General features: G+C 51.9%; 58 protein-coding genes (2 of these 58 running past the window's edge). 28 read left to right on the top strand and 30 right to left on the bottom strand.

Annotation, left to right across the window (positions count from 1 at the left end; translation table 11 throughout):
- Both ACJJIW_RS06605 and ACJJIW_RS06610 read left to right on the top strand, forming a co-directional pair.
- Positions 1-150: the end of a putative porin gene (locus tag ACJJIW_RS06605; protein ID WP_444936958.1), read on the top strand. The gene continues 693 nt to the left of window position 1, outside the view; the window shows 150 of its 843 coding nt (coding positions 694-843); its start codon lies beyond the left edge, outside the window; its stop codon occupies positions 148-150.
- A 578-nt stretch (positions 151-728) separates the two neighbouring features.
- A complete protein-coding gene (locus ACJJIW_RS06610; RefSeq protein WP_444936959.1) occupies positions 729-1,676 on the top strand; it encodes a putative porin in 948 nt (315 codons plus the stop codon).
- Positions 1,677-1,729: 53 nt separating this feature from the next.
- Here the strand turns inward: ACJJIW_RS06610 and ACJJIW_RS06615 are convergent, their stop codons facing one another.
- On the bottom strand, positions 1,730-3,016 hold the full coding sequence (locus ACJJIW_RS06615; RefSeq protein WP_444936960.1) for a M48 family metalloprotease: 1,287 nt from the start codon (positions 3,014-3,016) through the stop codon (positions 1,730-1,732).
- Positions 3,017-3,088: 72 nt separating this feature from the next.
- On the opposite strand from ACJJIW_RS06615, the gene ACJJIW_RS06620 reads away from it, so the two are divergent.
- From ACJJIW_RS06620 to ACJJIW_RS06635, 4 genes are all read left to right on the top strand, one after another.
- A complete protein-coding gene (locus tag ACJJIW_RS06620) occupies positions 3,089-3,568 on the top strand; it encodes a DUF4265 domain-containing protein (RefSeq protein WP_282930616.1) in 480 nt (159 codons plus the stop codon).
- Positions 3,569-3,647: 79 nt separating this feature from the next.
- On the top strand, positions 3,648-4,424 hold the full coding sequence (yaaA, locus tag ACJJIW_RS06625) for a peroxide stress protein YaaA (RefSeq protein ID WP_282930617.1): 777 nt from the start codon (positions 3,648-3,650) through the stop codon (positions 4,422-4,424).
- Positions 4,421-5,032 carry a DUF938 domain-containing protein gene (locus ACJJIW_RS06630; protein WP_444936961.1) on the top strand — a complete coding sequence of 204 codons (612 nt, stop codon included), beginning with the start codon at positions 4,421-4,423 and terminating at the stop codon, positions 5,030-5,032. The genes yaaA and ACJJIW_RS06630 overlap by 4 nt, the downstream gene beginning before the upstream one ends.
- A 2-nt stretch (positions 5,033-5,034) precedes the next feature.
- Complete coding sequence (locus tag ACJJIW_RS06635) at positions 5,035-5,394, top strand: hypothetical protein (RefSeq protein ID WP_444936962.1); 360 nt, start codon at positions 5,035-5,037, stop codon at positions 5,392-5,394.
- A gap of 12 nt (positions 5,395-5,406) precedes the next feature.
- Here the strand turns inward: ACJJIW_RS06635 and phoR are convergent, their stop codons facing one another.
- The 4 genes from phoR to ACJJIW_RS06655 all read right to left on the bottom strand — a co-directional run bounded on the left by phoR (position 5,407) and on the right by ACJJIW_RS06655 (position 9,166).
- Entirely contained in the window at positions 5,407-6,783 is a 1,377-nt protein-coding gene (gene phoR / locus ACJJIW_RS06640; RefSeq protein WP_444892386.1) for a phosphate regulon sensor histidine kinase PhoR, read from the bottom strand.
- 84 nt (positions 6,784-6,867) lie between these two features.
- Positions 6,868-7,572 (bottom strand): phosphate regulon transcriptional regulator PhoB, encoded by a 705-nt coding sequence (gene phoB / locus ACJJIW_RS06645; protein WP_444892385.1) that lies wholly within the window; start codon positions 7,570-7,572, stop codon positions 6,868-6,870.
- A gap of 110 nt (positions 7,573-7,682) precedes the next feature.
- Positions 7,683-8,564 carry a 4-hydroxybenzoate octaprenyltransferase gene (gene ubiA / locus ACJJIW_RS06650; RefSeq protein WP_444936963.1) on the bottom strand — a complete coding sequence of 294 codons (882 nt, stop codon included), beginning with the start codon at positions 8,562-8,564 and terminating at the stop codon, positions 7,683-7,685.
- Positions 8,561-9,166, bottom strand: coding sequence for a chorismate--pyruvate lyase family protein (locus ACJJIW_RS06655; protein ID WP_282930622.1), 606 nt, complete (start codon positions 9,164-9,166; stop codon positions 8,561-8,563). The genes ubiA and ACJJIW_RS06655 overlap by 4 nt, the downstream gene beginning before the upstream one ends.
- A 146-nt stretch (positions 9,167-9,312) precedes the next feature.
- Between ACJJIW_RS06655 and ACJJIW_RS06660 the strand changes: the two genes are divergently transcribed.
- Positions 9,313-10,629, top strand: a complete 1,317-nt coding sequence (locus ACJJIW_RS06660) for a dicarboxylate/amino acid:cation symporter (RefSeq protein ID WP_444937352.1) — start codon at positions 9,313-9,315, stop codon at positions 10,627-10,629.
- A 10-nt stretch (positions 10,630-10,639) separates the two neighbouring features.
- On the opposite strand, the gene recG is transcribed toward ACJJIW_RS06660, so the two are convergent.
- Positions 10,640-12,745: an ATP-dependent DNA helicase RecG gene (gene recG / locus ACJJIW_RS06665; RefSeq protein ID WP_444936964.1), complete on the bottom strand. Its 2,106-nt coding sequence runs from the start codon at positions 12,743-12,745 to the stop codon at positions 10,640-10,642.
- Positions 12,724-13,647, bottom strand: coding sequence for a hydrogen peroxide-inducible genes activator (locus ACJJIW_RS06670; RefSeq protein WP_282930624.1), 924 nt, complete (start codon positions 13,645-13,647; stop codon positions 12,724-12,726). The genes recG and ACJJIW_RS06670 overlap by 22 nt, the downstream gene beginning before the upstream one ends.
- A gap of 189 nt (positions 13,648-13,836) precedes the next feature.
- Here ACJJIW_RS06670 and ACJJIW_RS06675 point away from each other — a divergent pair, with 189 nt between their 5' ends.
- Together ACJJIW_RS06675 and ACJJIW_RS06680 are read left to right on the top strand one after the other, a co-directional pair.
- Positions 13,837-14,097, top strand: coding sequence for a GlsB/YeaQ/YmgE family stress response membrane protein (locus ACJJIW_RS06675; protein WP_108735039.1), 261 nt, complete (start codon positions 13,837-13,839; stop codon positions 14,095-14,097).
- A 141-nt stretch (positions 14,098-14,238) separates the two neighbouring features.
- Entirely contained in the window at positions 14,239-15,123 is an 885-nt protein-coding gene (locus ACJJIW_RS06680) for a sugar nucleotide-binding protein (protein ID WP_282930625.1), read from the top strand.
- A gap of 47 nt (positions 15,124-15,170) precedes the next feature.
- Here ACJJIW_RS06680 and ACJJIW_RS06685 read toward each other — a convergent pair whose 3' ends face one another.
- From ACJJIW_RS06685 to ACJJIW_RS06720, 8 genes are all read right to left on the bottom strand, one after another.
- On the bottom strand, positions 15,171-15,554 hold the full coding sequence (locus ACJJIW_RS06685) for a Rid family detoxifying hydrolase (protein ID WP_282930626.1): 384 nt from the start codon (positions 15,552-15,554) through the stop codon (positions 15,171-15,173).
- Positions 15,555-15,709: 155 nt separating this feature from the next.
- Positions 15,710-17,827, bottom strand: a complete 2,118-nt coding sequence (gene spoT, locus ACJJIW_RS06690; RefSeq protein ID WP_282930627.1) for a bifunctional GTP diphosphokinase/guanosine-3',5'-bis pyrophosphate 3'-pyrophosphohydrolase — start codon at positions 17,825-17,827, stop codon at positions 15,710-15,712.
- A 51-nt stretch (positions 17,828-17,878) separates the two neighbouring features.
- Positions 17,879-18,142: a DNA-directed RNA polymerase subunit omega gene (gene rpoZ, locus ACJJIW_RS06695; protein ID WP_282930628.1), complete on the bottom strand. Its 264-nt coding sequence runs from the start codon at positions 18,140-18,142 to the stop codon at positions 17,879-17,881.
- 98 nt (positions 18,143-18,240) lie between these two features.
- Positions 18,241-18,861 (bottom strand): guanylate kinase, encoded by a 621-nt coding sequence (gmk, locus tag ACJJIW_RS06700; RefSeq protein WP_282930629.1) that lies wholly within the window; start codon positions 18,859-18,861, stop codon positions 18,241-18,243.
- A 223-nt stretch (positions 18,862-19,084) separates the two neighbouring features.
- Positions 19,085-20,329: a sterol desaturase family protein gene (locus ACJJIW_RS06705; RefSeq protein ID WP_282930630.1), complete on the bottom strand. Its 1,245-nt coding sequence runs from the start codon at positions 20,327-20,329 to the stop codon at positions 19,085-19,087.
- 335 nt (positions 20,330-20,664) lie between these two features.
- Complete coding sequence (locus ACJJIW_RS06710) at positions 20,665-22,398, bottom strand: S8 family peptidase (RefSeq protein ID WP_282930631.1); 1,734 nt, start codon at positions 22,396-22,398, stop codon at positions 20,665-20,667.
- A gap of 529 nt (positions 22,399-22,927) precedes the next feature.
- The gene (locus ACJJIW_RS06715) at positions 22,928-23,488 is read right to left on the bottom strand and encodes a rhomboid family intramembrane serine protease (protein ID WP_282930632.1); all 561 of its coding nucleotides are present in this window, start codon (positions 23,486-23,488) and stop codon (positions 22,928-22,930) included.
- An 87-nt stretch (positions 23,489-23,575) separates the two neighbouring features.
- Positions 23,576-24,463 (bottom strand): YicC/YloC family endoribonuclease, encoded by an 888-nt coding sequence (locus ACJJIW_RS06720; RefSeq protein WP_282930633.1) that lies wholly within the window; start codon positions 24,461-24,463, stop codon positions 23,576-23,578.
- 109 nt (positions 24,464-24,572) lie between these two features.
- Between ACJJIW_RS06720 and rph the strand changes: the two genes are divergently transcribed.
- Complete coding sequence (gene rph, locus ACJJIW_RS06725) at positions 24,573-25,292, top strand: ribonuclease PH (RefSeq protein ID WP_282930634.1); 720 nt, start codon at positions 24,573-24,575, stop codon at positions 25,290-25,292.
- Positions 25,293-25,354: 62 nt separating this feature from the next.
- Here the strand turns inward: rph and ACJJIW_RS06730 are convergent, their stop codons facing one another.
- The gene (locus tag ACJJIW_RS06730) at positions 25,355-26,122 is read right to left on the bottom strand and encodes an exodeoxyribonuclease III (RefSeq protein ID WP_282930635.1); all 768 of its coding nucleotides are present in this window, start codon (positions 26,120-26,122) and stop codon (positions 25,355-25,357) included.
- 114 nt (positions 26,123-26,236) lie between these two features.
- On the opposite strand from ACJJIW_RS06730, the gene pyrE reads away from it, so the two are divergent.
- Together pyrE and ACJJIW_RS06740 are read left to right on the top strand one after the other, a co-directional pair.
- Complete coding sequence (gene pyrE / locus ACJJIW_RS06735; RefSeq protein WP_282930636.1) at positions 26,237-26,890, top strand: orotate phosphoribosyltransferase; 654 nt, start codon at positions 26,237-26,239, stop codon at positions 26,888-26,890.
- Positions 26,891-26,937: 47 nt separating this feature from the next.
- Positions 26,938-27,534, top strand: a complete 597-nt coding sequence (locus ACJJIW_RS06740; protein WP_282930637.1) for a hypothetical protein — start codon at positions 26,938-26,940, stop codon at positions 27,532-27,534.
- A 63-nt stretch (positions 27,535-27,597) separates the two neighbouring features.
- On the opposite strand, the gene slmA is transcribed toward ACJJIW_RS06740, so the two are convergent.
- From slmA to coaBC, 4 genes are all read right to left on the bottom strand, one after another.
- Entirely contained in the window at positions 27,598-28,206 is a 609-nt protein-coding gene (slmA, locus tag ACJJIW_RS06745) for a nucleoid occlusion factor SlmA (protein WP_108735025.1), read from the bottom strand.
- A 111-nt stretch (positions 28,207-28,317) separates the two neighbouring features.
- A complete protein-coding gene (argB, locus tag ACJJIW_RS06750; RefSeq protein WP_282930638.1) occupies positions 28,318-29,235 on the bottom strand; it encodes an acetylglutamate kinase in 918 nt (305 codons plus the stop codon).
- Positions 29,236-29,383: 148 nt separating this feature from the next.
- Positions 29,384-31,756, bottom strand: coding sequence for a phosphomannomutase/phosphoglucomutase (locus tag ACJJIW_RS06755; RefSeq protein ID WP_444936965.1), 2,373 nt, complete (start codon positions 31,754-31,756; stop codon positions 29,384-29,386).
- 65 nt (positions 31,757-31,821) lie between these two features.
- Entirely contained in the window at positions 31,822-33,027 is a 1,206-nt protein-coding gene (gene coaBC, locus ACJJIW_RS06760; RefSeq protein WP_282930641.1) for a bifunctional phosphopantothenoylcysteine decarboxylase/phosphopantothenate--cysteine ligase CoaBC, read from the bottom strand.
- A gap of 148 nt (positions 33,028-33,175) precedes the next feature.
- Between coaBC and radC the strand changes: the two genes are divergently transcribed.
- From radC to ACJJIW_RS06795, 7 genes are all read left to right on the top strand, one after another.
- Complete coding sequence (gene radC / locus ACJJIW_RS06765) at positions 33,176-33,850, top strand: RadC family protein (protein WP_282930642.1); 675 nt, start codon at positions 33,176-33,178, stop codon at positions 33,848-33,850.
- Positions 33,851-34,065: 215 nt separating this feature from the next.
- Positions 34,066-34,302: a 50S ribosomal protein L28 gene (gene rpmB / locus ACJJIW_RS06770; RefSeq protein WP_020413982.1), complete on the top strand. Its 237-nt coding sequence runs from the start codon at positions 34,066-34,068 to the stop codon at positions 34,300-34,302.
- Positions 34,303-34,338: 36 nt separating this feature from the next.
- Positions 34,339-34,494, top strand: a complete 156-nt coding sequence (gene rpmG, locus ACJJIW_RS06775) for a 50S ribosomal protein L33 (protein WP_020413983.1) — start codon at positions 34,339-34,341, stop codon at positions 34,492-34,494.
- A 97-nt stretch (positions 34,495-34,591) separates the two neighbouring features.
- Complete coding sequence (gene mutM / locus ACJJIW_RS06780) at positions 34,592-35,407, top strand: bifunctional DNA-formamidopyrimidine glycosylase/DNA-(apurinic or apyrimidinic site) lyase (RefSeq protein ID WP_282930643.1); 816 nt, start codon at positions 34,592-34,594, stop codon at positions 35,405-35,407.
- A 71-nt stretch (positions 35,408-35,478) separates the two neighbouring features.
- Entirely contained in the window at positions 35,479-35,631 is a 153-nt protein-coding gene (locus tag ACJJIW_RS06785; protein ID WP_282934619.1) for a DUF5993 family protein, read from the top strand.
- Positions 35,632-35,642: 11 nt separating this feature from the next.
- Positions 35,643-36,191 (top strand): disulfide bond formation protein B, encoded by a 549-nt coding sequence (locus ACJJIW_RS06790; RefSeq protein ID WP_282930644.1) that lies wholly within the window; start codon positions 35,643-35,645, stop codon positions 36,189-36,191.
- Positions 36,192-36,274: 83 nt separating this feature from the next.
- Positions 36,275-37,867 (top strand): amidohydrolase, encoded by a 1,593-nt coding sequence (locus ACJJIW_RS06795; RefSeq protein ID WP_282930645.1) that lies wholly within the window; start codon positions 36,275-36,277, stop codon positions 37,865-37,867.
- Between the two features lie 46 nt (positions 37,868-37,913).
- Here the strand turns inward: ACJJIW_RS06795 and ggt are convergent, their stop codons facing one another.
- The 3 genes from ggt to rsmD form a co-directional block, all read right to left on the bottom strand.
- Positions 37,914-39,638, bottom strand: a complete 1,725-nt coding sequence (gene ggt / locus ACJJIW_RS06800) for a gamma-glutamyltransferase (RefSeq protein WP_444936966.1) — start codon at positions 39,636-39,638, stop codon at positions 37,914-37,916.
- Between the two features lie 62 nt (positions 39,639-39,700).
- Positions 39,701-40,177, bottom strand: a complete 477-nt coding sequence (gene coaD, locus ACJJIW_RS06805) for a pantetheine-phosphate adenylyltransferase (protein WP_282930647.1) — start codon at positions 40,175-40,177, stop codon at positions 39,701-39,703.
- Between the two features lie 86 nt (positions 40,178-40,263).
- Positions 40,264-40,854 (bottom strand): 16S rRNA (guanine(966)-N(2))-methyltransferase RsmD, encoded by a 591-nt coding sequence (gene rsmD, locus ACJJIW_RS06810; protein WP_282930648.1) that lies wholly within the window; start codon positions 40,852-40,854, stop codon positions 40,264-40,266.
- A gap of 505 nt (positions 40,855-41,359) precedes the next feature.
- Here rsmD and ftsY point away from each other — a divergent pair.
- The 6 genes from ftsY to trmB all read left to right on the top strand — a co-directional run bounded on the left by ftsY (position 41,360) and on the right by trmB (position 46,463).
- On the top strand, positions 41,360-42,310 hold the full coding sequence (ftsY, locus tag ACJJIW_RS06815; RefSeq protein ID WP_444937353.1) for a signal recognition particle-docking protein FtsY: 951 nt from the start codon (positions 41,360-41,362) through the stop codon (positions 42,308-42,310).
- A gap of 36 nt (positions 42,311-42,346) precedes the next feature.
- Entirely contained in the window at positions 42,347-43,033 is a 687-nt protein-coding gene (gene ftsE / locus ACJJIW_RS06820; protein ID WP_282930649.1) for a cell division ATP-binding protein FtsE, read from the top strand.
- Entirely contained in the window at positions 43,014-44,030 is a 1,017-nt protein-coding gene (gene ftsX, locus ACJJIW_RS06825; protein ID WP_444936967.1) for a permease-like cell division protein FtsX, read from the top strand. The genes ftsE and ftsX overlap by 20 nt, the downstream gene beginning before the upstream one ends.
- A gap of 222 nt (positions 44,031-44,252) precedes the next feature.
- Positions 44,253-45,107 carry an RNA polymerase sigma factor RpoH gene (gene rpoH / locus ACJJIW_RS06830; RefSeq protein WP_282930650.1) on the top strand — a complete coding sequence of 285 codons (855 nt, stop codon included), beginning with the start codon at positions 44,253-44,255 and terminating at the stop codon, positions 45,105-45,107.
- Positions 45,108-45,215: 108 nt separating this feature from the next.
- On the top strand, positions 45,216-45,593 hold the full coding sequence (locus ACJJIW_RS06835) for a DUF423 domain-containing protein (protein WP_444892371.1): 378 nt from the start codon (positions 45,216-45,218) through the stop codon (positions 45,591-45,593).
- A gap of 84 nt (positions 45,594-45,677) precedes the next feature.
- Positions 45,678-46,463 (top strand): tRNA (guanosine(46)-N7)-methyltransferase TrmB, encoded by a 786-nt coding sequence (gene trmB, locus ACJJIW_RS06840; protein ID WP_444936968.1) that lies wholly within the window; start codon positions 45,678-45,680, stop codon positions 46,461-46,463.
- Between the two features lie 73 nt (positions 46,464-46,536).
- Here the strand turns inward: trmB and ACJJIW_RS06845 are convergent, their stop codons facing one another.
- Positions 46,537-47,547: a hypothetical protein gene (locus ACJJIW_RS06845; protein WP_444936969.1), complete on the bottom strand. Its 1,011-nt coding sequence runs from the start codon at positions 47,545-47,547 to the stop codon at positions 46,537-46,539.
- Positions 47,548-47,749: 202 nt separating this feature from the next.
- On the opposite strand from ACJJIW_RS06845, the gene ACJJIW_RS06850 reads away from it, so the two are divergent.
- Entirely contained in the window at positions 47,750-48,688 is a 939-nt protein-coding gene (locus ACJJIW_RS06850) for an outer membrane beta-barrel protein (protein WP_444936970.1), read from the top strand.
- Positions 48,689-48,774: 86 nt separating this feature from the next.
- On the opposite strand, the gene ACJJIW_RS06855 is transcribed toward ACJJIW_RS06850, so the two are convergent.
- On the bottom strand, positions 48,775-50,694 hold the full coding sequence (locus tag ACJJIW_RS06855) for an ATP-binding cassette domain-containing protein (protein ID WP_444936971.1): 1,920 nt from the start codon (positions 50,692-50,694) through the stop codon (positions 48,775-48,777).
- A 108-nt stretch (positions 50,695-50,802) separates the two neighbouring features.
- Here ACJJIW_RS06855 and ACJJIW_RS06860 point away from each other — a divergent pair, with 108 nt between their 5' ends.
- The gene (locus tag ACJJIW_RS06860; RefSeq protein ID WP_444936972.1) at positions 50,803-51,297 is read left to right on the top strand and encodes a TIGR02444 family protein; all 495 of its coding nucleotides are present in this window, start codon (positions 50,803-50,805) and stop codon (positions 51,295-51,297) included.
- A gap of 115 nt (positions 51,298-51,412) precedes the next feature.
- On the opposite strand, the gene ACJJIW_RS06865 is transcribed toward ACJJIW_RS06860, so the two are convergent.
- A complete protein-coding gene (locus tag ACJJIW_RS06865) occupies positions 51,413-52,375 on the bottom strand; it encodes a histidine kinase (RefSeq protein WP_444892365.1) in 963 nt (320 codons plus the stop codon).
- Positions 52,376-52,832: 457 nt separating this feature from the next.
- Here ACJJIW_RS06865 and bamJ point away from each other — a divergent pair, with 457 nt between their 5' ends.
- On the top strand, positions 52,833-53,621 hold the full coding sequence (gene bamJ, locus ACJJIW_RS06870; RefSeq protein ID WP_282930659.1) for an FKBP-type peptidyl-prolyl cis-trans isomerase: 789 nt from the start codon (positions 52,833-52,835) through the stop codon (positions 53,619-53,621).
- A gap of 134 nt (positions 53,622-53,755) precedes the next feature.
- On the opposite strand, the gene rsd is transcribed toward bamJ, so the two are convergent.
- From rsd to ACJJIW_RS06890, 4 genes are all read right to left on the bottom strand, one after another.
- Entirely contained in the window at positions 53,756-54,223 is a 468-nt protein-coding gene (gene rsd / locus ACJJIW_RS06875) for a sigma D regulator (RefSeq protein WP_444936973.1), read from the bottom strand.
- A 169-nt stretch (positions 54,224-54,392) separates the two neighbouring features.
- A complete protein-coding gene (locus ACJJIW_RS06880) occupies positions 54,393-55,079 on the bottom strand; it encodes an LrgB family protein (protein WP_444936974.1) in 687 nt (228 codons plus the stop codon).
- Entirely contained in the window at positions 55,076-55,462 is a 387-nt protein-coding gene (locus ACJJIW_RS06885) for a CidA/LrgA family protein (protein WP_444936975.1), read from the bottom strand. The genes ACJJIW_RS06880 and ACJJIW_RS06885 overlap by 4 nt, the downstream gene beginning before the upstream one ends.
- Positions 55,463-55,498: 36 nt before the next feature.
- Positions 55,499-55,607, bottom strand: partial view of a disulfide bond formation protein B gene (locus ACJJIW_RS06890; protein WP_444936976.1) — the 3' portion only. It continues 383 nt past the right edge of the window; only the last 109 of its 492 coding nucleotides appear in the window; its start codon lies off the right edge, out of view — the gene reads right to left on this strand; it ends in the stop codon at positions 55,499-55,501.

Raw genomic sequence — 55,607 nt, forward strand, 5'->3', positions numbered from 1 at the left:
GAATTTAATTATGATGAGAATGAAAATTACCATCTGGGTATGACTCACTTCTTTAATCGCAATATTGCTGTTGAAGCAGCTTATCTATCTAATAATGATGTTAGCGGTGATCTAGATATCTACCAGCTGGGCTTAACTGTCCAATTGTAAGCTAGCTTAAGTAAAGGGCTATCAATGATAGTCCTTTACTTTATAGTGCAGCTTGGGTAAGTTCAAAGCAACTTAGCTGCACTGCTTCAACCCTGTTTGGCACCCTAGTGCCAGCTTTCTTTTATATCCAGCTGTTTTATGTAATGGTTGGAGTACTTTGCTGATTTTTCTTTTTATATCCGACCTCTAAATAAATCTAAAATCCTTCTAAATCTCTTGCTATCGCGAAATAATCCTTCCGAAATTTAGCTTAATTCTTGTGCGGGCTTACTAAATGAAAGCTTGTCGCTTCGAATGTTTCGTAAAAACCTGTGGGTGAATAACTTTCATCGATAGGTATCTCCAGGCGAAAGGTTGCTTGTCAGTTCAGCAGAACTATATGAGCAGTGGAAGCATAAAGAACCTGTTGTGTGAATTGAATTATCTAGGTTTGGTGATAATAGCATATTTACCGTATAGTCCATTTATATGTGGATTCTGTTTTTATCTCATACAAATAGTATTTGTTGCGCAGTAAAAAAATCTTGCTAGAATTCGCACCCCAATTTAGGTCATTATGTTAACGAAAGGTTTCGGAAATGAGATTCAGTCTCGCTATTCTTCCCCTGTTACTTCTCTCTGCAACAGCTGACGCTGAGAAATATAATTCAATTACTACAGCTGGATATTCTAGCTTGGATTATGATCTAGATGTTATGGGTAGTGAGTTCGATTTAGATGGCAATCAGTTTTTGGCTGAAACTACTTATTTCTTTTCTGGAAAAGAAACTCTAGGCCCTCTAAAAGAGTTTGAATATATTAACAAAGTAAGCAATGTGTCGGCTGCCTTTTTCCACAATGAGGTAGATAAAAATAATGCCGATAATTACGCTGTGACCGGAGAGTATTTCGCTAAAAATGGTTTTATTTTCGGTGTTGATTTGACCGAAGTTAATGATCGCAATATTGATACGGTTGCTCTTGGCTATTTATTCACCCCGAACTTTTTATTGGAACTTTCCCACACTGATTTTGAGTCTGATGAAGAGACTTATGTTGAATTTCGATACAATCATCCGTTGAGCGGTGCTGATTATATTGGTTTTGATCTTGTCAGTGATGATGAATTCGATGTGGCTGTATTTTCCTCCAAATACTTCACAAACCTGGGAGGTGGGAGGTATTTAACCGCTGAACTTTCCTATGCCGACTATGAAGGTGATGACGATTATTGGCAGATCGGTGCAGAATATTTCTTCACCCAAAGCAGCTCGTTTGGTATGAAACTGGACGAGAAAGACGATATGAAGCTGGCTTTCACCCACTTCTTAAGTCGGAATATTGCCTTAGAGGCTGCTTATAGCACTATGGAGGCAGATGATAATATTAATATTCGCAGCTTTGGTAGTGATACCTATCGTGCAGGATCTACCTCAACGCTTGATGTTATACCAGATCTTGAAAATGATACCGTGCTTAGCCTTCTGACTCCCTTTATTGAACTTGATGTTGAAAAGTTTGAACTTAGCCTAACAGTTCAGTTATAAGCAAGCTTAAAAGGGCTATCTCAGATAGCCCTTTTTATTTTAATCGGATTTATTTATCCCTTGTTGGCGATGGCTTTTATTCGATTTTGTGCCATGGTACCAATTTCCCCGCCAGCCCCGGCAGCCTCCTGATAGTGCTTGTAAGCACTTTGCTTATTTCCCTGCCTCTCATAGGTCTGGCCAAGGTAGTAGTGAGCGTAAGCGGTATCCAGATAGCGTAGTGATCTGGTTAGGTCACCCTCTGCAGAGCTATAATTTTTTAATTGGATATTAGTGATTCCCCGCTTTAGCCAATACGAAAATAGCGCTGGATTCTTTTGAATGGCACTGTCGTATGCCTTTCGGGCATTTTTATATTGTTTCTTTTGGCTGAGTAAATCGCCTTCTAACGCAAAAAAGGCAGCTTCTTTGGGTTGCTGTTTTTGAGCTTTTCGTACCAGCTTTAGTGCAGAGTCAATTTTTTTATTATTGGCTGCGGCAACCGCATCGTCGTAATTCTTGTAAGCATCGGCATCGCGCTTTAATTGCGCTATGGCTTTTTGGTACGTGGCCCGGTTGGTGATTCCCCCTTTGGGTAAAAATTGGCTGTGCTTGACATTAGCGCTGACACGAGACTGGGAAGGGGGATGGCTGGCAAAGAGCGCTTCCAGTCCACCAGCTTGCCGCCCCTCCGACAGTTCAACAAATTTTCTTTGCAGGCGTACGGCCCCCTGGGGATCATATCCCGCAGCGGCCATATATTTCATACCGTATTGATCTGACTCTAGCTCATTGCTGCGACTGTAGCGGGCAATATAGGCGGAGCCCCCCAGTTGAGTCCCGGTGGCAATCAAGTCAGAGTAGCCAGAGTCCTGGGTGGCAGCTCCCACGATTGCAAGGCCTGCGCCCAGCAATTGTTGTTGGGACATCGCAGTTGCGGAATGTCGCGCAGCAGCGTGAACTATCTCATGGCTCAGTACGGCAGCGAGCTCAGCTTCGTCATCGAGTAACACCAGCAGGCCTCGATTGATAGCGATTTTGCCGCCGGGTAAGGCCCAGGCGTTGGGAACCGAATTGTTCAGAACCACAAACTCGTAAGGTAGCTGGGGGCGGTCTGAGGCCCGCGCCAGCTTTTGGCCAACCTGATTGATGTAGTTTTGCAGGGCCGGATCAATGGTGTATTGGCCGCCCTGTTGCTGTTGGTTGGCAGCATAGTGCTGTTGCCCCAGTTGAACCTCCTGCTGCGGAGATATCAGCGAAACCTGTTTCTCACCGGTGACTGGATTGACAACGCATCCTCCGAGAATCGTGGTTGTCCAAAACGCGACACATGCCGTAAGCGCTTGGGTACGCGAGATCATTGCCTCCCTCCCTGTATAATGTTGAGTCATTAGAATGGTTACTCATTGTACACAGTACGGGAACTGAGGTTTATGACGGCACTTCAAGTCATTGAGTTATTTGCGGGCAACAACCCCGAAGGTGAGCCCGTGGTGGAACGGCTACAGGTTCGTGTGAGCGAGGATGATAGCTGCCAATTGGTGCGATCCCCTGTCTTTATTAAGGGAATCGCCAGTGGGGATTACATTAAGGTCGATAAAGACACCCAGCAATTTGAGTTGGTAAAGCGCTCGGGGAATTTGGCGGTGCGTATTTTTTGTCGCGGCGATAGCACGGAACTGTCTGATAAGTTGACCCCACAGCTGGAGAAGCTCGGGGGCGATTTGGATCTGGAGGCTCCGCGCGTATTGGTCTACAGCATTCATGTCAGTTGTGGATTCGATAAGATTGAGGAGATCCTCAACAGTGCCTGCGATGGGGCTAACAGCGTTTGGTATTACGGCAATGTTTATGACCCTAAAGACGGGCAGACTCCACTCAATTGGTGGCAGGACGTCCTAAAGCCAGAGTAAACATCCGCTATATATTTGGGTCAGCCACAATAGCTTGGTAGTGTGTGGTTGAGGCGATAGCGAAGCGAGAAGGCACCCGATGTTAATAGTTATTTCACCGGCGAAAACCCTGGACTATGAAAGTGATATTCCCTCACTGGAAACCACCCAGCCGGACTTTTTGAAAGAATCAGCAGCCCTGATCAAAGAGCTGCGCGAACTGAGCCCGCAGCAGGTTTCCAGCTTGATGAAGATTTCAGATAAGTTGGGAGTCTTGAATTACGATCGCTTCCACACTTGGAAGCGCCCATTTACCGATAACAACGCCCGCCCCGCCCTGCTCGCCTTTAAAGGTGATGTTTATACCGGATTGGAGGCGGAGACTATGGGTAAGCGGGACTTTGCCTATGCGCAAAAGCACTTACGTATGCTCTCTGGCCTTTATGGTTTGCTGCGCCCATTGGACTTGATGCAACCCTATCGCCTGGAGATGGGCACTAAATTTGAAAATGCCAAGGGTAAGAATCTCTATGAATTTTGGGGAGATAAGATTACCGAAGCATTGAATGCGCAGTTGCAGGGCGTGAAGAGTCGCGAGTTGGTAAACCTCGCATCCAATGAATATTTCAAATCAGTCAAAACCAAGCAGCTCGATGCTCAGGTGATCACCCCGCATTTTAAGGACCTGAAAAATGGTCAGTATAAGATGATTAGCTTCTTCGCTAAAAAAGCCAGAGGCATGATGAGTCGCTGGGCCATTGACCAGAGGGTAAAGAAGGCGGAAGAGCTGAAAGGGTTTGATGTGGCCGGTTATGTCTATAACCCGAATATGTCCACTGAGTGGGATTGGGTGTTCACCCGGGATGAGCCGCAGTGATTAGTAATGAATTGCCCGATGCACCCTCCTGCGGGCGCAATCGCGAGCCGATTCTCCAGCAACTGACTCGCCTGTTGGCTTCTAGCCGCAATGTACTTGAGGTTGGCAGTGGTACTGGCCAGCACGCAGTATATTTTGCTCCGCATTTACCGCATCTTGAGTGGCAAACTTCAGAGCGATCGCAACAGCTGGAGGCCGTAAAGTCCTGGCTGGCGGAGGTCCCCAGTAGCAACCTGCCACAGCCGCTAGTGCTCGATGTTGGCGATTCTTGGCCCGAGATTTCGGCTGATGCTATTTTCACTGCAAACACCTTACATATTATGTCGGCTGAACTAGTGCAAAAGTTCTTTCTGCACAGTGCCGATGTTCTGGAGCCGGAAGGTTTGTTGATCGTTTATGGTCCAGTGAAAATTGCAGGAGAGTTTATTGGCCCTACTAATGCTGATTTTGATAACCAGTTGAAGGAGCATGATCCCCAGCGGGGGATTCGCGATCTCGAATGGCTCGATCAGCTGGCAGAGAGTACGGGGTTCAGTCGCACAGAACTAAATTTCTTGCCGGCCAATAATCAATTAATGGTTTGGCGCAAAAATGATAATAAGGAGTAACTATGCCTGAGTGGTTTGAAATAGCGGTGATCGTAGCCTTTGCCATTGGAGCCGTATTCTTTTTTGCCAAGTACCGTGAGACAGCGGCGGCGCTACATGAGAGTGAGCGTATGAAAGCTCGTTTGTCGAATGACTTAAATCGCTACCGCGATGTGCCCAAGTTGCGCGCTCTGCGAGATGCTCTTATCGGTGTTAAGGCCCTGCCTACCGATGATGAGGGTAACGAGCATATGCTGCTGCGCGATGGTGATTTGCAGTTGCACCATTTGGTTTTGCGCCGGGAAGCAAACGCTCTGGGTAAAGAGGGTACGGCTAGCTATGTCAAAGACGGTAAAGAAGTAGAACTGCAGGAACTGGAGTAATCGAAAGCCGCTTTAATTAGCGGCTTCAGAACTCAACCTGGATGCTGGTTTTTGAGCCAGCTTTGCTGGCGGAAAGTGAAGCGTGAAGAGACTGCCCTGCCCGGGCGTGCTTTCTACACTCATTTCTCCATTGTGTCGCAGCAACACATGCTTAACGATTGCCAGTCCGAGACCGGTGCCGCCGCTGTCCCGTGAGCGGCCTGGATCAACTCGATAGAAGCGTTCAGTCAAACGGGGAATATGGATCGAATCGATACCGATACCGTTATCCTCTACGGAAAAGTGCCCGCCTTTGTCATCCAACGACCAGCGCAATTGAATCTCGCCCTCTTCGGGAGTGTATTTCACTGCATTTAAAACCAGGTTGGCGAAAGCGCTGTGTAACTCGCTGGGGTCTCCATTGAGGTAGTAGTCCCCCTCGCAATGGACTTCGATATGGTGGCGGTCGCCACTGAAGCTGCGCGCTTCCTGGGCTACCCGCTCAATCAGTTCCGGCACAGCTACAGCCATATCCCCGCTTTTGCGTTCTGAGGTTTCCAGGCGAGCCAATAGCAGCAGGTCATTGACCAACGTGCTCATACGGCCAGCCTGCTCTTCCATTTGTGCCAGGGGCTTTCTCCAGGGAGGCGGTGCCATATCACTGCTTTGCAGTGTTTCCAGGTAGCCGGCAATTACCGTGAGGGGGGTGCGCAGCTCATGGGAAACATTGGCGACAAAATCCCGGCGCATCTGTTCGAGGTTGTGCAAACGGGTGATGTCACGAACAATGACCAAGGCCTCGTCTTTACCGTAACGGGTGACTTCCAGCTGTAGCATGCGCGCCTCATTGCCAGGTGCGGGCAGAGTGAGGGGTTCTCCGCTGTTATCACCGTGCATATAGCTGACAAAGCCGGGGTCGCGGACAAAGTTGACTAATGACTGGCCGGAATCACTGGCCTGTAACCCAAGGAGTTCACCTGCTGCAGGGTTCCACCAAGCCAGGTTATCGCCGTCTTCCAGGGCTACAATGCCTTCGCGCAGTGCGCTGGTACTGTCTTGCACCCGGCGCAGCATCACATGCAATTTTTGCTTCTCGCGGCGGTGGCGCCGCTGCATTCGGTAAAAGTCGTCGTAGATTTCGCCCCAAATGCCAAAGGCGGTGGGGGCTGGGCCGCGTCTGCCGTTTGCCAGCCAGCGGTTGAAACGTTGCTGTTGCCACAGCACTGAGATCAGGTAGCTGGCCAGTCCCGCAATCAGGGCGAGAGACCAGCTGCCGGAGGTGGCACCGAGAATGGTGCACCCCAGGGTTATAATTACGAAACGCGAAAACTCGCCAATACTGCGATCCAACATAGAGTTGCCGTGTTGCCTGATAGATGGCGGCAGTGGCACAGCCTCTTCCGCCCGCATTCAATACCTCATGGAACCAGGCCCGCACTCGTCAAGTGCGGAGGTTTGATTCTGCAGGGATCGGTACCGATCCAGAGGGGATTGTCACACTTTTTCTGCAGTTTGCACAGAAAACCGATACCCGGTGCCGCGAACTGTCTGGATATAGCGGTCGTGGCCATCAATGGCCAGGGCTTTGCGCAGTCGGCGGATATGTACATCCACAGTGCGCTCCTCTACATAGACGTTTCCGCCCCACACATGATCAAGAAGCTGGGTGCGTGTATAGGCGCGCTCTTGGTGTGAAAGGAAGAAGGTGAGCAGGCGAAACTCCGTTGGCCCCATATCCACCGGCTGTCCCTTGATAGTTACCCGGTGGCTGAGGGGATCTAGTATCAATGCACCGGCGTTGAGGGGTTCCTCGGGTGTTGCCGGGCCCGCGCGGCGCAGTACGGCCTTCAAGCGTGCAACCAGCTCCCGGGGAGAGAAAGGCTTGGTGATGTAATCGTCGGCCCCAGTCTCTAACCCTTTGATTTTATTGTCTTCTTCACCTTTTGCCGTGAGCATGATGATCGGCAATGAGGTGGTGAGTTCATCGCGCTTGAGGCGCCTTGCCAGCTCTACCCCGGAAACATCCGGTAGCATCCAGTCGAGCAAAACTAAGTCTGGCTTCTCGTCGATTATCAGGGCGTGAGCTTCCTGGGCGTTCTCCGCCTCAAGACATCGGTAATCTGCCATTTCTAGTGCGACCCGCAGCATATCGCGCACTGCGGATTCGTCATCGACAATCAGGATCGTTTTACTGTGCATTTGCCTGCCATACCCGCTCTGTTGTCAGGGTTTCCCCAGTTATGGCCGAGGATTAAACGGGATTTATATGACAAATATATGACGCCCAGCTTCCGGTGCCCACTATGTCTTTAATTCAGCAGAAAATGCAGCGATATGCCGGCGAAAATGGCAAACCCTACCCAATTATTGTTGATAAAAGCTTGAAAACAGCCCTCTCGCGCCCTGTTTCGAACTAGCCACTGCTGATAAACGAATAAACCCGTAACGGGTAATAGCGCTAAGTAGTAAAGAGGTCCGAGTGTGAAATTTGACCCAATCAGTAGTAGGGCCGCTAGAACTATAAGTTGTAAGGCACCTGTTATGACCTTGTCCATCTCCCCAAACAAAATAGCTGTGGATTTAACACCGATTTGAAGGTCATCATCGCGGTCCACCATCGCATAGAAAGTGTCATAGCACAGGGTCCAAACCAGGTTGGCGGTATAGAGCAACCAGGCCTCTGCTGGCACTTCTCCTGTAACCGCTGCGAATGCCATGGGAATTCCCATACTAAAGGCGGCACCCAAGACCAGCTGGGGGAGGTGTGTGTGGCGCTTCGCAAAGGGATAACCGAATGCCAGGGCCAGGGCTAAAAACGATAGGAGAATCGTGAGTGTGTTGGTGGTGAGTACCAATAGGAAGGCGGCAGCGCTGAGCCCGGCGAAAAGCGCCAAGGCAGATTTTGGAGTCAGCGCACCGGTGGCCAGGGGACGCCCTGCGGTGCGCTTTACATGGGCGTCAATTTTGCGATCGGCAAAATCATTCACTGCGCAGCCTGCCGCCCGCATTAGGATCACACCGAGTGTAAAAACGAGAAACAAGTGAAATCCCGGCCATCCTTCAGCGGCTAACCATAGTGCGCACCAAGTGGGCCAGAGCAACAGCAGTGAACCTATAGGCTTATCCATACGTGTCAGCTGCCAGTAGGGCAGCACGGTGGGCCAGCGTTGTGCGATCTGTTGGCTGATCACAGTGAGTCCTCAGTTGCGATAGTTTGGGCAGCTTCTTGTGGTATGGGATCACCTGTCGGCTTGAAGTTGGGGAGAAAAGCTTCCGCTACCAGCAAGGGCTTGTCTCGCAACCAGAATACCGAGCGGCGCCCCCAGACTTCAAAATCTTTATCTCCAAGTTCGCGATCGGCGCAGCCAGGAGATTTTTGCAGCAGGTTGAGGGTGATTTCCCCTCTGCGAATGCCCGGTTCACTAAACAGCAGCTCCCCCAGTGGGCGGGCATCCAGGCTGCGCAGATTGCGAGATTTTCCCTGCAGGCTGCGCTCAGGTAACACGCTGCGGGCATACACCCAGGGCTGCCCGCAACCATAGAGCAATACCTCCCGAATCAGGGCGCGACTGCTAGGGTTCAGCCCCAGTGCGCGAACTTCTTCAGGGCGGGGAGGCTGCCAACCTTGATAAAGCACACGGACATAAAAGTCCCCGCCACTTTGCTGCTTGAGAGCGGCGGTGAGCGAGTCGGAATAGGTCAGCCAGGGCACCAGGGTGTTGGGCGGTTGCTGTTGTGTGTCTAGAGGCAAACTCTGCCAATCGCCAGAGGGCACAAATGGTGATTGGTGCAACGATAACTCCGCAGTCTGGGTAAAGACCCCATTGTATCCCGGCCGGTGGCAGCAGGTCTCTCCCTGTTGGATTTTTGCTCCCCAGCACGGCAATGGATATAGTGCTCACTGCAATGAAAACAACGATTCATAAAGAGAAGCTTGTTATGGGGCTTACTACCAAAATCTTAGTGGGGATGATTGCGGGTATTGCCGTTGGGTGCATATTCAATTTCTTGAATATGAGCCAGTTGTTCGGTGCCGGTGTAAACAGCGCTATTAACCTTTACCTAACCGAAGGCCTATTCGATGTTATTGGTCGTATCTTTATCGCGTCGCTGAAGTTGATGGTGGTGCCTTTGGTGCTGGTATCACTGATCAGCGGTGCCTGTGCCCTATCGGAAGGCAGCCGAATTGGACCGCTGGCGGGTAAAACTGTCCTTCTTTATATGGTGACAACGGCTATCGCCATTACTTTGGCGTTGTGTCTGGCATTGATCTTCCAGCCTGGGGTTGGTGTTAATGAGGCTGCAGCTGAAGCTGCATCAAAATTTGTGCCGAAGGAGTCTCCACCGCTTTCAGAGGTACTGATCAATATATTCCCGACCAATCCTGTCGCTGCTATGGCTGAGGGGAATATGCTGCAGATTATCGTATTTGCCCTGTTGATGGGTTATGCGATTTCCCGTTGCGGAGAGCCGGGTCAGCGTATTGCCGCCTTCTTTAATGATCTCAATACCGTTGTATTGCGCATGGTCGGTGTGCTGATGGTATTTGCCCCTTATGGCGTATTTGCTCTGCTTGCGAAGACTTTTGCCGACCTTGGGGTTGAAGGGTTGATTCAGCTCGGCAAGTATTTCCTAGTCGTACTCGGCGCTCTGCTTCTGCATGCTTTTGGTACTTACGCAGTGATTCTAAAACTGCTAAGTGGCCTTAATCCGTTGGAGTTGCTTAAGAAGATGCGCCCAACCATGATTTTTGCTTTCAGTACAGCTTCTTCTGCAGCCACCATTCCGGTTACCCTGGCAACTGTGGAGAAACGCTTGGGCGTGGATAATAAAATTGCCGCATTTACTGTTCCTTTAGGCGCGACCATCAATATGGATGGCACCGCGATTATGCAGGGTGTGGCTACGGTCTTTATTGCCCAGTTCTTTGGAATTGAGATCGGCCTGACCGGCTTCCTGACGGTGATCCTGACAGCAACCCTGGCGTCTATCGGTACTGCTGGGGTGCCCGGCGTCGGCCTGATTATGTTGGGTATGGTATTGCAGCAGGTGGGTCTGCCGCTCGAGGGGATTGCCATTGTGATCGGCGTAGATCGCCTGCTGGATATGGTGCGCACGGCGGTCAATATTACCGGTGACGCGGTAGTAAGTAGTGTCGTGGCGAAGAGTGAAGGTGCCCTGGACGAAGAGACTTACTACGATGCCAATTACAAGAGTGTCAGCATTAACGACAACAACACAGTAGGCGCCCACTAGGGCGCTCTCCTCAAGCCTCGGCAAATCGGGGCTTGTTCTGTAACCAGCGTTTAATCAACTGTTGTCGCATGCCCTCTGTCAATTGATGGGAAGTAGCAATTTTTTGCACTTGCGGCAGCAGTTCAGCATCTCTCTGCAAGTCTGCGATGCGGTGCTGGATCTCCCCGGTCTGGCGGGTGCCGAGGATTTCACCGGGACCGCGCAGACGCAGGTCTTCCTCTGCAATAGCAAAACCATCACTGTGTTGACGCAGCGCTTGCAAGCGGGCGCGGCCATTCTGCGATAGCGGTGTGCCGTACAGCAGCACGCAGTGGCTGGCGATGGAGCCGCGCCCGACCCTGCCGCGCAACTGGTGCAATTGGGCCAGGCCCAGGCGTTCGGGGTTTTCGATAATCATCAGGCTGGCATTGGGCACGTCTACGCCCACTTCAATGACCGTGGTTGCCACCAGCAAATCCACTTCCCCGGCCTTGAAGGCGCTCATCACCTGCTCTTTTTGCTCTGGCTTCAGGCGGCCGTGTACCAAGGCTACGCGAACGCCTTCGAGCATTTCGGCGAGCTCTTCGGCGGTTGATATTGCGGCCTGGGCCTGCAGACTTTCCGATTCCTCGATAAGGGTACAGACCCAGTAGGCCTGGCGGCCCTCGGCGATAGCGCTTTGCACCCGTTCCATAACCTGGTCGCGTCGATCATTGGCAATGGCAACGGTGTTGATGGGTTGGCGCCCCGGCGGCAGCTCATCGATGATCGAGCAATCCAGGTCGGCGAAGGCGGACATCGCGAGGGTGCGGGGAATCGGTGTAGCGGTCATAATCAGCTGGTGGGGTTGCAGCCTGCCGGTAGCTCCACTTGCCGCCCCTTTCTCACGCAGCTCCAGACGTTGCTGTACGCCAAAGCGGTGTTGCTCATCGATAATCACTAACACCAGGTTGCGGAAAGCCACCTCCTCTTGGAAGAGTGCGTGGGTTCCCACCACTAACTGGGCCTCGCCACTGGCTATCTTGCCCAGCTGTTTACGCCGCTCGGCAGCCTTTAAGCTGCCCGTTAGCTGAGCAACTTCAATACCCAAAGGTTCCAGCCAATTACAAAAATTGATCCGGTGCTGCTCTGCCAGGATTTCTGTCGGTGCCATGACTGCTACTTGAGCACCGGTTCCAATGCCCTTTAGGGCAGCCATAGCGGCGACCAGGGTTTTTCCCGCGCCCACATCTCCCTGCAATAAGCGCATCATCGGGGTTTGTTGAGCCAGATCCTCAGCGATTTCCTCGCAAACTCTCTGCTGTGCGCCGGTGAGGGAAAATGGCAGACGCGACAAAAAGTCTCGCTCCAGGGATCGGTTAACGGACAGAGGTGGTGCCGCTACCCTAGCGCTATTGCGCCTCAACTCCAGCAGACTCAGATGGTGTGCCAGTAACTCTTCCAGGGCCAGACGCTGCTGGGCGGGGTGAGTACCTGCTGCCAGTTGATCTAGCTGGGTGCCAGCTGGAGGGGCGTGCAAATACAGTAATGCGTCCCCGAGGGGGTAGCGCAGTGATTTGGGTAATAGCCCTGCCGGCAAGAACTCGGTCACTGCGCCGTTTTTCAGCAGAACCAGTGCCTGCTCCACCAATCCTCGCATACGGGCCTGGCTCACACCTTCTGTTAGCGGGTAAACCGGCGTAAGGGTATCTGCGGTCTCCGCGTTTTCGATACCGACGATTTCCGTTTCCGGGTGGTAGAGCTCCAGGCCGTTGGCACCGCGACGGGCCTCCCCAAAGCAGCGTATTCGGGTTCCTCGGGCAAAGCGGCTTTTCTGTGCGGCGGAAAAATGAAAAAAGCGCAGGGTTAAGGTGCCGCTGCCATCCTGTAATCTGACCACCAGGCTGCGCCGGCGGCCGAATACGACATCGGCGGCACTGACTTCCCCTTCGATTACCACATCCATACCAGCGGTGAGGCCGGCAATAGGCACCACCCGGGTGCGGTCCTGGTAGCGTAGGGGCAAGTGGAAAACCAAATCCTGTAGGGAGTTGATATGGAGTTTGGCCAACACCTGGGCGAATTTATCCCCCACGCCTTTGAGGGTGGTAACGGGCAGCTCGGCCAGGTTGTTATCTATCCCACGGTCAGGTGACACTGGCTGATGGCCTCTCGCAGTATGTCGATTGCGCGGTGTCGGGGGAAGCTTGCCCGCCAGGCCAGTGCTACGGTGCGGCGTGGGCCCGGTGCGGTAAAGGGGCGGGTCTCCAGCAGGCCACTGGCGTACTGTGATGCGGTGGCGGCTGAGAGTGGCAATACGGTAATTCCAAGCCCTGAGGCCACCATATGGCGGAGTGTTTCCAGTGAGCTGCCATCGGCCGCTGTGCGTATGCTGCCGCCGCCCGCTTCTTTTTCCATGGTTAGTTGCAGGTGCGGACAAGCTTCCAGTACCTGATCACGGAAGCAGTGGCCCTCACCCAGCAGAAGCACATTGTCTTCAGTGAGTTGATCCGGGGAGATAACCTCCTGCTTTGTAAGTGGGTGCCCCGCGGGCATCAATACAACAAATGGCTCGTCGTACAGGGGTTGGGTGACAACGTCGGGCTCGGTAAAGGGAAGCGCAATAATGATGGCATCCAGTTCGCCCTTGCGTAGCCTCTGTCTCAGCGTGGCGGTATATCCCTCCTCAACATAGAGTGGCATTTCTGGTGCTAAATGCTGTAGTTGGGGAATAAAGTGTGGGAACAGGTAGGGCCCAATAGTAAAGATGGCGCCAACTGACAGGGGGCTCGCCAGCTGGTCCTTGCCGGCGCTGGCAATGTCTTTGATAGCTGCTGATTGTTCCAGAACCAGCTGGGCCTGGGCGACAATTCTCTCGCCCAATGGTGTTGCCTGCACTCGAGTTTTTGAGCGCTCAAACAGGGCGACACCGAGCTCTTTCTCCAGTTTCTTTACTGCGATAGAGAGTGTCGGTTGGCTGACGTAACAGCGCTCGGCGGCACGGCCAAAATGCTGTTCCTGGGCGAGAGTTACGATATAGCGCAGTTCATTGAGAGTCATGGTCGAGGCAATTAGATGGCCATTAGTAATAGTAATTATTCATAAATAATCGCCGCTGGCCAATACCCTGTCTCAATCTGTAAGCTGAGAGCGAATATTGGGAAAATTTACTAGTTTTGGGAATTCAGGTGGGATTGAGGCGCAAAATTTTGCTATATCTGTAAGGGGCACACCGAACGGAGATACGTCATGGGAGTTCTGTCCTGGGTCATTCTCGGGTTGATTGCCGGCGCTTTGGCAAAGTGGATTATGCCCGGGAGAGATCCTGGTGGTTGGATAGTCACTATGGTCATCGGCATTGTTGGTGCCTTTATTGGAGGCTGGCTGGGTGCCCTGATTGGGTTCGGTGGTCCAGTGACTGGTTTCGGAATTGGCGACATAATAACGGCTACGATTGGTGCGATAATTTTTCTTGCGATCTATCGCATGTTCAAAAGGCGTGGCAACTAGTCCGCCTTTGGGGAGAGCCTCGGCGGCGAACTATAAGCATTCCGAATTTGAATTTGCCCAAATGACCCCAGCACCTTAGGACTGAATAGCACTGAATCAAGGGAATAAGGTGAGCAGCAAAGATTGTTCACCGGGAACTATATGACACAACAAGAAAAGCTTTGGATCCTTGGGTGTGGTGACCTCGGGGCGAGACTGGCACTGCATATAGACCGAAAGCAATACGCGGTTTATGGAATGCGGCGCAATCCCCTGGTAGCTCTGGCGAGTAAGCGCCGGGCAGATGTGGTGAATTGGCGCCGGGGGGATGCCACTAAGAAAGAGGATATTGAACGCTTGTTGTCTACGGGGGCGGATGTCATTCTCGCGACATTTACCCCCACTGAGCACACACCAACCGGCTATCACCGCGCCTATGTGGAAACGGCAAAGGCAGTCGCTGAAGTTGTTCCGCACCTTCCATCCCCACCGCGCTTGGTTATTTGGGTTTCATCTACTCGTGTTTATGGCCAAAGCGGTGATGACTTTATCGATGAGCAAACCTTACCCCTGCCCAGTGGTTTTCAGGGAGATAGTTTGCTGGCAGCTGAAGAGATCATTCGCAACGCAATTCCCAACAGTTGCATTGTGCGCTTTGCGGGAATTTATGGGCCTGGTCGAGATCGCTTGTTGTCGCAGGTTCGCGCTGGTCGCTGCGCTCCTCCCCAGCCACCGCAATACAGCAATCGCATCCATGTCGATGATTGTATTGGTTTTTTATTGCACCTTATTGAAAGGCACAAACAGGGGTGGGTCCCGGAGCCTCTTTATATAGGCGCCGATAGCCAGCCTGTGCCGATGTACGAGCTGCAACAGTGGTTGGTAAAAGCGATGGGATATACCAGTGCCCACCTGCGCGAGATTGTGCAAACGAGCGAGCGCCGCTCGAAAAAGCTCAGCAATCAGTTGATGTTGTCCAGTGGTTACGAATTGAAATATCCAGATTACAAGGTGGGCTATAGCGCTCTGTTGGAGTCGGAGGGCTGAGCTGCCCTCCTCAATTATTGCCACAGCATCGGCGAGAACTTCTTGCCTCAGGTCACCATAATTGCTTCGGCTTCAAAAAGGGCTCCCCGCGGCAACTCCTTGACGACGACGGTTGCCCTGGCGGGATAAGGCTCTTCGAAAAACTCTGCCATTATCTCATTTACAGCGGCAAAGTTGCTGCTGTCGGTAATGTAGAGATTGAGTTTCACAATATGCTGAAGCGATCCGTCAGAGGCCTCACAGACTGCGCTGAGGTTGCGAAAGACCTGGTGGACTTCATCGCTAAAACCTCCGCTAATCATCTGTTGTGTCTCTGGGTCCAGAGCGATTTGTCCCGACAGGTAAACAGTATTATCCACTTTTACTGCCTGGGAATAGGTACCAGCTGCGGCGGGTGCCCGGTCGGTTTTAATAACGGCTCGATTGGGCATGGGGTACTCCATTACTTATCAATATTGTTGAAAAGGAAGACCTATACGGAACTTCCGAATAATCCCTTACTTATTTGCGGGGCTTTCAGAAGTCGGTTAAATATATCGCGCTTTGAAGCCTAATGGCAGTTCCCAATGGGATTCCCTTGTGTTCCTCAAGGGCGGGCGATGCGTATGACAGAAGGGAGGTTGCGCAGGCGCTTCATAACCCGCGCCAAATGTACACGGCCACTGACTTCCAGGGTCAGGGAGATCACGCTGTTGTGAGCATCCTTCTCATCCACATTGATCTGCTCGATGCTGGCGCCCTCTTCCGTAATACGAGTAGCCAGTCGGGCAATAATCCCTCTCTCTGACTCGACTTCTACCCGCACATCACCGAGGAACTCCCCTGTCACATCCGGTGACCAGTTCACCAGCATGATGTTTTCTGGGTGCTCGCGAAAATCACCGGTATTGCGGCAGGTGTCGCGGTGTACTACTACGCCTTTGCCCGAGCTGATATGGCCGATAATGGCATCCCCGGGAATAGGACGGCAACAGCGGGCAAAACTGATCATCATGCCCTCTTGGGCATCGATCGTTAAGGGAGAAGAGATATTGCTGGCTTCAGTCTCTTCACTGGTGACGGGCGCGAGTAATTTAGCGGCAGAGAAGGCCACTTTACTGCCCATACCTATCTCTTCCAGCAGCTTGTCCAAAGTTGCGCATTTCGCTTCTTTGAGGCCCGCTTCTAATTGCTCTGGTGATAGCGCGTCTAGGCTCGTGTCGAACTTACTGAGTGCTTTTTCCAGCAGGCGCCGGCCCAGGGTAATGGAATCGTGGTGACGCTGGTGCTTGAGGAAGTGACGGATAGCACTGCGCGCTTTGGCGGTTACTACAAAATTGAGCCAGTTAGGGTTTGGCTGTGCAGTTTTGCGCGTGAGAATCTCGACTTTTTGCCCGCTCTCCAGAGGTTGGGACAAAGGGGCCAGGCGCTGATTGATACGCACGGCAACACAGGAGTTGCCGATATCCGTGTGTACGGAATAGGCGAAGTCCACAGCAGTGGCTCCTGCGGGGAGGTCGACGATCTGTCCTTTAGGGGTAAAGACGTAAACTTCATCCGGGAACAGGTCAATTTTTACGTTTTCAATAAACTCTAGCGAGTCGCCGGCGCGCTGCTGCATCTCTAGCAGTCCCTGGACCCAGCGCCGTGCGCGCACCTGGCTGGTGCCACCGGTATTGATCACCTCATCGCCTGAGGCTTTGTACAGCCAGTGGGCAGCAATGCCACTGTTGGCCATTTCATCCATTTCCTTGGTGCGGACCTGAACTTCAATGGGCACCCCGTGCATACCCAGCAGCACTGTGTGCAGTGACTGGTAGCCATTGGATTTGGGGATAGCGACGTAATCTTTAAACTCGGAGATTACCGGTTTGTACAGGCTGTGCATAACACCGAGAACCCGGTAACAGGTATCCACACTGTCCACAATGATGCGGAAAGCGTAGACATCCATTATCTCCTTAAAGGACTTCTTCTTGGCGCGCATCTTTTGGTAGATGCTAAATAGGTGCTTTTCCCGACCAATCACCAGAGAGCTGATGCCCTCCCGCTGCAAGCGCAGTTCTATAGCATTCTGAATTTGTTCCAGCAGCTCTTTGCGATTGCCGCGGGCGGCGACCAGGGCGGCGCGCAAGCGGCTGGCACGCAGTGGGTAGATGGCAAAAAAAGCGCGATCCTCGAACTCGATACGAACGTCGTTCATACCCAGTCGGTGGGCGATGGGTGCGTAGATCTCCAGCGTCTCGCGGGCAATACGGGCACGCTTCTGCGGTTTCAGTGCGCCGAGAGTGCGCATGTTGTGCAGGCGGTCGGCCAGCTTGACCAGAATCACGCGGATATCGCGGGCCATGGCTAGCGCCATCTTCTGGAAGTTTTCCGCCTGCTTTTCTGCCGGGCTGTCGGTCTCGAACTGGGTTAGTTTCGAGACCCCATCGACCAGGTCGGCAACCTCTCCACCAAACTGCTCAGCCAGAGCTGCCTTGGGGATACCCGTATCCTCGATCACATCGTGCAACATGGCTGCCGCCAGGCTCTCGTGATCCATATGCATGCCCGCGAGAATAGTGGCAACTGCCAGCGGGTGGGTGACATAGGGCTCGCCGGAACGGCGCTGCTGACCATCGTGAGCCTGCTCCGCGTAAAAATAGGCGCGGCGAACGATTTGGATCTGGTCGGGGGGAAGGTATGAGGAGAGGCGGTGGGCCAAACTATCTATGGTGTGCAATGCCGCGCGCGCCTCTCGTAAAACTCAAAAAGTACCTAGTAAGAGACCTGATCAGACTTGCTGATCTGTTAGGTAGTTGGGGGTAACGATAGGAGCAGGTGCCTCTTCGCGTTCCGGCTCGTCGAGGATGGCGGCATCCACCAGGCCCTCTTCGATTTCGCGCAGGGCAATTACCGTGGGCTTATCGTTTTCTTCGGGAACCAATGGATCCCTGCCGCCTGTAGCGATCTGACGGGCGCGTTTGCTGCCGACGATAACGAGCTCGAAGCGGTTGTCCACATGCTCAAGGCAATCTTCAACGGTAATACGTGCCATAAACTTTCGTTTCCATTTGCTGTGCCCGAAGGCAAATTCTGTACAGGGGACCGGCTATTTTACCGGACCGGGAAATGTATGCAATTCGATCAATTGGTTCAGTGGCGCAACAGTGCCTGAAGTAGGTCGCCGTGGCGCAGTTGCTGCAGCTCTAAGCGCTGTCGCTGGGCAACGATAATCGCACGCAGCTCTGTTAACGCTTGGTCGAAGTTATCGTTGATTACCAGGTAATCTGCGGCGACATAATGGGTCATTTCGTCGATGGCCTGGTCCATACGGCGATCAATGACCGCTTGATCGTCCTGACCGCGTCCGGTGAGGCGCTCGCGCAGGGCTTCCTGGGACGGAGGCAAAATAAAAATACCCACTGCATCAGGTCGCAGGCGACGAACCTGTTCGGCCCCCTGCCAATCGATCTCTAGGATTACATCGCGACCACTGGCAAGAGTCTCTTCGATCTCAGCTTTGGCGGTGCCGTAGTAATTATCGCCATAAACTTGGGCGTGCTCAAAAAAAGCATCGCGCTCCAGCATTGCCAAAAACTCTTCCCGCTCGACAAAGTGATAGTCAATGCCATGGGTCTCACCTGGGCGCATGGCGCGAGTGGTATGGGAAACCGATACGGTAACCTGACTGTCGCTGTTTACCAGCGCTTTGACCAAGCTGGTTTTTCCTGCACCGGAGGGGGCGGAGACGGTGTAGAGAGTTCCTGTTTGCACAACTGATCCTGTTCGCGAGCAAAGAGCCCATTATAACCGAAGCTTGTGCCTGAAGATGAAAGAGTGTCGTGAAGGGACAAGGCTAGCCCCCGGCCGGAGTGGGGGTATCTGTTGGGAGATTCAGGGCACGTTACCACCTGCGCGCCTGAGCCCGGCCGGGATAGCCTCGCGGGAGTTTCTTAATCACCACCAACCACCTGTGATCAAGGATTTCCCTCTGTTGCTAATCGCTAACGAAAGTGACTCTATCCTCTTTGCGCCGGATTGCCAACCACCACCATACCAACGTGCTAGTAAATAGGTAGGACGCAAAGAATGGTACAAACGTATTGCTTAGTAGAGGGATAGCGCCGATCAGTGCCGCGAGCCTTGTTAGCTCGAGGTGTCTGGAGTTAGGATGACCATCCAGTATTCTTCCGTTAATGGAAAGGCAAATAATCAGTGCTATTACTGCGCCCATTAATTGCCAAAAGCTTAAGGCGGCACTGAACCATAGGAGTGATAAGGTTGCTGCGGTGTAGCAGAGGTGTTGCGCGAAAGCGTAGTTACGTGCACCAAGGCTGATGTCTGGGTTAAAACGCTGAAAGTTTGCGAGGTTAGTGGAAGCCACAGGCATGGATTTTTCAACATCTGCAGGCCTGTATCCGGTTGGGCGAAACCACAAAGTGAGCTTTTCCCACCAGCTTTTTGTGTACCAGGCATCGACAGCCATTCGTTTCAGGTGCTGTAAATTGGCTGCGACAGGATCAAAGGTATTCAGTGGCTTGCGCACGCCATATAAACAGGGTTCACCCTCAATCTCTGGCTGATATGTGCCAAATAAACGGTCCCAAACAATTAATATCCCCCCGTAATTTTTATCTACATAGATGGGGTTCTGGGCGTGGTGTACCCGGTGGTTAGAGGGAGTAACTACAAACCATTCCAACCAGCGTATTTTGGGTATCTTTTGTGTGTGTGCCCAAAATTGGTAAATAAGATCTATGGCTCCGGCAACAATAACAATCTCTGCTGGTAAACCAATTAGCAGCAGCGGTAGATAAAATATCCAGTCCAGTTGTAACCCCCCGGAAGACTGGCGCAAAGCTGTACTCAGATTGAAATCCTCACTCTGGTGATGCACTAAGTGCTCTGCCCAAAAGATATTTACTTCATGGCAAATACGGTGCTTCCAGTAGTAGCAGAAGTCATAGGCGAGAACTGCCAGGGCCAGGTGCCAACCATTGTCGATTGACCAGCTGAAACCAACCCATTGATAGTAGGGTTCTAGTAACGTAAATAGCGGGATATAGATAATGAGGAACAAGCTTTTGTAGGTCATCCCAATAATGCGATTGAGGATTCCCGTACTGAGGTTACCAACAGCATCATTCAGTCGGTAGATACCCCAGCCCTTCCAGCGATCTAGGGCGAACTCCATTAGTATGGAGAAGAGGAAAAATGGAATGGCAAAAGTAAGCAGGTCCACAGAAGCCCCTTATTTTTATTATTAGATAGCATATCTGATGCACTCTGCCATATCGCTACAGGAGCGCAAACATCGGTGAAGGCTGGATTCTAAAATCAGTCAGTATTCGTTGAGGTTTTTTAAAACAAGTAAGCAGCAGGATCAAAATAGCGGAGTCTACTTGGAACGAATTGCTAGATTGGTAGGGATGGGCTGTTAGTTTATCCACTTCAGTGGCTCGGTGTAGTTAAAAACAATTGCGTATAGCTTTCTTTGGGGAGCGGTACTCCGCTGTGGATTTTGAAAGAAAAAAGGCCGGCATATGCCGGCCTTTTGTACGCTGTGAAGCCTGAGATTTACTCGGTAACTTCTGCTTCTAAAGTGACACCAGTGTAGGATTCATAACCGTAGATACTAATGTACCAAGTACCGGAATCCGGGCTGCTGATGGTGCAGGTCTCATCGTTGCCAGAGAGGTAAGGACGACAGTCATACCTACGCTGGGTGGGATAGTTTCCATGGCGTACGTAGAGGTCAGCATCGCCGGAGCCGCCGGACATCTCTACAGTAAGGGTGGAAGTTCCCGCTTCAATATCGATGGTGAAGTCAGTCCAGTTACCTTGGCTGCCGGAGAGATTGGTTTCCGTCCAGCCCGTGCTACTGCCGCTGTCGTCATCATCACCGCCATTGTCACTATCGTCGCCGCTAGCCATGGCTACAGCAGCTGCAGCGTCGACAATACCGGAGCCACAGTTGTTGCAGGATGATGGGAAGCTGCGAGCAGTGCTGGTGAGGATCGACTCAACTTCATCTGGGGTTACGTTGGGGTCAACCGCATAAATCAACGCAGCAGCACCAGCCACGTGGGGGGCGGCCATACTGGTGCCCTGGCTGTAGTAGTAGCTATCGCTGCCGGCATCTGTGGAGCCGTTGTTATAGGTGGACAGGATACCATCGGAATCGTTTGCGAAGCTCTGTGCGCCACCCGGTGCGGCAACATCTACCACACTGCCAAAGTTGGAGTAGTAAGAGCGGCCGCCGGTGCGGTCAGTTGCAGCGACTGTAATTACACCATCACAGCTGGCGGGGGTGTACTGGCTAGCATTTGCACCACTGTTACCAGCGGCCACAACAACAGTTGCGCCGAGGCTGCGTGCGGTATCGATAGCGCTTTGCGTTGTGGTAGCACAGCTGCCGCTGCCGCCGAGACTCAGGTTCAATACTTGAGCGGGATTTTCGTTGGTGGGCAGGCCGCTAACAGAGCCGCCGGCGCCCCAGATGATGCCGTCGGCAATATCTGAGGTATAGCCACCACAGCGTCCGAGTACACGTACGGGTACGATCTTAGCCTCGTAGGCAACACCGGCTATACCCATGTTGTTATTGGTAACACCAGCGATAGTGCCTGCTACATGAGTCCCGTGCCAGCTGCTGTCGCTTTCGGAGGTTTCGTCACAGGTACCGGCTTCATACCAATCGCCAGGGTCTGTGGGATCGTCATCCCGCTCATCTCCGTCTACAGAAACGAAAGTGTCTGAGATCATGTCGTAGCCTGGCAGAATATTGTCGACCAGGTCGGCGTGGGGCAGATAACCGGTATCGAGTACGGCAACGACTACCCCATCGCCTTGGGTGACGTCCCAGGCTTCTGGCAAGTTCAAACCACCGGTGGATTCATAGTAGTGCCACTGGCTGAGGTAGCTCGGGTCATTGGGTTCGGCCATGGCCTGTAGGATCAAGTCCGGCTCTGCGTATTCCACATCCGGATCTTGTTTAAGGCGGTCGATGATTGCGTTTACTTCAGTTCTATTTTTACGGCCTTCCAGGCGCATTACCTGGGCACCGGTGGCCATACGGCGAAGGTGACGCATCTTGTGGCCGGCGCGGCGAGAAGCTTTCTCGACCGTCTCATCGGCCATGGTAGCAGCCTTCCCAACTTTAGCGCTCTCCTTGTACTTTACGATGATGCGGTCAGTCACCAGTGTATTATCAGCCTCTGCTGCGTGAGCAGCAAAAGGTGTTGTACACAGTAACGAAAGCGCACTCGCCAGAGTCGTCTTTTGTAAAAGACTTTTCAATGATGATTTCATTATTGTTATATCTCCGAGATATTTTTAATCCGGTTATCAGTATTCTGATAGACCGAAGACTCCTGAATAACTCCGCGCTGACAAAATAAATTTGCTTAACGGATGGGTCTAGAAACTGTCTTGTTCCTAATCGACAAGTCAGTTGGACCAAAATTGGTACCAAAGTTTCAAAATGGTACTCCTGTATAACGTTTGTGAAATTATTATCCTCAGCTTCAGCCTTTAAATTTGTGTGGCTTTTGGCGACAAATTTATAAGTTTTGGTAAAAAAATCTGGTAGTGAGAATTTATCTACAGGAGAGTTGTGGAGGGGGTCACAAGAAGAATTTGATTGATATACGAATATTTTTAAATAAGTATTACTGCACAAAGAAACGGGTAACTTGCTGAGCATGCCCAATGAAGTGCGCCCTGCATTTGAGAAGATTTACTTTCAGGCTCTTTCACTAGCGAGCCAGCAGCCCCCCTGGAGCCTGGTTAGACATTCGGATTAGGGGGTGCCCCAATAGTTGAGCTAGAAAGGTTGGTGTTAGGAGCTGGCCCTATTATAGCTGGGGGTTTTGGCCCACAATTTTGCAGCTAGCAATCCGAAGATAAATCCAAATAGATGAGACTCCCAGGAGATAAAACCACCCCGTGGCAAGACACCGAAAATAAGCCCTCCATAAAGAACGGCTACCCCAATAGATATTAATAAACGGCTAAATTTCCTGCTGATAAATCCCGCAAGAAGCAAAAAGCCAAAGTAGCCGTAGATTACTGAGCTAGCCCCTAAGTGATTACTACCCCTGCCACCAAAAAGCCAAACGGCAAGCCCGGTGGTGATCACAATAAACAGGGTAACTTTCAGGTATGTTTTGATCCCGTATTGCAGTACTAAGAAACTGAAGATGCAGAGAGTGAATATGTTCGAGAAGAAGTGCCAGCTACTTCCATGCAGTAATGGTGCAGAAAAGATATGAGGGAGGTGATTAATTGAGCGGGGAACAATCCCAAAGTAATTAAGCGATCGGCCGCTCAGAATGTTGATAACCTCAATTGCAGCAAGCACTAAAAAAATAGCACCGACCCACTTCAGATCTTGTCGCATAAATCTTCCTCAAAAGGGAGAACCTTGGCTTTTCTCGTAATTGGGAGCAGGGGGCACTCATTACTTTGGTGAGAATGCTCCAAAGTGTTACTCGATATTTTGTACTTGCTCGCGCATCTGTTCGATCAGCACCTTGAGCTCTACCGCAGCTTGGGTTGTGTCAGTGACCACAGATTTTGAGGAGAGGGTGTTGGCTTCGCGGTTAAATTCTTGCATCAGGAAATCCAGCCGCCGGCCAATTGAACCACCGCCGGCTAAAACCCGGCGTGTTTCGGAGGTGTGCGCACTGAGGCGGTCGAGCTCTTCATCGACATCTGCTTTCTGGGCCAACAGGACGATCTCCTGCTCAAGCCGGTCCTTGTCAAGCTCCACTTGCAATTCTTCCAGGCGGCTGCGCAGCTTTTCCCTCTGTGCCTCAAGAATTTGGGGAAGCAGCTCTCGAACATTGGCGACTTGTGCTTCAATCCCGATTAGGCGGGCTTCAATAAATTTGGCCAGCTCAGCGCCTTCGCGCTCGCGGTTTGCGCGCAGTTGCCCGAGTGCCTCGCGAAAAGCTTCTACTATCGTTGCGGATTGCTGATCGGTATCCGCCTCTGGCTCTCTGATAACGCCGGGCCACTGCAGAATTTGCAAGGGGTTTAGCGGCTGAACATCCTCGCCATCCGCTACCTGCCTTGCCGCTTGAATCAGTGCCTGGGCAAGGGGTTGGTTGATTTCCAGACCTGTATTTTCGGCGCTATTAGCCTTTAGGCTCAGGGTCAGTTCAATTTTGCCTCGGGATAGTGTTTTACGCAGAGTATCGCGCAGCTGTGTTTCCAGAGGACGAGCGGCTTCGGGCAAACGGAAGTGTGGCTCCAGGTAGCGATGGTTGACCGAGCGCAACTCCCAGATAGCGGTGCCGCTTGCGTAATTGGCCTCGGCGCGTCCAAAGGCTGTCATGCTGCGCACTTTGTTCTGTTCCCGTTGACTGGCCATAGCTGATCCCCTACAGGCGTATTAATCGGCCCGGCATAATAACACAGCGTTTGGATCTCGATGCTGGGGTATATAATGCGGGGCTTTCATTCAATATTTGAGGTGGACTATGCAGCGTCCCAGTGGCCGCGCCCCTGCGCAATTGCGCCCGGTAAAAATTACCCGCAACTATACCCGTCATGCGGAGGGATCTGTGTTGGTGGAGTTTGGTGATACCAAGGTTTTGTGTAATGCCTCTCTATCCAGTGAAGTCCCAAGGTTTTTGCGCGGCCAGGGTAGCGGTTGGATTACTGCAGAGTACGGCATGTTGCCACGCTCCACAGGTTCGCGCATGCCCAGAGAGGCGGCTAAGGGCAAGCAGAGCGGGCGTACTGTGGAAATTCAGCGTTTGATTGGTCGCTCATTGCGGGCGGCAGTAGATCTGGAGAAGCTGGGTGAGAACCAGATCACCGTAGACTGTGATGTTATCCAGGCTGATGGTGGAACCCGAACTGCAGCAATTACTGGTGCTTGTGTGGCACTGGTTGATGCGCTCCGTCATATGCAGCGAGAGAAGATTATTGCCGAGGATCCACTTAAGAACATGGTTGCAGCTGTGTCGGTGGGTATTTATCAGGGAGAGCCCCTATTGGATCTGGACTATCCGGAAGATAGTTCAGCGGATACAGATATGAATTTGGTCATGGCTGCTGACGGCGGTATGATCGAGGTTCAGGGCACGGCCGAGGGCGAGCCGTTTACCGAGAAACAGTTTGCTCAGATGTTGGGACTGGGCAAGGCGGGTATCGATGAGTTGATCGCACTACAGAAGCTGGCTTTGGACGAATAAAGTCGGCACTTCCCGAATCCAGCCCCGCTTTTCAAGGGAGAGGGGCTGGAAGTTGATGCAAATCAGGTTTCGATTTCGTAGTCCATAATCACCGGCAAATGGCTGGAGAACTTCACATTTTTATTGATGGCACCGTACTCGATACGATTTTTCAGGCCATGTGAAACAATCTGCATATCGGTACGCCACCCGTCCCCTTCTCCGACAGTGCCGCTGGGCCACCAGCTAAATTCATCGGTGTCTTTTACCACACGCCGAAAAGCATCGACATAACCAACATCGTTGAAAAGTTGGTCAAGCCAGCGTTGCTCGTGACGCATAAAACCGGGGGAGTCTTGATGATCCTGCCAGTTTTGCACGTCGGCACGACGGTGAGCCATGCCCCAGTTACCACAGAAGATAAAGTCGCGGCGTTTGCGGCTGATTTTTAGCAGGTGCGCCTGCATATCTTCAAAAAACTGAACTTTTTTATCTAACGATGACTCATCGGAAGCTACTGGCGCAAGTAGGGAGCCAATACTCAGGCGCTCAAAGTCCGCTTGTAAATAGCGGCCGTACATATCTTCACCATTCGCAAAACCCATACCAAATATTATGGCCTTGGGTTGACTGCGGGTGTAGATCGCCACACCGTTCTCGTGGGGAGTTCCCGAGTCGAAGAAATAACTGTAATAACCGTCGGGATGAAATATTGGATGGTCCAGTTCGGGCTCGAGAGAGCGCAGGTCCTGAAGGCAGATGATGTCTGCGTCCTGCTCTGCCAACCAATCGTAGAGACCGCGTTGTGCGGCCTGATGAACGCCGTCTACCGACAAGCTCACTATTCGCATTATTAGCCCCTTACCAGCGGACTGTGTATCATTAGAAACATTATATGCATGCCTACCCCCGGGAATGCTACGGGGAGGTCTCCCTTCACCTTAGCCAATAGTTAACAATTTTCCATGCAGCAATATCAGCGCGATTTTATCCAACTTGCCCTGGATCATCAGGTCCTGTGTTTTGGCGACTTCAAATTGAAGTCGGGCCGTCAAAGTCCGTATTTTTTCAATGCCGGTCGCTTTCATACCGGTGCTGCACTGGCAGCGCTGGGACAAGCTTATGCCGAGGCGATTATCGCTTCGGGAGTGGAGTTCGATGTCATTTTTGGACCGGCCTACAAAGGTATACCGCTGGGTGCGGTGACTGCTGTGGCTCTGGCCCAAAAAGGGATCGATAAGCCTTTCTGTTACAACCGGAAAGAAGCCAAGGATCACGGTGAAGGCGGAACCTTAGTAGGTGCGCCGCTTAATGGCAAGGTTTTGATTATCGATGATGTCATTACTGCAGGCACAGCAGTGCGTGAAGTGATGCAAATTATCGAATCTCACGGTGCAGAAGCAGCGGGTGTTGTGATCGGCCTCAACCGCCAGGAAAAGGCCAGTGAAGATTGTGAATTCTCCGCTATCCAGCAAGTTGAGAGACAGTACAATATCCCAGTGGTCGGCATCGTACAGCTAGACGATGTGATCAGCTTTCTCGAGCAGGAGTCGAAAGATAGCGATACTCTGCAGAAAATTGTGGACTACCGGCAGCGCTACGGTGTCGCGGGTCAATAGATTTTGCCCCCCCGAATCGCGGGCCGATTAATACAGAGAGTAGAGCGATGCGAATCGCCCCTATAGCGCCTTTATTGATCAGCACCCTATTGCTGTTGTCTTTAGAGGCATATGGTAACAATGGCCGTGTTTTGTATCGATACACTGATCACCAGGGTGTCTTGGTGATAAACGATGCTATTCCGCCGGAATTTGTTCCGAATGGCTATGAGATTCTTACTCTCACTGGTCGTGTGGTTGATGTGGTTGCACCGCAGCTCAGCCCCGAAGAGCACCAGGCCCAGCTTAAGTTGGAGGCCCAGCGCAAAGCGGATCGCAAGCTGCTTAAGCGTTATAACAGTATTGCGGATATTGAGAGTGCACGGTCGCGCAAGCTGGCAATCGTTGAGCAGGATATGGCGATCATGCGTTCAAATATTGGCAGCCTGCGCCGACAAATTGCTCAAGAGGAAGCCTCTGCTGCACGTACGCAGCGGGGCGGTCGAGAGGTGTCTCCCGAGTTGTTGCAGAGAATCGTGGACCTGCAAAAAGAAATGGAGGTACTTGAAGAACGCCTTAACCGACGCGCGACCGAGATGGATACCATAGGAGCAGATTTCGATAAGGCGGTAGCCCGCTATACGGAACTTACCTCTGAGAGTTAATCAGTTTCCAGGTATCTAAATTTCCCAGGTGGGCTGCTACTAAAAGCCCACCTGAAGAAATCATTATCTGGCTGCAGCTACCGTCTCACGGAAGAATCCAGCTGTTAACACGGGCCACTGTTCAGCCCAATACTCTGTAGGCTTCCGCTTAAAGCCGCTGCGTACATATTGCACGATACGCCCCTCTGCGCTGGCCAGCAGCAGATTGGCAGCACCACCGAGAGGTAGGGTCGGGCGAAGGTGCTCACGCAATTCGGCTTCACGCAAGATCTGCCTGATCTGGGTTTCCAGCCGATCAAACAGCTGCAGGATGCGCCCGTGCAGCCTCTCAGTTTCGCCGGTAAGTGCATCGCCTGTAAGCAGGCGAGTTATGCCGGGATTGCGCTCACAGAAGGCCAGCAGGAGCTGCAGAATTTTCTGGCAGCGATTGAGGGCTGAGGGCTCTTCCTGCAGGATCATTGCGATACGGCTGAAGATTGTCTCCTCAATAAATTCGATCAGCCCTTCAAACATCTTGGATTTACTGGGGAAGTGACGATATAGCGCGGCTTCAGAGAAACCGACTTCCTTGGCCAGTGCTGCTGTTGTAATACGTGCGCCAGGGCTGACTTCTAGCATATGTGCTAGGGCTTCCAGGATTTGTTGACGCCGATTGATTTTTTCGCTGCTCATTGACTGCCTTTGGTCCGCTTGGGGGGCGGAATTTAGTTTTGCTCTTGTCGTCTTATTTTGACGGCGGCAGAATCCTACCGATTCGCCGGGCTGTCTTCAATTGCCAAGGGCCTAGTGGTCCATAGTTTGCACTTCATTGTTGGTAATCAAAGTGCCTACACCTCGATCAGTAAATATTTCGAGCAATATGGCGTGGGGGACACGGCCATCAATAATATGAGCAGAATTTACCCCGTCTTGAACGGCGTCCAGAGCGCAGGCAATTTTCGGCAGCATGCCGCCATAGATGGTGCCATCCTGAATTAAGTTCTCTACCTCATTGGTGCTCAGACCGGTGAGAACTTCTCCCTCCTTATCCTGCAAGCCCGCAACATTGGTTAGTAGCATCAGTTTCTCTGCTTTCAATTGCTCGGCAATTTTTCCGGCGACGAGATCGGCGTTAATATTGTAAGAGAGCCCATTGCCGTCGACGCCAATAGGGGCAATAACCGGGATAAAGTCGCTGTGAACCAGCATATTGATCACATCAATATTAACTTTCTCGACTTCTCCCACCTGGCCAATATCTATGATTTCAGAGGCATGCAGCCCTGCACTCTCATTTTTCCGCGTTAACTTGCGCGCCTTGATAAGCAGACCATCCTTGCCTGTAACACCCACAGCACGCCCCCCATTTTTATTGATCAAGTTAACGATCTGCTTGTTGACTGTTCCCCCTAAGACCATTTCTACAACATCCATGGTTTCGCTATCGGTGACTCTCATCCCATCTACGAAGCGGGACTCAATACTGAGTTTGTCTAGTAATTGCCCAATTTGAGGACCGCCGCCGTGCACGACTACGGGATTCATACCCACTAGCTTCATCAGGATAATATCTCGTGCAAAGCTGTTTTGTAGCTGCTCATCCACCATGGCGTTACCGCCGAACTTGACCACAATGGTTTTGCCCGTAAAGCGCTGGATATAGGGCAGAGCTTCATTGAGAACCTGGGCACTTTTCAACGCAGAGTTTAGATCTAGGGACATGGACAGTTCCTTACACAGGGCGATAGACAGGCAGGCAAGCAAGGGTGCGAACCTGAGTCGCCAAAGATTCAAAGCAAATGTGGTGGATTGTTTACTAAGCAACACGGGCTGTGCCTAGTGGCGACAGCTTTTGTGCCGCCTTTTTATCTTAATCGAGCAGTTGCCAGTCGGGTACTACAATCGCAGGAGCAATTTTTTTAAGTTGCCCCATCACTTCTGTACGGATACGTTCAAGGGCTTGTTCGCTTTCGGCCTCAAAGCGCAGAGTCAACGCACTGGTGGTATTGGAAGCACGTATAAGTCCCCAACCGTCGGAAAATTCTATACGTAGCCCATCGATGGTGTTGACATCAGCATTGCTAAAATTCCCTTTCTCGCGCAGCTGTTCAATCAACGAGAATTTCTCAGTTTCTTCAACAGGTAGCAGGATTTCGGGGGTGCTGTACATTTTTGGTAATGTATCGAGGAGTTCGTCAAGGCTCTGTTCGCGCAGTGCCATGATCTCAAGCACCCGTGCGGCTGCGTAGAGGCCATCGTCGAAGCCAAACCAACGGTCTTTAATAAAGATATGCCCTGATAGCTCGCCGCCCAAGATAGCTTTGGTCTCCAACATCTTGGCTTTCATGGGGGAGTGACCAGTCTTCCACATAATCGGGCGGCCACCATATTGGTTGATTAGCTGGGATAAACTGCGGCTACTTTTAACGTCGAAGACAATATTTTCTCCAGGATTTCGCGCGAGGATATCCCTTGCTAATAACATAACCAGTTGGTCGGCCCAAGCGATACGACCGCTGCTTGAAATTAAGGTAACACGATCGCCATCACCATCCAGAGCTACGCCCAGATCTGCACCGGTAGCCAGTACTTTTTCAGTGAGGGCCTCGAGGTTTTCAGGCCTGGAGGGGTCCGGTGCATGATTGGGAAAGTTGCCATCTACTTCACAATATATCGGTGTTACGGCACAGCCCAATTGCTCAAACAGGCGGGGTGCTAAATTAGATGTAGCACCATTGCCGGCATCGACAACCAGATGTGGTTGTCCAGCGAGAGCGACATTGTTGAATACCTCATCGACATATTTATCGGTGATTTCTTGTTCCCGGTTAACACCCTCGCCGCTTTTAAGCGAGCCTTTCTTCATTAATTGGTAGAGCCCCTGCAGCTTGTCTTCCGCCAGGGCGCGACCTTTCAGCACGATTTTAAAGCCGTTGTATTCTGCTGGATTATGGCTAGCAGTAACAATGACCCCGCTACTGGTGTTTTTTCCCTTTGCGCAGGCGTAATAGAGCAATGGCGATGGAATCAAACCGAGGTTGATAGAGTTACAGCCACTATCAAGAATCCCCTCAATCAGGCATTGGCTAAGAGCTTCGCTGCTATTGCGTCCATCCCGGCCTACTAGCAAGAGATGTTCACCGGCGTGCTGTGCCAGGGTGCCAAGCGCTCTACCCAGCTGATAGGCAAAAGGTTCATTGATTTCCTGCCCGGCGATTCCACGGATATCGTAAGCGCGGAAAACATGCTGGGGATACTCATTGGTAAGAGACAGGTCGGATTTATCAACACCACTTTCTGGAAGGTTCTCTGAGCTATTTTCCTTTTCGCTTTCTGAACTTTCCGAGTCAGAGTCTGAGATACTCGGTGCTGAGGCCAAACTCTGCGGTAAAAAATCTGTATTGGGAGTCTGTGCAGTCCCCCCATCAGAGTTTTGTGGATGTGCTTTATTTAGCTCGTCACCACTAGCCTCCTTACTCCTTTCCCATGGGGCTCTTGAATCGCGGGGTAAGAATTTGAGCAGGGCGAGCAGACTTGCCAATATCCCAGCGCCAGCACCAATGTAAATCCAGGATGTGGGCAGGCTGTGCTGTTCGACAAAGGCTTGGGAGGGACTGAAGTGAAGGCTTAAATAGCTGTCGTCAAGTTGCTCCACAGTGTTGTAGCCTTTTCCTTTACCGGCGCGCCACAGTGTTTGTCGGTGGGCATCGGGAAATTTCTGCATCAACTGAACTTGTCCATTACTACTGCCCAGGTTTTTTAAAATATTTTCCAGCACAGAAAAGGGTTGGGTAGCCAGTAGCTGTTCATTTTCCAAATTAATAACACTATGTAATTGCCAGCTATTTTCCATACCTGTACGCAGTACTTCCATTGGTTGCTCAGGTGTTCCCTGGCCGCGCTTTAACAAGTCAACTAGGGCAAAGTTGAGGGGGGGATTTTTCCCAGAGCCTACTCGAACCTGTTCAGAAGAAAAGGCCTGGAGGGATACCTGCTCAGGTAGTTTGGCAGATTCAATCAGTATTGCTGCAGGGAGTTTCCTTGACTCCAGGGCCTGCAGGCTTTTTGAATAGCTTGTAATGTAAGACTGCACTATCTCAGCTAGTTCGGCAGTTTTTTGTTTGGCAGCTAACTCAATCTGCGAATGATTATGTGGCATTACAAGGTATTGGGCTAATAGATATGCGCCGCCCAGCCAAGCGACAACTATTAACAGTGATGGTAAAAGCAACCCTTTATGCATGGTACCGCCTGGTTTCTTTTTGTTGTTGGAGACCACAGATATCCCTATTTTGTGCGTAAATTTTGTTACACAGCCCTAGAGGCAATGAGTTCAATGAGTTGTCGGGCCAGGTCGGTCTTTAAAGCGGGAGCTAGTTGGCTCTGACCGTCGGTATCGATCACGGTGACAGCATTGTGATCGCTGTTAAATCCAGAATTTGGCTGGCTTACATCATTGGCAATAATCATATCGAGGTTCTTTCGGCGGAGCTTGCTTTGAGCATGCTCAAGTACCTGTTCAGTCTCAGCGGCAAATCCAATGGTAAAAGGCCGCAGCTCGGTCCGTTTGGCAATGGCCGCGACGATATCGGGGTTTTTGATTAGGGCAATTGCATCATCATTTTTCCCGTCTTTCTTTTTGATTTTTTGCTCAGCGACCTGGGCCGGGCGGAAATCGGCAACGGCTGCTGCACTGATAAAGATATCGCAGAGGTCGGCAGCATTTATTGCTGCTTCATACATATCCTGGGCGCTGACAACATCAATACGATTGACCTTCGGCGGCGTATCCAGATTGACGGGACCGGCAATCAACGTTACGTCGGCGCCGGCACTCTGCGCCGCAGCAGCCAGGGCGAAGCCCATTTTTCCAGAGCTGTGGTTGCTGAGAAACCTCACGGGGTCAATGGCTTCCCTGGTGGGGCCGGCAGTGATTACTACCCTGCGGTTCTGCAGTGAGTGGCTTGTGTGAAACAGGGCTTCAGCGTGTTCCGCCAGATTTTCTGGTTCTAGCATACGGCCGGGACCTACGTCGCCACAGGCCTGGCTGCCTGCGCCCGGGCCCCAGAATATGACTCCGCGCCCCTTCAGGGTCTGAGTATTGGCTGAGGTAGCTGCGTGGCGCCACATGGCTTGGTTCATGGCTGGTGCCAGGGCCAGGGGGGCTTCACTGGCCAAGCAAAGGGTGGTTAGAAGGTCATCAGCCATACCGGCGGCCAACTTCGCGATTACCTGGGCACTGGCTGGAGCAATCAGGATAAGGTCAGCCCATTTCGCCAGTTCGATATGACCCATGGCGGCTTCTGCCGAGGGGTCCAACAAGTCTGTATGCACCGGATTACCGGATAGCGCCTGAAAGGTTAGTGGCTGTACAAACTCTCGCGCCCCGGCACTCATTACCACCCGGACTTCTGCGCCGCGCTCTTTGAGCCGGCGAACCAGGTCGGCACTCTTATAGGCGGCAATTCCACCGCTGATACCTAAAAGTATGCGTTTGTCGGCCAGAGAGGACATAAATGCTGTTTCCGATTTGGTGCGAGCCGGTAAGATTAGCATTTCTGCGTCGTTTCTTATAAGACAGCAGTAGCGCCTTGCCGGTGCTGAGAGGAAAAGGTGTTCAGTAGATGTGCGATAGATAAGTCACGGACTAACTGGGCTACAAATGAAAATAAAAGATTGGCCCGCAGGCGAGAGGCCTCGGGAAAAGCTGTTGGAGAGAGGGGCTGAGGCTCTGTCGGATGCAGAGCTATTGGCAATTTTTCTGCGTGTGGGGCTCCCCGGCCTCTCAGCCGTGGATTTGGCCAGGGGGCTTCTCAATGATTTTGGCGGCTTGCGCCCTCTGCTGGAGGCTGAGCGAGACGGTTTCTGCCGCGCGCGAGGGCTCGGCGATGCCAAGTTTGCCCAGTTGCAGGCGGCGCTGGAAATGGCCAAGCGGCACTTGGCGGAAACCATACAGCACGGCAGCGCACTGTGCAGTCCCGGAGCTGTCAGGGATTACCTGGCAATCCAGCTTAGGCACCGGCGCAGGGAAGTGTTCTGCTGCCTTTACCTGGATAATCAACACCGGGTAATTGCTTTTGAGGAGTTGTTCGAGGGGACTCTGAATGCGGCGAATGTCTATCCGCGTGAAGTAGTACAGCAAGCGCTGCTGAAGGGAGCTGCGGCGGTTATTTTGGCGCACAACCACCCGTCTGGTGTCAGTGAGCCCAGCCAGGCAGATATCTGGATTACCGAGCGTTTAACCCAGGCGCTAGAGCTGGTGGATATCAAAGTTCTGGATCATTTGATCGTCGGTGAGGGCAAGGCGCTATCCTTTGCAGAGCAGGGATTGATGTAAAGGCGTCGTTCCCGGCGTTGAAATGTTGTACAAAACTTGCTCCCTACGGGCTCTTTTGGTATAAAACGCCGCTCTTTGCGGCCGGGCCAGATTCTGCACAGGTTCCGCCGCCATCCAGGAACCGGATTAGAATCCCGATTTTTATGTTCCCGCACTACCCTTTCCTCTTCAGGATTGGCGCCATGCGGGCACAAGCGTTTTGAAGAGGCCAACAGATGTCCAAGGTATGTCAGGTAACCGGTAAGCGTCCGGTCACCGGAAACAATGTATCCCACGCTAAGAACCGCACCAAGCGTCGCTTCGTGCCGAACCTGCACAGCCACCGTTTCTGGGTTGAATCCGAGAAGCGTTTTGTGAAGCTGCGTGTTTCCGCGAAAGGTATGCGCGTTATCGATAAGAAAGGTATCGACGCTGTCTTGACTGAGCTGCGCGCCCGCGGCGAAAAAGTGTAACGGCTGTAGCCCAGCTAATAGATTGGAGATAGAGCAATGCGTGAGAAGATTCGTCTGAATTCCAGCGCCGGTACTGGCCACTTCTACACCACTACCAAAAACAAGCGCAACATGCCTGAGAAAATGGAGATCAAAAAGTACGATCCCGTTGTACGCAAGCATGTAATGTACAAGGAAGGCAAAATCAAGTAATTGCCTACCGCTACTGTACAGAAAGCCCGGTTTTAACCGGGCTTTTTTGTGCGTATTGGAAACTGAGCAGCCAGTTTACACAGGGTAACTCCAGACGATGCCAGAGCTCCCAGAAGTAGAAACCACTCTCAGAGGCCTGCAACCTCACCTGGAGGGGCACAAAATTCGCTCCGCAAAAGTGCGCCAGCATCAATTGCGCTGGCCCGTGGAGGCAGACTTTGAGCGCCGTATCCGCAATGCTCGGATACTGAAGCTGGAGCGCCGGGCCAAATACCTACTGGTGCATACTGACAAGGGCTGCGCTATCTGGCACCTGGGGATGTCTGGCAGCTTGCGTATGGTCGAGGCTGCACGGGCACCGGAAAAGCATGATCATATCGACTGGCGCCTGGATAGTGGTCTCACACTGCGTTACCGCGACCCGCGCCGTTTTGGTGCCCTACTGTGGACGGTAGCGGACCCTCTGACCCACGACTTACTCAGCCACCTGGGCCCAGAGCCTCTCTCGGAAGAATTTAGTGGTGACTATCTGTTCGAGACTTCGCGCAAGCGCAAGCAATCGGTCAAAACCTTTATCATGGATGGCCGTATCGTTGTGGGGGTGGGCAATATTTACGCCAGTGAATCTCTTTTCCTGGCGGGCATTCGCCCAGATCGACAGGCCGGTTCTATTTCCAAAGTCCGATACCAGCGCTTGGCTGAGTCCATAAAGCAGGTTCTCAGTCAGGCGATCGCCCAAGGTGGGACTACCTTGCGGGACTTTATCGGCGGCGATGGAAAACCAGGTTATTTCGCCCAACAACTAAATGTTTATGGCCGTGCGGGTGAGCCCTGTCCCTCTTGTGGCCGAGCAGTTAAAGATATGGTATTGGGTCAGAGAAATACCTTTTTCTGCTCTAGCTGCCAACGTTAAATCGCATCCTTCTGGCAGCTTTAGGCAATACTAATATCATCGTATTGTCGATAAGGAGCTGCTTAGTGGTCATGATATTGCCTTTTCTTACGGTCACCCTGTCGATTTGGGCCGTTTGGAACGGTCGTCGCCGCTCCGCAATGGGCTGGTGGTTGTTGACCCTACTGATCTTCATTATGTGGTGTGGATATCATATGACGCGAGCATTGTCGCTGTCTTTCTAGGGACCGTACCCATGATGGTGTTTATGGTCAGGAGGCTGGATAGCTTGGCGCTGTTAGCGGTAAGCATAATCCTATGGATTGCCTTGATCATGGAGTTGGCATTTCATCAACACCCCTGCCCCCTCTGTCTTTTACAGCGTGTTGCCTTTGCCATGATTGGCATGGGATTAATGCTGAACCTGCGCTTTAGTATTCGTGCAGAGCATTACGGCGTTGTTATTCTTTCGTGTCTAGCCGGTCTCGCTGCTGCTGTCAGGCAGGTATTGCTGCATATCACCCCTGGCGATCCAGGGTTTGGTAGCCCAGTATTTGGCTTACATTTATACACTTGGTCTGCGCTGATTTTCTTTGTCTTACTGATCTACTGTGGCGTTGCATTAATGTTTGGTTTTAAGCGGCGAAGTTTTGCCACCAGAGAGTTCACTTTGATTGAAAAGTGCATTGCCATCTCGTTCTTTACTGTCGTGTTGGCCAATTTCGTCGCGGTTCTCCTCGAGTGCGGTTTGGGTCCCTGCACCAGTGGGTCATTTGGGTATCACTGGTTGTGGTCTCGAAGTTAGGCACACAAATGTGTCCGAGCTTTCTACACTTTTCCTGATAAGACCCGAGTATCGGGAATTGCGGAAAACTGTGAGGAGTCCCTATGCGCCTGGCCTGCCTGCTCATTTCACTATTGTTAATTGCTTGTGAACGAGCTGAATCTCCCTCGCCGGCCGCCAGTGTTGAACCCGCCCAGCACGTTTTAAGGAATGCGTATATCTATACCGTCGACCCGGCCCGCAGTATTGCCTCGGCAATGGCTATCCGCGATGGGCGCATTGTTTATGTGGGTACAGATCGGGGGGCAGAAGCCCTTGTAGGAGAGGGAACAAAGGTCACTGATCTCAGTGGAAAAATGGTATTGCCCGGTTTTATTCAGCAAATACCTGATGTTGGTATCAGTGACAGTTTGGATTTATCCACATATAAAACTGTAGAGGGGTATGAGAATAGCGTTCGTAAATTTATTCAGGCCAACCCCGAGAAGCAGCTTGTCGTCGGCAGCGGCTGGCGTCATGTTATTTTTGCACCACACAGACCACATAAAGCAATATTGGATCAAATAAATGATTTGATCCCCATTATTCTTTTCTCAGAAGATGGCGCCAGTGTATGGACTAACTCTGAAGGTATTGCCGCAGCTGGGATTGATATGGAGTCTAATTTTTCTGAGGGCGGTAGGATCGAAAAAGATGAAGATGGTCTTCCCATCGGTATTTTTCATGGTCGTGAGGCGGTGGAGGTTTTTTCCCGTCTGATACCCGTAAATAATGAGGGGGAAAAACCAACTCGAAGTTTTTCAGAGATTAAGAATATTGCGGCCAAGAGAGGTGTAACTACTTTTTTTCAGGCTGTAATGCCGCTCAATGATTTAAATAAATATCTCAGCGCCTTCGATCGCCCACTATCGTCAGAGAAATTGAGTTTGCGTATCCGAGCATCCTTTGAAATAGCGATGGATGTCACTGGTAAGAAACTTAGAGAATTGCAGAAGGTTGCAGAAAAATATTCCAGTGATGATTTCAAGATCAATTCGGTCAGCTTGAAAGCTGACAAGGTAGGTTTAGGTGATCAACGTGATTCAGGCCTATCGAGTGAACTTATTTCCAGGATAATTACTCGTGCTAATTCACATAATTTCCAGTTTTACCTGGATGCTAAGCGTAATAAAGAGTTGGCAGCTCTACAAAAGCTCATACAGATATCCCTGGATGGTGGCAGGGAGTTGGGATTGCGTAACACCCTGCTTAATATTAGTTCGGATAATGCTGGGAGTGTATTGTCAGCTGATAAGGAAAAACCGATTTTATTGCTGTCAGTAGCAGCGCGCTCAAAAGTTTCTCCAGATGATAAAAGTTACTTAACTGAAAGTCGAAAATCTAATACAGAGCCTCGTCATATAGCCGTGGTTATGGACTCGGGATATGTTGCCGGGCGAGAGGTGTCACCAATCCAGAACATCCATGCTGGAGTCAGTAACCAGATATCATTGGAGACAATGATTGAAATGTTCACTTTTACCGGTGCTGTTACGAATCACCTGGAGCGGGATACCGGTAGTTTGGAGGTGGGAAAGTGGGCGGACTTTATTGTTTTGGACAAAAACCTGTTTTTAATTCCGCAGCGAGATATTGGTAGTGTCCGGGTGATACAGACTTATTACAAAGGTCAGAAAGTCTATGACCGCAGGCGCTAAGGAGAGGAAGAAACCGAGGGGAAGTGCGCCCCTCGGTTGATCAATGTTAACGCCCTTGGGCGCTGCCCTCGCGGCGGGGGTCGGCTCCCCCGTACAGCTTGTTATTTTGCAAAGCGATTGCATGGATACCACTGTTGAGGCCCCTTTCGACAACCTCGTGCCCACGGGCTTCGAGTTTCTCGATAGTATCGGAGCTGAAAAAGCCGGGCTCCAATTCGACCCTCTTACCGATTGCACCGATATTTCCCGCAGAAATCGCTTCGGCAATCGGCATATTCAAGCCCAGATGGTAGAGAATGGTGCGCGCGGTGTAGTCAATAATTCGTGAGCCGCCGGGGGAACCCACCAGAAGGCGCATGCTGCCATCTTTATTGAAAACGATGGTGGGGGACATGGAAGAGCGTGGTCTCTTGCGCGCTTGAATGCGGTTGGCCACCCGCTCCCCACTACTGTTTTTTGGAGTGAAGGAAAAATCGGTGAGCTGGTTGTTGAGCAGGAAGCCCTTCACCATCAGGCGCGACCCGAAGCCGGTTTCAATACTGGTCGTCATACTGACACCATTACCGTAGCGGTCGACAATCACTAAATGACTGGTGTTGGGCAACTCTGGCGACTGGGCCATCACCCGCTTCACCCCGAGTTCGGCTGGGGTACCCGGAGTCGCAGCTGTGGCAGAGTCCGGGTCGATTAACTGCGCGCGGCGAGCCAAATAATCCCTGGACACCAGTGATTTACTGGGTACTTGGACAAAGTCGGAATCACCGGAGTAGGTGTTGCGATCGGCAAATGCCAGTTCCGAAGCTTCGATAAATAAGTGGGTGAGCAGATCACTGCCAGGCTCGAAGCGCTCCAGTGGGAATTGTTGCAGCATGCCCAGAATGCCGCCTACTGTGGTACCTCCGGACGACGGGGCATCCGCACCGCACACACGATATTCGAGAAACTCCGAACACAGGGGCTGGCGCTCCTTGGCCCGGTAGCTAACCATATCTTCGAGGCTCAGGAGCCCTGGGTTGGCACTGTCATAGCGCACAGCTTTGACGATAGCCTTGGCAATGTCGCCGTGATAGAAGGCATCCGCACCGCCCTGGGCAATGGCCTCCAGGGCTTCCGCGTAAGCTGGATTCTTCAAGTTGTGACCCACCGGCAGGGGCTTGCCATCACTGTTGAAGAAGTAGCTGGCAATTTCCGGTCGAGCAGCCACCTTCGGCATGCGCAGTAACAGCTGGTGAAGGCGCGGTGATATCTGAAAGCCGGATTTGGCCAGGTGTATGGCCGGCTGAAATAACTGCTCCCAGGGTAACTTGCCATCGCGCTCGTGAGCCATTTCCAGCATTCGCACAACACCGGGAACGCCGACCGAGTAGCCGCCGATTACAGACTCAAAAAATGAACGCGGCTTGTTGTCGCGGATAAAGTAATTTTCGTCTACCTGAGAGGGGGCTGTCTCGCGCCCGTCGTAGTACTTGAGCTTCTTTGCCGCAGCGTCATAGCTGAGCATAAATGCCCCGCCACCAATCCCGGAGGATTGTGGTTCTACCAATCCCAATACCATCTGAGCGGCAATGGCGGCGTCCACAGCGCTGCCGCCCCGGGCGAGAATCTGCTCGGCAGCCCGGCTGGCATGGGGGTTGGCAGTGACTGCCATATAGAAGTTGGCCGTTGAGGACTTAACGGCAGTGCGACCGGTATCAAACTCCGGTTGTGGTTCATCGGCAAAAGCGAAAGCGGGACTCAGAACCAGTGCAAAGGCGGCGAGAAAGTTGCGCACGTAACACTCCGCGGATTGTGGATAAATCCGCTCGAGTGTATCAGAAATAGCCAGATTCAGGCTTAACGAAATTTCTCTTCCAGCGCGCTTTGTACAGCAGCCGGAACAAACTTGGTGACATCGCCGCCCAGGGAGGCAATTTCACGTACTAAAGAGGATGAAATGTAGGACAAATGTTCTGCCGGTGTCAGGAACAGGCTTTCCATATTGGGCGCTAACTGGCGGTTCATATTGGCCAGCTGGAACTCGTATTCAAAGTCGGACACCGCGCGCAGACCGCGCAGTACGCCATAAGCATCTACTTGGCGCACCAGGTCGGCGAGCAGGATATCAAACCCAATGACTTCGACATTGGGCAGGTGACCGAGAACTTTTTGTGAAAGTTCTACCCGCTCCTCTAAGGTGAACAGGGGGTTTTTGCGATTGCTGGCAGCCACAGCCACGATAACGTGGTCAAACAAGCGGCATGCGCGCTCCACCAAGTCCAAGTGACCATTGGTGATGGGATCGAAGGTTCCGGGATAGACGACTTTTTTCATACGCCAAGGCTTAAATGCGGGCCGAATGGGATGCGAATGGTAAACAATTTACGGCTAAGGTCAAAACCGAATCTTTTTATTCTTCCCTAACCTGCCGGGCCAGCGCGACGAAACAAGCGCATACACACCTGTCCCGCACGTTTTTCTTTTTCCTGTTCCCAGCCTGGTATTGATGCAACCACTGTGTCTCGCGGTGTTTCCACATAGATTAATGCATCCTGCGAAAGATGGCCGGACAGGGCGCCTAGAGTTGCCTGCCAAAGATTGTCGGCAAAAGGGGGATCGATAAATACGAGGTCGTATTTACTTCCATTACTTCCGAGGAACTCTTCTGCACTACAGTTATGGACTTTGGCTTCCCGGGCATTTAACTGTTTTAACTGTTCCGCCAGGGTTCGCGCAGCGCGAGTATTCAGCTCGACAAAATCTACCGAGCCGGCGCCTCGGGATAGCGCCTCCAGACCCAGGGCTCCTGAACCGGCAAAGAGGTCCAGGCAGCGGGCGTCGGGCAGGTAGAACTGTAGCCAGTTAAACAGAACCTCCCGCAGTCGGTCGCCGGTAGGTCTCAAGCCCTCCACTGGGGCAAACTGTAATTTTCGCCCGCGCCACTGTCCGCCAATGATGCGTAACTGTGAAAGGTTTTGCGGGCTTTGCTTTCGGGATGAACTTCTGGCCAAGGTAACTCTCTACTGGGGGCTTAGCGATGCTAAGATTAGCGTCTTTCTGCAAGCGGTACATCCGGACATACGAATGATTTTTGACTTCCTGCGCAAAAAGAAGAAGCGCAAGCCCGAACAAAGTGAGCCCCAGCAATCCCAGGCGGAGGTCACTGCTGCGTCTGAAGAGGAATCATCGGCGCAGAGCCCAGAGCCTTCAGCGCTAGAGCAAGAGCCCTCAGCGCTGGACAAAACGCCCTCAGACATAGAGGAAAAGTCGCCTGCCCAGGGAGAAACCTCCGCTCTGGAGGAGGCAAAGGTCCCTATCGATGTACCCACTACCCCAGCTTCTGCCCCCCAAGAGGAAAGTGCCGGCTGGGCGCAGCATACTGATGCGGCGGGCGAGCCGGAGGCCGTTGTCGAACCCTCACAGGTGGTTGCAGCAGAGCCTGTAATAAAAGAAGAGGCCGAGAAGCCAGCCCCGATTCAACCCGAGCCAGCTCCAAAACCCAGAGCCAAAGAGCAGCTGAAACCGGAAGCCAAAAAGAAAGAGGGCTTCTTTGCGCGTATTCGTCGCGGCCTCAACCGCACCAGCAACCAGTTTGTCGAGGGGATGGGAAACCTGTTCCTCGGGGCCAAGGAAATCGATGAAGATCTGCTGGAAGAACTTGAAACACAGCTGTTAATGGCAGATGTGGGAGTTGAGGCCACCAGCGAGATCGTCGAGCGCCTGACCGAACGGGTATCCCGTCGGGAACTGGCCGATGGCGATGCACTTTACAAGGCATTGCAGCAGGAGCTGGCTGACTTACTCGATAGTGTTGATGCTCCCCTGGAAATCGATATCAGCAAGAAGCCTTACGTCATTCTGGTAGTGGGCGTAAACGGTGTGGGTAAAACCACAACAATCGGCAAGCTGGCCCACCGCTTTCTCGGTGAAGGCAAGTCAGTGATGTTGGCTGCCGGTGATACATTCCGTGCCGCAGCAGTTGAGCAGCTGCAGGTTTGGGGGCAGCGCCACGATGTACCGGTTGTAGCGCAGCATACCGGTGCCGATAGTGCGTCAGTTATTTTCGATGCGGTTCAGTCTGCCCAGGCGCGCGGCGTTGATGTGGTAATTGCCGATACCGCCGGGCGCCTGCACACCAAATCCAACTTGATGGAGGAGTTGTCCAAGGTGCGCCGGGTGATGGGCAAGCTGGACCCCAGCGCGCCCCACGAGGTGCTGTTGGTACTGGATGCTGGCACTGGCCAAAATGCGATTAACCAGGCCTCTCAGTTCCGTGAGGCGGCCGGCGTTACTGGCTTGGTGCTGACCAAATTGGATGGTACTGCCAAAGGCGGCGTTATCTTTGCCCTGGCTCGTCGTTTCGGTATCCCGGTGCGCTTTATCGGTGTGGGTGAGCAGGCGGAAGATCTACAGCCATTCCGCGCTCGTGAGTTCGTATCCGCCCTGTTTGGCCGCGATAAGGCCTGATAATTCGCCTAGGAAATAACAAGAACAACAGAAGCCGTGATCACTTTCGATAATGTGAACAAGCGTTACGCATCGGGGCAGGATGCCCTGGTGCGAGTCAGCCTGGAAATCCCCCGTGGCGATATGGTGTTTCTAACCGGTCACTCCGGTGCGGGTAAAAGTACTTTGCTGAGACTCCTGACCGCGATTGAACGCCCTACTAAGGGCAGTATTCTTGTCGCCGGACAGAATCTCAACCGCCTGCGCAATGGCCAGATCCCCTACTACCGCCGCAATCTGGGTATTGTCTTCCAGAATCACCAGCTGCTATTTGACCGCAGCGTTTTTGACAATATTGCCCTGCCCTTGTCTGTTGCTGGTTGCAATAAGCGCGAGGTGGGGCGTCGGGTTCGCGCAGCCCTGGATAAGGTTGGCTTGCTGCACAAGGAAAAGCAAAATCCCATTATGTTGTCTGGTGGTGAGCAGCAGCGGGTTGGGATTGCCCGCGCAGTCGTTAACAAGCCCGCGATATTGGTTGCCGATGAGCCCACCGGCAACCTGGACCCAACACTCTCGCAGGAAATCATGCAGTTATTCGCCGACTTTAACGCAGTGGGAGTTACGGTGCTGGTGGCGAGCCACGACTTGGAACTGATTGCACGGATGCGCCGACGGGTATTGACCCTACAGGCTGGCCAACTGATATACGACGGAGTTCCGAGCCGTGAAGTACACCCAAGCTAAAGCGCAACGGCAGGCCAACCCTGCCGCAGACAAACGTGTGCGCAGCACCGGCGCTGTTGTTGCACAAACAGGGTTGGGCGATCGATGGAATAGCTGGTTGGGGCATCACCGTGAGATGGCCGCCGACTCTGTCAGTCGATTTTTTAGCGCACCGATGGCCAGTGCAATGACGGCGCTGGTGATTGCTATTGCCCTGGCCCTGCCGGCGGCATTGCAATTGGGCCTGTTGAATTTCCAGCGCGCGGTGGCTGGTTGGGATGGGCAGCCACAAATTTCTGTTTTTCTACACAAAGATGCGAGACAGGCTGCGGTTAATTCCCTGGCCGACAAATTGCGCAGTGACCCCGCTATCGCGGAGGTAACTTATGTCTCCCCGGAAGATGCCCTGGCAGAGTTTGAACAGGCCTCGGGGCTTGGGGATGTATTGGTTGGCCTGGATGCCAACCCCCTGCCGGCAGTGCTGTTGCTGCGGCCAAGGGATGCGAAGGACGGCGATAAACTACAGGCTTTGGTGGAGAATCTGAGAGCCCAGGCACTGACGGATTCAGTGGTCTTGGATCTTGCCTGGGTCCAGCGCCTCGCCCAGATCACCGAACTGGGACAGCGTCTCTCCGCAGGTCTAGCCCTGTTATTGGCGCTGGGAGTGGTATTGGTGGTGATCAATACCATACGACTGCATATCGAAAGTCGTCGGGAGGAGATCCTGGTAGTAAAGCTCGTTGGCGGCACTAATGCGTTTGTGCGACGGCCGTTCCTTTACAGTGGCATTTGTTATGGGCTATTTGGCGGGTTGTTGGCGTGGCTGTTGCTTACAGGTGGTGTGGCTATGTTGTCTGGGCCAGTTGAGAGTCTGTCATCAAGTTATGGCAGCAGCTTCGAACTGAGAGGGCCGGGCGCCAGTTACTTCTTTCAATTAACTTTGGGGGCCTCCTCGCTGGGCCTATTAGGGGCTTGGTTTGCGGTAGCGCGACACACTCGCAAGATAGAACCCCGCTGACCGTTCAGTCTGATCAAGAAGGGTAAAGTGTTCTGGCAAAGGGAACCTGAGGCGTAAAAAGCCCCTCTAATTCCGCGAAATACAACAGAATACGGTAGTTGTTGGCGGGCTTTCTCATCTGCCCGTGCAAGTGCTACACTGAGTCCAGCTTGTCGCCGGATACAGTATCCGCCGGCAGCGGCCGGTAAGATCGGCCGACTAATAATGACAGGAGAGACCTGAATGGGAACCAGCCTACAGCCAGTGCATACGCTGTCTCCGGGCGCCAACCTGGGAGCTTATATCCAGACCGTCAGTGGTTTTGACGTACTGACCGCTGAACAGGAAAAGCACCTGGCAGAAGACCTCTATTACCGCGAAAATCTCGATGCTGCACGCCAGCTGGTCATGTCACACCTGCGCTTTGTAGTGCATATCGCCAAATCTTATTCCGGCTACGGGCTCAATGAAGCCGACCTGATTCAGGAAGGTAATGTCGGTTTGATGAAGGCCGTCAAACGCTTCAATCCCGAAAAGGGAGTGCGCCTGGTATCCTTTGCGGTACATTGGATTAAAGCTGAAATCCACGAATTTATTCTGCGCAACTGGCGTATTGTCAAAATTGCCACCACCAAGGCGCAGCGCAAATTATTCTTCAACCTGCGCGGTCAGAAGAAAAAACTCGCCTGGTTGACCAATGCAGAAGCTAAAGCCGTCGCCAAAGACTTGAATGTGGATGTTACCCAGGTCCATGAAATGGAAGGCCGCCTGGCTGCACACGATGCGGCTTTTGATGCGGGTGTCGATGACGATGACGATACCGCCTGGCAGGCACCGGCTCACTACCTGGAAGACCGCAGTTTTGATCCGGCCGCCCAGCTTGAGCGGGATAACTGGCAGGAAACCAACTTGACCAGCCTCGCTAGTGCCATGGCACAACTGGATGATCGCAGCCGCGATATTATTCAGGCCCGCTGGCTCAGTGAGGAGAAATCCACATTGCATGAGTTGGCTGATAAGTATGGTGTTTCCGCTGAGCGAATTCGCCAGCTGGAAAAAAATGCCATGAAGAAAGTGCGTGCTGCTATGGAAGCCTAAATCGGCATTCTGGTACACGGGTAGAAAACCGCGCAGTAGCGCGGTTTTTTTTGTCCCGCCTGTTACAGGCATACCTGTTACCACTGGGTAAAACAAAAAGGGAAGGTAATGGCCAAACTCTATCTGCTGCTGTGTGCATTCTTTGGCGCCAGTGGCGTGGCTCTGGGGGCGTTTGGGGCTCACGGCCTGCGCGGTAAAGTGGCAGAGAACCTGTTAGAGGCCTATAAAACCGGAGTCCAGTACCAGATGATTCATGCCCTGGCGCTGTTTGGTGTGGTGCTGCTAATGCAAAACTGGGGAAACCGTTTATCGCTGACCCTGAGCGGTGCTCTTTTTATTTTCGGTATTATCTTCTTCTCCGGCAGTCTCTATGCCCTGGCACTGGGAGGCCCCCGATGGCTAGGTCCAATCACCCCTCTCGGCGGGCTGATGATGATTGCCGGTTGGGTAGTCCTGTTTTTTGCCGCATTTAATTTCTCTAAGTAGCCACCTTTACTGGGCTTACACTCAGATACCGAGCCCGAACAAAACATCAAGATATAAACCGTTTCGCATAAGAGGTCGCGAACAATGCAAGACGAATCTGCGGAAGATTTTCCCTACCGCACAGAATTTAAGAAGAAATCTATCCGCAGCTATGTGATTCGCGCGGGGCGAATGACAGAGGGGCAGCGCAATGCCTTTGACAATTATTGGGGGCAGTATGGGCTCTCCCTATTTGACGGACCTTTGGATCGCCAACAGGTTTTTGGCCGCGAGGCGCCACTGGCGTTAGAGATCGGTTTCGGTATGGGGGATTCCCTGCTGGCCATGGCTGAAGCCGAGCCAGATAAGGATTTTATTGGTATTGAAGTACACCCGCCGGGGGTTGGCCGGTTGATCAATAATGCCGGCAAGGCAGGTATCAAAAACCTGCGTGTTTACATGGCCGATGCGGTCGATGTCCTAAACGATTGTATTGCCGATGGGAGCCTGGATCGTTTCCAGCTGTACTTCCCTGACCCCTGGCACAAGAAGAAGCACCACAAGCGCCGGATAGTGCAGCCGGAATTTGTTCGCCTGATTTGCAGCAAGTTAAAAACCGGCGGTCTTATGCATATGGCGACAGATTGGGAAAATTATGCCGAGCATATGCTGGAAGTATTGCAGGGGGAAAACCTGCTAGAAAATACCGCCAGTGAGGGTGATTATGTTGCCCGGCCAGAATGGCGCCCAGAGACCAAGTTTGAGCGTCGAGGGCAGAGACTGGGGCACGGTGTTTGGGACTTGGTATACCGCAGGTTACCTGGTGAAGCGCTGCCGCTCACTGCCTCTGAAGTAGATGCGTCAACCGCTGAAGAGTCCAAAGGCGAATAATTCGCACTGACGATCGATGCATGCCACCGGTGCCAATATGGTATCAGTGGCATGCAATAGTCCACTTCTATTGTTAGAAAAACTCATTCCAGTTTTTCTTGGCGGCTTCCCATCGGCGCTTGTCTTCGACAACATTCAGGTTGCGGATGGTGTTACTGTCGTAAGCCATCCAATCCGACAGTTCAATATTATTTTGGGTGCCCGCAAAATAACGCATACGAAAGCGGCGAATAAATTGGTTGGGAATAGCCATAAAGGCAACTTCACGTCCCCGGGTGACTGTGGAAACCTCTACGCACTGGTGGTTTCTTTTATCGAGCTCATAGATAAAACCAGTAGTGGCTAAGTCACCCTCATTTGTTCCATGCACAAAATAATACCTAGTCGGGCAATAAGTTTTATTGTGCCAGGCAAAGCGCGCAACAATATTTGCATTGGTAGTGGTTGAGATGACTTGGTTAGATGCTCCGGTACCCAGGTGCGGATCAAAGCGGCCATTTTGATTCATCCAGGGAAAGAACCCCCCGGCTTGCCACAGCTTTTGCGGTGGGCGGGTATCGCCTCGATATAGCAGTGTGGTCACCGTGTGTAAGTCAAAACCACTGCGGCTGAATCGGTAATTAAACAGTGAGAAAGGAACGTCCGTCTGGGATTCGATATTAGAGATTGCTCTTCTCTCAGAACCGAAGGCCTCACTGGCCTGGCGGTACCAACAGTATGCTCCTCCTAATAAGGCTAAAACTGCATCTTTTCGCCGTGTAATTCCATCAGTATCAAGTAGCTTGGAGGGTGTGGAAGGGTTGAATCCTGTAAGCCAGAGATATAAATTTTCTACCAGTACCTTGGTAACGCGGGTAATCCTTCCATAATCATTTGTGTGGATTTGTGCCGCTTGGCTTACCAATTGATCGATTACGGTTAATCCATCACTACTACGCTTGTGATACCACTTGCTCTCATTGTTGGAATTATTTTGAAAGTCCAGCGCATATTCGCGGATACTTTTGGGGACATAGCAAGTAGTTTGTATGTCTTGAGGTCGAACCAAGTTCCTCACATAGCTGTCAATATTGGGTGCCAGCACGGGTTATCTCTCCTGTCTTTATTGCTGTTTTTTACCACTAGCCGTCTATGCTTCTAGTGTGCTGTGACTTTCGAATTTTATTTCCGATAAGAACTGGATTCAGGAAGCACCACGAAAACAAAATCGAATTATTTTTATTAATAGATGTTGATGTTAATAATAATTTAGGGGGTTGATCAAGGAAGGAATCTCGGTGTTTCTGATGAGAAGGCGTGATGCTCTGCTCTCAATTCTCTATAGCCTGTTGTTTATCCCACTACTTACAGTTCCTGAAGTCCGTGCTGATTTTGTTGGAACATTGAACCTCTATGTTAATGGGGGTAAGCATTGGTTTGATGGTGATCGTCTAAAAGGCACGCCATTTCGTGGATTTGAAATGCGAGATACCTCAGGTGTCGGTGCCGGTTTTGGCTTTAACATGACAAATCATTGGGCGATGGAAGGGGTTGTCGACTATTTCGTCGTGAGTGTTGCGGATACGCCTGAGAAAGTAGATGTGTATAACTACCGCATAGATCTCCTATATCAATTTGGAGGGCAGTTCTGCGGTAACTTTTGTTGGCAGCCCTATGTCGCGTTTGGCCTGGGTGAATTGCGTATTAATTACGACCGGCGTTACCGTAAAAAACACTGGCATCCAGACGACCCGGAATATACCTACGACCCTGATCACCCCTACGACCCATACTACCCCTACCCTTGGGATTGTCGTAAGAAATTCTATGTCCCTGAGGATCGGCCAGACGGCCACCATTATCCCTACCCGCCCTACCATTGTGACTGGCATGACCGGCAAAACATGGTGAATGTGGGAATGGGAATTAAATATCACCTGGGGCCCCGCTGGCAGGCTCGCGCAGATATACGGCTTTTCCAGGGGGTCGAAGAAGGTGGTATCGATGGTTTTGCCAGCTTGGCGGTCGGCTATCAATGGCTTGAATATCCGGATTTTTGGTATGACGAAGATGCAGATGGTGTTATTGATGCCACTGATCAATGTCCGCAGACCCCAGTGGGAATCGATGTGCAATTAGATGGCTGTCCGCTGGATACAGATTTTGATGGTGTACCCAGCTATATCGATCAATGCCCAAATACACCGATTGGTATTGCAGTGGATGAATACGGTTGTATTCGTTAAAGATAAATAAAATCGATTTCTTCAGCGGGTAGCAGGAAAGTTCTGAAGCCCGCTGAAGATATTATTTAGAGTGATTTTCTGTAAAATTATTCGCCGCGAATTTCCTCGAGCTTCTCAGAAATTTCCAGCCATTCCATTTCCAGTTCTTCCATTAATTCCTGCTGCTCTGACTGCTCTTTATTAAGTCGAGCTATTTCCTCCTGCTGGCCGCCGCTATATAGCGCTTCATCGGCAAGTTTTTCCTGTACTGCGGCCAATGCCTTTTCTGCCACAGCCATCTGTCGCTCAATATTCTTGAGCTTGTTGGTCAGGGGCTTCAGTTGTTCGCGTAGTGCGGCGGCGGCGCGCCTTTGGGCCTTCTTATCCTCAGGGGCTTTTTCCTCTGTGCCTGTAACAGTGGAGGCGCTCTCCTCTTTGCGCTTCTTTTCCCGGTTAAAGCCGAGCAGCCACTGTTTGTAGTCATCAAGGTCGCCGCTATAGGGTTCGGCGCGGCCATTGGCCACCAGAATAAATTCGTCGGCAGTATTGGCCAGTAGATGACGATCGTGGGAAACCAATATGACGGCACCGGGAAACTCCGCCAGCGCCAGGGTCAGGGCGTGGCGCATTTCCAGATCAAGGTGGTTTGTCGGTTCATCGAGAAGCAACAGGTTAGGTTTTTGCCAGGCCAGTAGTGCCAGGGCTAAACGGGCTTTTTCACCGCCGGAAAAGCCCCCTACCGTTTCGAAAACCCGATCGCCGATAAAACCGTAGCCGCCGAGAAAATCCCGCAGCGATTGCTCCGAGGCATCGGGGCTCAGCCTTTGCAGGTGCAGCAAAGGGGAACCGTTGCTATCCAGTGCTTCCAGCTGATGCTGGGCGAAGTAGCCGATGGCCAAGTGCTCGCCACATTGGCGCTCGCCACTGAGGGGGGCGAGTGTGCCAGCCAGGGTTTTGATTAGAGAGGACTTGCCCGCACCATTGGGGCCGAGCAGGCCGATACGGCGTCCCGGTTGAATGCCCAGCTGAACGTTCTTCACCACTATTTTTTCGGCATAGCCGATATCCGTCTCGCGCAGGTCGATTAACGGATTAGAGGTTTTCTCTGAGGATGGCAAAGTAAAATGAAAAGGGGAATCCACATGGGCTGGGGCAATCAGAGCCATCCGGTCCAGGGCTTTCAGGCGGCTTTGTGCCTGCTTGGCCTTGCTCGCCTTGGCGCGAAAGCGCCGCACAAAGTCTTCCATATGTGCGCGTTCGGCCTGCTGTTTTTCAAACTGTATTTGCTGCTGGGCCAGGCGCTCAGCGCGAGCGCGCTCGAAGGCACTGTAGTTGCCGCTGTACAAGACCAGTTTTTGCTGTTCAAAACTGACAATGCCGTCGACCACTGCATCGAGAAAGTCGCGGTCGTGGGAAATAATCAGCAGGGTACCGGGGAAGCGTTGCAGCCACTGTTCCAGCCAAAGGGTGGCATCCAGATCCAAGTGGTTGGTGGGCTCGTCCAACAGCATAAGATCTGCGGGGCACATCAGGGCGCGGCCCAAATTGAGGCGAATACGCCATCCACCTGAGAAGCTGCGAACGGGGCGCTGTTGCTCTTCGTGGGAAAAGCCAAGCCCGTCGAGGAGTTGCGCGGCGCGCGCCGGGCCACTGTAGCCATCAATACTGGCCATGCGCTCGTGCAGTTCTGCCAGTTTGTGACCGTCGGTATCGCCGCTTGCTTCGGCCTCTGCCAGTTGCTTTTGCAATAGCCGCAACTCGCTATCGCCGTCTAAAACGTAATCCAGTGCTGACTGCTCAGTAGCTTCTACCTCTTGAGCCATATGGGAGATACGCCAGGTGCTGGGGAGGTCTACCCGCCCTGCATCGGTTTCCAGTTGTCCAAGCAGCAGTTTGAACAGAGTTGACTTGCCACAGCCGTTGGCACCGATAATTCCGACTTTGTGGCCGGGGAAGATTCTGCAATCTGCGCTGTCAAGCAAGTCGCGCTCACCTCGGTGCAGAGAAACCCCTTGTAAATTGATCACTGGAAAAACCTCATATGAATAGGCCGATGAATGCTAGGCTATTGAACAGACCCGGACTCCACAGAGACTGGGGCACTATGCCGATCAGCAAAGGGTCGGGATTCTAACGTGACAAATACTTCACCTCCATCTTCCCCCAAGGAAAACCCCCTCTGGCAGTTCAGCTTGGACTTTTATGCCTATCAGGATGTTGAGAAGTTCCTACTCGACTGCCAAGACAGAAATGGCGCTGACGTGTGTCTTCTACTGTGGGCGAGCTATACAGTCGTTTGTGGCAAGGAAATCAGTGAAGAGGGATGGAGAGTCGCAGATCGAGGCGTCGCGCCGCGCAGGCGAATGATTCGCAGTGTGCGACACCTGCGTCGTTGGCTGGGGAGTTTGCGCCCCCATACCCAGCGGGTCTACGCGCTGTGTAAACGCTATGAATTGAAACTGGAGCAGTTGCAGTTGGCTGCGCTGTGGAAAATTTATGCTGAGGACTGGCCGGGGGATCGCTCTGCACTGGAGCTAGCATCCCAGCAATATGGTTTGCAGCAAAAAGATCAGGCCCACTGGGCGGGCCTGATCGAAAGCTACTTGGCTCACAGGGGGGCAGCGGGTTAAGCCACTGTTACACCCCTCTGGGCGCTGTACTTTTCTGGGGTCGCCGGTAATACAGTCGTGAAAAGTACAGAGCTCAATTAAGCAGCACCGTATTTGGCTGCGAGGAGTCCCGAGACTATTCGCCGCTGGGTTGCTCCGAAGAAAAGAGGCTGTTTGCCGGAGTGCTGGGAGTAATCGTTGCTGCTGGGCGCGGAGTTTCCACCGGTTTCTGCTGCTCAGCTGGAGCCATTGCTTTTGAATCGTCTTTGGGTTTCTCAACGGTTTCAGGTTTGCTGACAGCCTTCACCTTCGGAGTTTCTGCGCTTGGCTTGACTGTTGCAGGCTTGGCTTCCGTTGAGGGTTTGCTCGCCGCTGGTTTTTTGGCAGCAGTAGTTTTAGCTGGAGCTTTCTTCGCTGGATTTTTTTTCTCGGCAGTAGAAGCTTTCTTGGCTGGTGCTTTTTTCGCAGCAGTGGAGGCTTTCTTTGCGGGAGTTTTCTTTACAGCTTTAGTGGCAGCGGCGGTTTTTGCTGGCGCTTTCTTGGCACTAGTTTTCTTTTCTGTGGCTTTTTTTGCCACTGTCTTTTTCACTGTTTTGGCGGTGCTGGTAGTGCTTGCTTTAGTGCGGCTCTTTGCTGCGGTTGCTTTAGGAGCGGCTACTTTTTTTGAGGTGGTAGCTTTGCGGGCTTTTGGCTTGGATTTGTTCAGTAGTTTTTCTGCTTTTACACCGGCCTTACGCACAGCTTCGGCAGCTTTCAGCTCGGCCTTTGCCTGGGACTCGGTACTCTTTGCTTCGGCGTGTGATGCCTTTGCTTGCTGGAGTACTTCGTTATGCTTTTCTACATTGGCCTTGGCGGTTTCTACACGCTTTTGAGTGGCAGCTGTCTTTCGTGTCTTGGCTGCAGTTCTAGCGTCTACTAGTTTGGTTTTCGCTTTAGCTAATTTTTCTTTTGCAGAAGTCAGTGCTTTTCCGGCTTTTAAAACACTTTTGCCGGCATCGGCAACTTTCTTGTTGCGGGCTTTGTCCAGCTTGACGGTTAGCTTGGAAATTTGTGCTTCCAGTTCTGCGACTGAATTGACAGCTCTTTGTTTGGCAGCCATGAGTAAATGTCCTGACGTTTATTATCAATTGGAACATCCGGACAGTGTACGGATCAGATCTATATGTAATAAACATATTTAAATCAGGGATCTGAACACTGTAAATTGTTCTGAAACTGAAAAGCACCTCAAACAGTCCGGAACAACAACCGGCGACTGGTCGATAATAGCGCTGTTTTTAAAAAAAATGTATGCCGTAAGCAGCGAAAATAGTGCTGTAAATGTATTTTTTTCTCGCTGGTCCCTGGAACCTTAAGGTGGAATGTGGTGTCCTGCACAGTGTGCGCGTCATCGGTATGCACTTGCAGTCGCCTTAGGTTAGACTTGAGCGGACTGGCGGAAAAGGTGCGCCTGGAGGCTAAGGGCCGAATCAGGATTACTTGATAAGCCGCCGCAGGCATTGACCCAGGGTCAAGCGCGAATCATTCAACGCAATACGGACAAAGAGACAACACCCATGAATAAATACCCTTTGGCTGCAGCAATTGCCCTTGGCCTGGCGCTGACCGGCTGTAACGAACAGGGATCTAAGCAGGAAAAAGAAGTTGCCCTGGACACCCAGGAGAAGAAGGTCAGCTACATCATTGCCGAAGATATGGCGAAGCGCCTTGAAGCTCAGGATGTGAAATTAGATCCCCAAGTGGTGATGATGGCTCTTAAGGATGTTTCCAGCGGCAATGAATCCCGTTTGACTGAAGAAGAAAAGCAGCAAACGATCGCTGCCTTCCAAGAGCAAATGCAGAAGAAGCAGCAGGAAATGCTGGCTCAGCAAGAGAAAGAATTCAAAGAGACAGCTGATAAAAACCTGCAGGAAGGAAAAGCCTTCCTCGAAGAGAATGCCAAGAAAGATGGTGTTGTTACCACTGATTCCGGCCTGCAGTACAAGGTGATTAGTGAGGGTTCCGGCGGCAAGCCCAGCGAGAACAGCACTGTTGAAGTGGACTACAAGGGTACCCTGATCAATGGTGAAGAGTTTGATAGCTCTTACGCCCGTGGTGAGCCGGTCCAGTTCCCGGTTAATGGTGTTATCAAGGGTTGGACCGAAGCGCTGCAACTGATGAAAGAAGGTTCCAAGTGGGAGCTTTACATCCCTTCCGAGCTGGCATATGGCCCGGGTGGTGCAGGCGGTAAGATCGGCCCTAACGCAACGCTGATTTTTGAAGTGGAGTTGCACAAAGCCAATGTTGGCAAGGAAGATGGCGCCGAGAAAAAAGAAGAGAAAAAAGAAGAGCCCAAAAGTGAGTAATTAGATTTACTACTTTGGATTCAATAAAGGCGCCCATTGGGCGCCTTTATTTTTTACCCTGAAAAATCAATAACAAAAATATTCGATTAAAGGCGCCGGCTTCCCATCGCCTTTACAATGATGAATTCAGTTTTTTAGACCAGCTGGTTTTTATGGGCTGTGTGCAAAAGTGCGATCATTCGATCCTCGGAACTAAAGCGGGTTTCCAGTGCTTCCCCCAGCTGTGACAAATCTGGGTTCAGGCTGGATAGATCGTCGGTTTCCTGGTACTTATCATTGAAATCGACAGCGACATCAGTGGTCACATCAATATCCCGATAGAGTTCCCGCGCTTGTTGCAGCCCCTGTTTATCATCAAAAGCCTGGCCTTCCAGTATGAGCTGTTCGTATACCTCAAAGTGTCCCGCAGAGACGTAGTCCACCAGCAACTGGCAAAGATGACGAACACCGTTCTCGGTCTCCGAATCCCCATCGTTAAACGCTTTCTTCTCAGATAGATGGTAGTAACTTACCAGCAGGATTTGTCGGGACTGTAGCCAGCGGTCAATGATTTCACTGACGCCACCCCAGCGCTCGCGCGCAGATTTACAATTTTCCAGCATCTCCAAGAATCCTTTGGTTACTGTTGCCGTGATAGCCAGCTTTATTGCTGATCCCGAAGGCCCTAAGAAGATAGGAGATTCCCCCGCCGACGGCAAGGTGCAGAGTGTGATCTACGCCAGAATACAACGATGCCTGCGGCGATCTTCGGTGGAGCAAATCTAGGGTGTTTTAACCACTGATAATGAGCGGCAAAATCAGCGCTGTGAGCGCACCGCAGGAACCCATCGCCAATGCTGCACAGGCGCCGCACAGGGCGCTGATTTCTAATGCTCGTGCGGTCCCAACCGCGTGGGCATTGATGCCGAGTACGATACCAATAATACGCTCATCGTGAATATTGAGCCTACTCATTATAGCTGGGCCAGCGATAGCACCGACCACCCCGGTCAAGACCACAATAGCTGCAGTGAGGCTGAGAGAAGCGTGGATTGTTTCCGCCAGGGCCAATGCGATGGGTGTGGTAATAGATTTGCCGCTCAACGCCAGTAGCACTGACTTGCCCGCGCCAAATACCAAGGCGATTAATACTGCTATAACCGGGGCCAAAATCGCACCCACAAAAATAGTGACAAGTAGCGGCCAGCCGGCTTTGCGGATAATCACTAGGTTTTGTTTGAGAGGGACAGCCAGGGCAACAACTGCTGGCCCTAGCAAGCTGTACAGTAATGCACTGGAGCCCTGGTAACTCTCATAGGGGATATGGAGAACACTCAATGTTATTGCGGTCAAAATGCTAGCGCTGATAATAGGGTGCAGCAGAACAGTCTTGTAGCGCCGGTAAAGGGTAACGCCGATAAGAAAAGCTATGACATTCAAGGGCAATACAAAGACTGGGTTCGCCAGAAATTCATTCACTTTCCATTACCCCCAGAGCGAATCAGCAGTTTTTTTAGTAGCTGTGCGCAAATAGCGATACTGATCAGTGTGCCAATCACAATAGCGGCGATAAGGGCTAGCCAGTCGGATAGAGTCAGGCCCTGGAAAAAAAATACCCCGACAGCCGCCGGTAGCAATAACAGCGGCAATAGGTAAAGCAGTTGTGAGCTGACTTTGGCAAGGCCTGCGGGAGCCCCACCATTGAACACGAGAATCACCAGTAGCATCAGCATCCCTATGACAGATCCTGGAATGGGTAGTGACAGGCTTGAGCTGGTGAAATTGCCCAGCCAGGTACAGGCAACCAGAATGGCAGCTCCCCCCAGCCAGCGGAGTATGTTGTGCAGCGTGGATTTTGACATGTAGGAGATGGCGGCCGGTAAAGCCGCCGGAGATTGTTAAGCTCTGCGGAATGCTTGCCAGCCACCGAACAGGATCAGACCGGCAAAACCGATAGCGGCCCAACCGGGGATGCTCAGGCCCATCATGGTCCACTGTACTTCAGCA

The organism is Microbulbifer maximicatervae (SeqCode) (assembly GCF_052467815.1).

What these genes read in the sequence shown, in the direction of transcription:
- ACJJIW_RS06610 (WP_444936959.1), top strand. Translation starts at nt 729, where the DNA reads ATGAGATTCAGTCTCGCTATTCTTCCCCTGTTACTTCTCTCTGCAACA.
- ACJJIW_RS06615 (WP_444936960.1), bottom strand. Translation starts at nt 3,016, where the DNA reads ATGATCTCGCGTACCCAAGCGCTTACGGCATGTGTCGCGTTTTGGACA.
- ACJJIW_RS06620 (WP_282930616.1), top strand. Translation starts at nt 3,089, where the DNA reads ATGACGGCACTTCAAGTCATTGAGTTATTTGCGGGCAACAACCCCGAA.
- yaaA (WP_282930617.1), top strand. Translation starts at nt 3,648, where the DNA reads ATGTTAATAGTTATTTCACCGGCGAAAACCCTGGACTATGAAAGTGAT.
- ACJJIW_RS06635 (WP_444936962.1), top strand. Translation starts at nt 5,035, where the DNA reads ATGCCTGAGTGGTTTGAAATAGCGGTGATCGTAGCCTTTGCCATTGGA.
- phoR (WP_444892386.1), bottom strand. Translation starts at nt 6,783, where the DNA reads ATGCGGGCGGAAGAGGCTGTGCCACTGCCGCCATCTATCAGGCAACAC.
- phoB (WP_444892385.1), bottom strand. Translation starts at nt 7,572, where the DNA reads ATGCACAGTAAAACGATCCTGATTGTCGATGACGAATCCGCAGTGCGC.
- ACJJIW_RS06660 (WP_444937352.1), top strand. Translation starts at nt 9,313, where the DNA reads ATGGGGCTTACTACCAAAATCTTAGTGGGGATGATTGCGGGTATTGCC.
- ACJJIW_RS06670 (WP_282930624.1), bottom strand. Translation starts at nt 13,647, where the DNA reads ATGACTCTCAATGAACTGCGCTATATCGTAACTCTCGCCCAGGAACAG.
- ACJJIW_RS06675 (WP_108735039.1), top strand. Translation starts at nt 13,837, where the DNA reads ATGGGAGTTCTGTCCTGGGTCATTCTCGGGTTGATTGCCGGCGCTTTG.
- ACJJIW_RS06680 (WP_282930625.1), top strand. Translation starts at nt 14,239, where the DNA reads ATGACACAACAAGAAAAGCTTTGGATCCTTGGGTGTGGTGACCTCGGG.
- ACJJIW_RS06685 (WP_282930626.1), bottom strand. Translation starts at nt 15,554, where the DNA reads ATGCCCAATCGAGCCGTTATTAAAACCGACCGGGCACCCGCCGCAGCT.
- rpoZ (WP_282930628.1), bottom strand. Translation starts at nt 18,142, where the DNA reads ATGGCACGTATTACCGTTGAAGATTGCCTTGAGCATGTGGACAACCGC.
- ACJJIW_RS06710 (WP_282930631.1), bottom strand. Translation starts at nt 22,398, where the DNA reads ATGAAATCATCATTGAAAAGTCTTTTACAAAAGACGACTCTGGCGAGT.
- ACJJIW_RS06715 (WP_282930632.1), bottom strand. Translation starts at nt 23,488, where the DNA reads ATGCGACAAGATCTGAAGTGGGTCGGTGCTATTTTTTTAGTGCTTGCT.
- ACJJIW_RS06720 (WP_282930633.1), bottom strand. Translation starts at nt 24,463, where the DNA reads ATGGCCAGTCAACGGGAACAGAACAAAGTGCGCAGCATGACAGCCTTT.
- rph (WP_282930634.1), top strand. Translation starts at nt 24,573, where the DNA reads ATGCAGCGTCCCAGTGGCCGCGCCCCTGCGCAATTGCGCCCGGTAAAA.
- ACJJIW_RS06730 (WP_282930635.1), bottom strand. Translation starts at nt 26,122, where the DNA reads ATGCGAATAGTGAGCTTGTCGGTAGACGGCGTTCATCAGGCCGCACAA.
- pyrE (WP_282930636.1), top strand. Translation starts at nt 26,237, where the DNA reads ATGCAGCAATATCAGCGCGATTTTATCCAACTTGCCCTGGATCATCAG.
- ACJJIW_RS06740 (WP_282930637.1), top strand. Translation starts at nt 26,938, where the DNA reads ATGCGAATCGCCCCTATAGCGCCTTTATTGATCAGCACCCTATTGCTG.
- slmA (WP_108735025.1), bottom strand. Translation starts at nt 28,206, where the DNA reads ATGAGCAGCGAAAAAATCAATCGGCGTCAACAAATCCTGGAAGCCCTA.
- argB (WP_282930638.1), bottom strand. Translation starts at nt 29,235, where the DNA reads ATGTCCCTAGATCTAAACTCTGCGTTGAAAAGTGCCCAGGTTCTCAAT.
- ACJJIW_RS06755 (WP_444936965.1), bottom strand. Translation starts at nt 31,756, where the DNA reads ATGCATAAAGGGTTGCTTTTACCATCACTGTTAATAGTTGTCGCTTGG.
- coaBC (WP_282930641.1), bottom strand. Translation starts at nt 33,027, where the DNA reads ATGTCCTCTCTGGCCGACAAACGCATACTTTTAGGTATCAGCGGTGGA.
- radC (WP_282930642.1), top strand. Translation starts at nt 33,176, where the DNA reads ATGAAAATAAAAGATTGGCCCGCAGGCGAGAGGCCTCGGGAAAAGCTG.
- rpmB (WP_020413982.1), top strand. Translation starts at nt 34,066, where the DNA reads ATGTCCAAGGTATGTCAGGTAACCGGTAAGCGTCCGGTCACCGGAAAC.
- rpmG (WP_020413983.1), top strand. Translation starts at nt 34,339, where the DNA reads ATGCGTGAGAAGATTCGTCTGAATTCCAGCGCCGGTACTGGCCACTTC.
- mutM (WP_282930643.1), top strand. Translation starts at nt 34,592, where the DNA reads ATGCCAGAGCTCCCAGAAGTAGAAACCACTCTCAGAGGCCTGCAACCT.
- ACJJIW_RS06785 (WP_282934619.1), top strand. Translation starts at nt 35,479, where the DNA reads ATGATATTGCCTTTTCTTACGGTCACCCTGTCGATTTGGGCCGTTTGG.
- ACJJIW_RS06790 (WP_282930644.1), top strand. Translation starts at nt 35,643, where the DNA reads ATGATGGTGTTTATGGTCAGGAGGCTGGATAGCTTGGCGCTGTTAGCG.
- ACJJIW_RS06795 (WP_282930645.1), top strand. Translation starts at nt 36,275, where the DNA reads ATGCGCCTGGCCTGCCTGCTCATTTCACTATTGTTAATTGCTTGTGAA.
- coaD (WP_282930647.1), bottom strand. Translation starts at nt 40,177, where the DNA reads ATGAAAAAAGTCGTCTATCCCGGAACCTTCGATCCCATCACCAATGGT.
- rpoH (WP_282930650.1), top strand. Translation starts at nt 44,253, where the DNA reads ATGGGAACCAGCCTACAGCCAGTGCATACGCTGTCTCCGGGCGCCAAC.
- ACJJIW_RS06835 (WP_444892371.1), top strand. Translation starts at nt 45,216, where the DNA reads ATGGCCAAACTCTATCTGCTGCTGTGTGCATTCTTTGGCGCCAGTGGC.
- trmB (WP_444936968.1), top strand. Translation starts at nt 45,678, where the DNA reads ATGCAAGACGAATCTGCGGAAGATTTTCCCTACCGCACAGAATTTAAG.
- ACJJIW_RS06850 (WP_444936970.1), top strand. Translation starts at nt 47,750, where the DNA reads ATGAGAAGGCGTGATGCTCTGCTCTCAATTCTCTATAGCCTGTTGTTT.
- ACJJIW_RS06865 (WP_444892365.1), bottom strand. Translation starts at nt 52,375, where the DNA reads ATGGCTGCCAAACAAAGAGCTGTCAATTCAGTCGCAGAACTGGAAGCA.
- bamJ (WP_282930659.1), top strand. Translation starts at nt 52,833, where the DNA reads ATGAATAAATACCCTTTGGCTGCAGCAATTGCCCTTGGCCTGGCGCTG.
- rsd (WP_444936973.1), bottom strand. Translation starts at nt 54,223, where the DNA reads ATGCTGGAAAATTGTAAATCTGCGCGCGAGCGCTGGGGTGGCGTCAGT.
- ACJJIW_RS06885 (WP_444936975.1), bottom strand. Translation starts at nt 55,462, where the DNA reads ATGTCAAAATCCACGCTGCACAACATACTCCGCTGGCTGGGGGGAGCT.